Source organism: Enterobacter sp. 120016 (assembly GCF_018383635.1).
GTDB lineage: Bacteria > Pseudomonadota > Gammaproteobacteria > Enterobacterales > Enterobacteriaceae > Enterobacter > Enterobacter asburiae_D.
Window position 1 is genome coordinate 228,545 of record NZ_JAHAWC010000004.1, and the last position, 46,914, is coordinate 275,458.

49 protein-coding genes (1 of these 49 running past the window's edge) are annotated in these 46,914 nt (G+C 55.4%); 29 read left to right on the plus strand and 20 right to left on the minus strand.

Annotation, left to right across the window (positions count from 1 at the left end; genetic code table 11):
• From KIF87_RS09120 to KIF87_RS09130, 3 genes are all read left to right on the plus strand, one after another.
• Window positions 1–922 carry the 3' portion of an ABC transporter permease family protein gene (locus KIF87_RS09120; RefSeq protein ID WP_213328547.1) on the plus strand. The gene continues 608 nt to the left of window position 1, outside the view, so only the last 922 of its 1,530 coding nucleotides appear in the window; its start codon lies off the left edge, out of view; its stop codon occupies window positions 920–922.
• A complete protein-coding gene (locus tag KIF87_RS09125) occupies window positions 922–1,542 on the plus strand; it encodes an ATP-binding cassette domain-containing protein (protein ID WP_213328548.1) in 621 nt (206 codons plus the stop codon). Before KIF87_RS09120 ends, KIF87_RS09125 begins: the two co-directional genes overlap by 1 nt.
• Window positions 1,543–1,615: 73 nt before the next feature.
• Window positions 1,616–2,923 (plus strand): sulfurtransferase, encoded by a 1,308-nt coding sequence (locus KIF87_RS09130; protein ID WP_213328549.1) that lies wholly within the window; start codon window positions 1,616–1,618, stop codon window positions 2,921–2,923.
• On the opposite strand, the gene KIF87_RS09135 is transcribed toward KIF87_RS09130, so the two are convergent.
• The gene (locus tag KIF87_RS09135) at window positions 2,920–3,537 is read right to left on the minus strand and encodes a CDP-alcohol phosphatidyltransferase family protein (RefSeq protein WP_213328550.1); all 618 of its coding nucleotides are present in this window, start codon (window positions 3,535–3,537) and stop codon (window positions 2,920–2,922) included. The two genes, KIF87_RS09130 and KIF87_RS09135, sit on opposite strands and share 4 nt — an antisense overlap.
• On the minus strand, window positions 3,530–4,099 hold the full coding sequence (locus tag KIF87_RS09140; protein WP_213328551.1) for a carboxymuconolactone decarboxylase family protein: 570 nt from the start codon (window positions 4,097–4,099) through the stop codon (window positions 3,530–3,532). The genes KIF87_RS09135 and KIF87_RS09140 overlap by 8 nt, the downstream gene beginning before the upstream one ends.
• Window positions 4,100–4,174: 75 nt before the next feature.
• On the opposite strand from KIF87_RS09140, the gene KIF87_RS09145 reads away from it, so the two are divergent.
• Window positions 4,175–4,591 (plus strand): pyrimidine (deoxy)nucleoside triphosphate diphosphatase, encoded by a 417-nt coding sequence (locus KIF87_RS09145; RefSeq protein ID WP_121423414.1) that lies wholly within the window; start codon window positions 4,175–4,177, stop codon window positions 4,589–4,591.
• Here KIF87_RS09145 and KIF87_RS09150 read toward each other — a convergent pair.
• Window positions 4,551–4,829, minus strand: a complete 279-nt coding sequence (locus KIF87_RS09150) for a DUF1496 domain-containing protein (protein WP_023335340.1) — start codon at window positions 4,827–4,829, stop codon at window positions 4,551–4,553. The two genes, KIF87_RS09145 and KIF87_RS09150, sit on opposite strands and share 41 nt — an antisense overlap.
• A 228-nt stretch (window positions 4,830–5,057) precedes the next feature.
• Here KIF87_RS09150 and gdhA point away from each other — a divergent pair, with 228 nt between their 5' ends.
• Window positions 5,058–6,401: an NADP-specific glutamate dehydrogenase gene (gdhA, locus tag KIF87_RS09155; protein ID WP_023335339.1), complete on the plus strand. Its 1,344-nt coding sequence runs from the start codon at window positions 5,058–5,060 to the stop codon at window positions 6,399–6,401.
• A gap of 71 nt (window positions 6,402–6,472) precedes the next feature.
• Here the strand turns inward: gdhA and KIF87_RS09160 are convergent, their stop codons facing one another.
• The 3 genes from KIF87_RS09160 to KIF87_RS09170 form a co-directional block, all read right to left on the minus strand.
• Window positions 6,473–8,380 carry a DNA topoisomerase III gene (locus KIF87_RS09160; RefSeq protein WP_213328552.1) on the minus strand — a complete coding sequence of 636 codons (1,908 nt, stop codon included), beginning with the start codon at window positions 8,378–8,380 and terminating at the stop codon, window positions 6,473–6,475.
• 4 nt (window positions 8,381–8,384) lie between these two features.
• Window positions 8,385–9,428, minus strand: a complete 1,044-nt coding sequence (gene selD, locus KIF87_RS09165; RefSeq protein WP_008500702.1) for a selenide, water dikinase SelD — start codon at window positions 9,426–9,428, stop codon at window positions 8,385–8,387.
• A gap of 116 nt (window positions 9,429–9,544) precedes the next feature.
• Window positions 9,545–10,096: an NAD(P)H nitroreductase gene (locus KIF87_RS09170; protein WP_047648067.1), complete on the minus strand. Its 552-nt coding sequence runs from the start codon at window positions 10,094–10,096 to the stop codon at window positions 9,545–9,547.
• 167 nt (window positions 10,097–10,263) lie between these two features.
• Here KIF87_RS09170 and sppA point away from each other — a divergent pair, with 167 nt between their 5' ends.
• The 4 genes from sppA (at window position 10,264) to chiD (ending at window position 15,321) form a co-directional block, all read left to right on the plus strand.
• Window positions 10,264–12,120, plus strand: a complete 1,857-nt coding sequence (gene sppA / locus KIF87_RS09175) for a signal peptide peptidase SppA (protein ID WP_213328553.1) — start codon at window positions 10,264–10,266, stop codon at window positions 12,118–12,120.
• Window positions 12,121–12,183: 63 nt separating this feature from the next.
• Window positions 12,184–13,200 (plus strand): asparaginase, encoded by a 1,017-nt coding sequence (gene ansA, locus KIF87_RS09180; protein WP_008500705.1) that lies wholly within the window; start codon window positions 12,184–12,186, stop codon window positions 13,198–13,200.
• Window positions 13,201–13,209: 9 nt separating this feature from the next.
• Window positions 13,210–13,851 (plus strand): bifunctional nicotinamidase/pyrazinamidase, encoded by a 642-nt coding sequence (gene pncA / locus KIF87_RS09185; RefSeq protein WP_213328554.1) that lies wholly within the window; start codon window positions 13,210–13,212, stop codon window positions 13,849–13,851.
• Between the two features lie 213 nt (window positions 13,852–14,064).
• Entirely contained in the window at window positions 14,065–15,321 is a 1,257-nt protein-coding gene (gene chiD / locus KIF87_RS09190; protein ID WP_213328555.1) for a chitinase ChiD, read from the plus strand.
• Window positions 15,322–15,370: 49 nt separating this feature from the next.
• Here chiD and KIF87_RS09195 read toward each other — a convergent pair whose 3' ends face one another.
• Together KIF87_RS09195 and msrB are read right to left on the minus strand one after the other, a co-directional pair.
• Complete coding sequence (locus KIF87_RS09195; RefSeq protein WP_196239757.1) at window positions 15,371–15,634, minus strand: YeaC family protein; 264 nt, start codon at window positions 15,632–15,634, stop codon at window positions 15,371–15,373.
• Between the two features lie 56 nt (window positions 15,635–15,690).
• Window positions 15,691–16,104: a peptide-methionine (R)-S-oxide reductase MsrB gene (gene msrB / locus KIF87_RS09200; protein ID WP_024908573.1), complete on the minus strand. Its 414-nt coding sequence runs from the start codon at window positions 16,102–16,104 to the stop codon at window positions 15,691–15,693.
• A gap of 341 nt (window positions 16,105–16,445) precedes the next feature.
• On the opposite strand from msrB, the gene gapA reads away from it, so the two are divergent.
• The 3 genes from gapA to KIF87_RS09215 all read left to right on the plus strand — a co-directional run bounded on the left by gapA (window position 16,446) and on the right by KIF87_RS09215 (window position 19,744).
• Entirely contained in the window at window positions 16,446–17,441 is a 996-nt protein-coding gene (gene gapA, locus KIF87_RS09205; protein ID WP_213328556.1) for a glyceraldehyde-3-phosphate dehydrogenase, read from the plus strand.
• Window positions 17,442–17,670: 229 nt separating this feature from the next.
• Window positions 17,671–18,312, plus strand: coding sequence for an Ssp6 family T6SS pore-forming effector (locus KIF87_RS09210; RefSeq protein ID WP_236545796.1), 642 nt, complete (start codon window positions 17,671–17,673; stop codon window positions 18,310–18,312).
• Window positions 18,313–18,859: 547 nt separating this feature from the next.
• Complete coding sequence (locus KIF87_RS09215; RefSeq protein WP_213328557.1) at window positions 18,860–19,744, plus strand: D-hexose-6-phosphate mutarotase; 885 nt, start codon at window positions 18,860–18,862, stop codon at window positions 19,742–19,744.
• 96 nt (window positions 19,745–19,840) lie between these two features.
• Here KIF87_RS09215 and KIF87_RS09220 read toward each other — a convergent pair whose 3' ends face one another.
• On the minus strand, window positions 19,841–20,587 hold the full coding sequence (locus KIF87_RS09220) for a MipA/OmpV family protein (RefSeq protein ID WP_121423406.1): 747 nt from the start codon (window positions 20,585–20,587) through the stop codon (window positions 19,841–19,843).
• A 430-nt stretch (window positions 20,588–21,017) separates the two neighbouring features.
• Between KIF87_RS09220 and yeaG the strand changes: the two genes are divergently transcribed.
• From yeaG to KIF87_RS09235, 3 genes are all read left to right on the plus strand, one after another.
• Complete coding sequence (gene yeaG / locus KIF87_RS09225) at window positions 21,018–22,952, plus strand: protein kinase YeaG (RefSeq protein ID WP_008500713.1); 1,935 nt, start codon at window positions 21,018–21,020, stop codon at window positions 22,950–22,952.
• Between the two features lie 74 nt (window positions 22,953–23,026).
• Window positions 23,027–24,310, plus strand: coding sequence for a YeaH/YhbH family protein (locus KIF87_RS09230; RefSeq protein ID WP_024908577.1), 1,284 nt, complete (start codon window positions 23,027–23,029; stop codon window positions 24,308–24,310).
• A 98-nt stretch (window positions 24,311–24,408) separates the two neighbouring features.
• Window positions 24,409–24,909, plus strand: coding sequence for a YbaK/prolyl-tRNA synthetase associated domain-containing protein (locus KIF87_RS09235; RefSeq protein ID WP_213328558.1), 501 nt, complete (start codon window positions 24,409–24,411; stop codon window positions 24,907–24,909).
• Between the two features lie 21 nt (window positions 24,910–24,930).
• Here KIF87_RS09235 and yoaI read toward each other — a convergent pair whose 3' ends face one another.
• Window positions 24,931–25,035, minus strand: coding sequence for a small membrane protein YoaI (gene yoaI, locus KIF87_RS09240; protein WP_010430055.1), 105 nt, complete (start codon window positions 25,033–25,035; stop codon window positions 24,931–24,933).
• A gap of 144 nt (window positions 25,036–25,179) precedes the next feature.
• Between yoaI and KIF87_RS09245 the strand changes: the two genes are divergently transcribed.
• On the plus strand, window positions 25,180–25,626 hold the full coding sequence (locus tag KIF87_RS09245) for a DUF441 domain-containing protein (RefSeq protein ID WP_121423405.1): 447 nt from the start codon (window positions 25,180–25,182) through the stop codon (window positions 25,624–25,626).
• Here the strand turns inward: KIF87_RS09245 and KIF87_RS09250 are convergent.
• Window positions 25,610–26,401 (minus strand): AraC family transcriptional regulator, encoded by a 792-nt coding sequence (locus KIF87_RS09250; RefSeq protein WP_283771121.1) that lies wholly within the window; start codon window positions 26,399–26,401, stop codon window positions 25,610–25,612. The two genes, KIF87_RS09245 and KIF87_RS09250, sit on opposite strands and share 17 nt — an antisense overlap.
• A gap of 99 nt (window positions 26,402–26,500) precedes the next feature.
• Between KIF87_RS09250 and KIF87_RS09255 the strand changes: the two genes are divergently transcribed.
• Window positions 26,501–27,688 (plus strand): CynX/NimT family MFS transporter, encoded by a 1,188-nt coding sequence (locus KIF87_RS09255; protein ID WP_213328559.1) that lies wholly within the window; start codon window positions 26,501–26,503, stop codon window positions 27,686–27,688.
• Between the two features lie 96 nt (window positions 27,689–27,784).
• Here the strand turns inward: KIF87_RS09255 and KIF87_RS09260 are convergent, their stop codons facing one another.
• Complete coding sequence (locus KIF87_RS09260; protein ID WP_213328560.1) at window positions 27,785–28,495, minus strand: CTP synthase C-terminal region-related (seleno)protein; 711 nt, start codon at window positions 28,493–28,495, stop codon at window positions 27,785–27,787.
• Between the two features lie 101 nt (window positions 28,496–28,596).
• Between KIF87_RS09260 and KIF87_RS09265 the strand changes: the two genes are divergently transcribed.
• Window positions 28,597–28,941, plus strand: coding sequence for a DUF488 domain-containing protein (locus KIF87_RS09265; RefSeq protein WP_213328561.1), 345 nt, complete (start codon window positions 28,597–28,599; stop codon window positions 28,939–28,941).
• Here KIF87_RS09265 and KIF87_RS09270 read toward each other — a convergent pair whose 3' ends face one another.
• On the minus strand, window positions 28,942–29,247 hold the full coding sequence (locus tag KIF87_RS09270) for a nuclear transport factor 2 family protein (protein WP_063142864.1): 306 nt from the start codon (window positions 29,245–29,247) through the stop codon (window positions 28,942–28,944).
• An 80-nt stretch (window positions 29,248–29,327) separates the two neighbouring features.
• On the minus strand, window positions 29,328–29,582 hold the full coding sequence (locus KIF87_RS09275) for a putative hemolysin (RefSeq protein WP_029739839.1): 255 nt from the start codon (window positions 29,580–29,582) through the stop codon (window positions 29,328–29,330).
• 309 nt (window positions 29,583–29,891) lie between these two features.
• Between KIF87_RS09275 and KIF87_RS09280 the strand changes: the two genes are divergently transcribed.
• Complete coding sequence (locus KIF87_RS09280; protein WP_213328575.1) at window positions 29,892–30,920, plus strand: sensor domain-containing diguanylate cyclase; 1,029 nt, start codon at window positions 29,892–29,894, stop codon at window positions 30,918–30,920.
• Between the two features lie 45 nt (window positions 30,921–30,965).
• Window positions 30,966–31,064, plus strand: coding sequence for a YoaK family small membrane protein (locus KIF87_RS09285; RefSeq protein WP_213328562.1), 99 nt, complete (start codon window positions 30,966–30,968; stop codon window positions 31,062–31,064).
• 129 nt (window positions 31,065–31,193) lie between these two features.
• On the opposite strand, the gene KIF87_RS09290 is transcribed toward KIF87_RS09285, so the two are convergent.
• From KIF87_RS09290 to pdeG, 3 genes are all read right to left on the minus strand, one after another.
• Window positions 31,194–31,442, minus strand: a complete 249-nt coding sequence (locus KIF87_RS09290) for a GlsB/YeaQ/YmgE family stress response membrane protein (protein WP_008500746.1) — start codon at window positions 31,440–31,442, stop codon at window positions 31,194–31,196.
• A 284-nt stretch (window positions 31,443–31,726) separates the two neighbouring features.
• Window positions 31,727–33,211, minus strand: a complete 1,485-nt coding sequence (locus KIF87_RS09295; protein WP_502757627.1) for a sensor domain-containing diguanylate cyclase — start codon at window positions 33,209–33,211, stop codon at window positions 31,727–31,729.
• A 113-nt stretch (window positions 33,212–33,324) separates the two neighbouring features.
• The gene (gene pdeG, locus KIF87_RS09300; protein ID WP_213328563.1) at window positions 33,325–34,845 is read right to left on the minus strand and encodes a cyclic di-3',5'-guanosine monophosphate phosphodiesterase PdeG; all 1,521 of its coding nucleotides are present in this window, start codon (window positions 34,843–34,845) and stop codon (window positions 33,325–33,327) included.
• Window positions 34,846–35,080: 235 nt separating this feature from the next.
• On the opposite strand from pdeG, the gene KIF87_RS09305 reads away from it, so the two are divergent.
• Entirely contained in the window at window positions 35,081–36,580 is a 1,500-nt protein-coding gene (locus tag KIF87_RS09305) for an EAL domain-containing protein (RefSeq protein ID WP_213328564.1), read from the plus strand.
• A gap of 290 nt (window positions 36,581–36,870) precedes the next feature.
• Here the strand turns inward: KIF87_RS09305 and KIF87_RS09310 are convergent, their stop codons facing one another.
• The 3 genes from KIF87_RS09310 to icd form a co-directional block, all read right to left on the minus strand.
• Window positions 36,871–37,116 (minus strand): YmjA family protein, encoded by a 246-nt coding sequence (locus tag KIF87_RS09310; RefSeq protein ID WP_032657954.1) that lies wholly within the window; start codon window positions 37,114–37,116, stop codon window positions 36,871–36,873.
• Between the two features lie 74 nt (window positions 37,117–37,190).
• On the minus strand, window positions 37,191–37,538 hold the full coding sequence (locus KIF87_RS09315) for a DUF1304 domain-containing protein (RefSeq protein WP_213328565.1): 348 nt from the start codon (window positions 37,536–37,538) through the stop codon (window positions 37,191–37,193).
• Between the two features lie 77 nt (window positions 37,539–37,615).
• Window positions 37,616–38,866 carry an NADP-dependent isocitrate dehydrogenase gene (gene icd, locus KIF87_RS09320; RefSeq protein ID WP_063142859.1) on the minus strand — a complete coding sequence of 417 codons (1,251 nt, stop codon included), beginning with the start codon at window positions 38,864–38,866 and terminating at the stop codon, window positions 37,616–37,618.
• 117 nt (window positions 38,867–38,983) lie between these two features.
• Between icd and rluE the strand changes: the two genes are divergently transcribed.
• The 8 genes from rluE to KIF87_RS09360 all read left to right on the plus strand — a co-directional run bounded on the left by rluE (window position 38,984) and on the right by KIF87_RS09360 (window position 46,793).
• On the plus strand, window positions 38,984–39,637 hold the full coding sequence (gene rluE, locus KIF87_RS09325) for a 23S rRNA pseudouridine(2457) synthase RluE (RefSeq protein WP_213328566.1): 654 nt from the start codon (window positions 38,984–38,986) through the stop codon (window positions 39,635–39,637).
• A gap of 9 nt (window positions 39,638–39,646) precedes the next feature.
• Window positions 39,647–40,120 carry an NUDIX hydrolase gene (locus KIF87_RS09330; protein ID WP_033145233.1) on the plus strand — a complete coding sequence of 158 codons (474 nt, stop codon included), beginning with the start codon at window positions 39,647–39,649 and terminating at the stop codon, window positions 40,118–40,120.
• A 40-nt stretch (window positions 40,121–40,160) separates the two neighbouring features.
• Window positions 40,161–41,273 carry a tRNA 2-thiouridine(34) synthase MnmA gene (mnmA, locus tag KIF87_RS09335; protein WP_213328567.1) on the plus strand — a complete coding sequence of 371 codons (1,113 nt, stop codon included), beginning with the start codon at window positions 40,161–40,163 and terminating at the stop codon, window positions 41,271–41,273.
• A gap of 27 nt (window positions 41,274–41,300) precedes the next feature.
• Window positions 41,301–41,930, plus strand: a complete 630-nt coding sequence (hflD, locus tag KIF87_RS09340; protein WP_013097081.1) for a high frequency lysogenization protein HflD — start codon at window positions 41,301–41,303, stop codon at window positions 41,928–41,930.
• Between the two features lie 19 nt (window positions 41,931–41,949).
• Window positions 41,950–43,320, plus strand: a complete 1,371-nt coding sequence (gene purB / locus KIF87_RS09345; RefSeq protein WP_213328568.1) for an adenylosuccinate lyase — start codon at window positions 41,950–41,952, stop codon at window positions 43,318–43,320.
• A gap of 123 nt (window positions 43,321–43,443) precedes the next feature.
• Entirely contained in the window at window positions 43,444–44,115 is a 672-nt protein-coding gene (gene phoP / locus KIF87_RS09350; protein WP_028019015.1) for a two-component system response regulator PhoP, read from the plus strand.
• Window positions 44,116–45,579, plus strand: coding sequence for a two-component system sensor histidine kinase PhoQ (gene phoQ / locus KIF87_RS09355; protein ID WP_213328569.1), 1,464 nt, complete (start codon window positions 44,116–44,118; stop codon window positions 45,577–45,579).
• A 92-nt stretch (window positions 45,580–45,671) separates the two neighbouring features.
• Complete coding sequence (locus KIF87_RS09360; RefSeq protein ID WP_023311180.1) at window positions 45,672–46,793, plus strand: ribosomal protein uL16 3-hydroxylase; 1,122 nt, start codon at window positions 45,672–45,674, stop codon at window positions 46,791–46,793.
• Window positions 46,794–46,914 lie beyond the last annotated feature (121 nt).

A 46,914-nucleotide genomic window follows, 5' to 3' on the forward strand; every position in this document is an offset into this window, starting at 1 on the left:
GGTCGTGGATGTGGCGATCGTTCTCGGGCCCGGCAACCCGCCCACCCTGGCCGTGCTGGCCTTTCAGTGGCTAAGCCAGGGTGACGCCCAGCAGCAGGCAAAAGGGACGCTGCTGTGCCTGCTTCTCCTTATGATGCTGGCCGCGCTTGCCGCCCTGGGTTACGGCCTCTGGAAAGCATGGCGTCGCACGATCCCGAACCTCGCGGGGACGCGCCTCCGGTCTCCACTCGTCCTACCTGAGCGGGCATTCAGCGGGTTACTGCCCGCGTGCGGCATCCTGTGCGCCGCGGTACTGCTGATGCTGGCGCAAGGGGGCGACGTGGGCCCCGTGGGTACCAGCCTCTCCTTCGGTCTGCTGTCGAGCCTGATCGCCCTCATCGTCATTTTTCTCTGGCTGGAATGGGGACCGCAGCGCGGCGCAGCGTGGGTGTGGTCACCGCTCGCCCTTCCTGCGCTGCCGCTCGTCACCGGACAATACTTTATTGCTTTGCGTCTGGGACTCGACGGGCACTATGCCGCCGTGCTCTGGAGCCATCTGCTGTGGGTGTTGCCGTGGATGCTGCTGGTTCTGCAGCCCGCCTGGCGGCGAATCGATCCCCGGCTTATTCTTACCGCCAGAACGCTCGGCTGGCGACGGGCGAAAATATTCTTACTGCTGAAATGCCCCCTGCTGGTGCGCCCTGCGCTGCTGGCCTTTACCACCGGCTTTTCCGTCAGCATGGCGCAATACATGCCGACGCTCTGGCTTGGCGCGGGGCGTTTCGCCACGCTGACCACCGAAACCGTCGCGCTCAGCAGCGGGGGCAGCATCCCCGTTCTCGCTAGCAGGGCGCTGGGATTGCTGCTGGTCACGGGCACGGTGTTCGGTCTTGCCGCCCTGTTATCCCGGCTCGCGGGCCGCTACCGTCAAGGATTACGATAATGCTGAAGGTAAATCATCTCACCATCGAACCGCTTTTCCGCGAGATCAGTTTTTGCGTTCCTCGCGGGGAGATCGTTACCCTGATGGGGCCGTCCGGCAGCGGCAAATCGACCCTTTTTGCGTGGATGGTCGGCGCGCTGTCAGACGATTTTCAGGCACAAGGCGAACTGTGGCTCGACGCGCGTCGCTGCGATAGCCTCCCCGTTGAATCCCGCGGGCTGGGCATCCTCTTTCAGGACGCGCTGCTGTTTGAACAGTTCAGCGTCGGGCAAAATTTGCTGCTGGCGCTGCCTGAGCGGATCGTCGGGCGCGCGCGTCGGGAAGCGGTCGAGCAGGCGCTGGACTCCGCCGGGCTGAGCGGTCATTACGCCAGCGATCCGGCCACCCTCTCCGGCGGGGAGCGTGCCCGGGTCAGCCTGCTGCGCGCCCTGCTCGCAGAGCCGCAGGCGCTGCTGCTGGACGAACCGTTCAGCCGCCTCGATAAAACGTTGCGCACGACGTTTCGGACATGGGTATTTGACGCCGTCCGCGCGCGCAATATCCCGGCGGTGCTGGTCACGCACGATGAGGACGATATTCCGCCCGGCGGCGAGCTGATTGAGATCTCTCGCTGGCAATAATGTGCTAACGCAATGTTTTCCGTTTCTGGAGAGACGACAATGCCCCCCTCTTTTACTGACGTCAGGTTATTCGATGAAACGTGTTTCTCAACTGACCGCGCTGGCCCTGCTTTGCGGCCTCGCTTCCTTTTCCTCTCTGGCGGCTGATATGGCCAACGCGATGACGCTGTCTCAGCTTCAGGCGCAGCACGGCACGCCTGTCGACACCCGTCCCAGCGCGTTTTACAACGGCTGGCCGCAGACCCTCAGCGGCCCCTCCGGGCATGAACCCGCCGCACTCAACCTTGCTGCCGCCTGGCTGGGCGCAATGAGCGACGAGCAGATTGCGAGCTGGGCAAAACAGCATCAGCTTACGCCTGCAACGGCCATCGCCCTGTACGGCGACGAGAACGATAACCTGGCGGTGAAGTCCCGCCTGGAGAAAGCCGGATACCGCCACGTCTCGCTGCTCAGCGACGCGCTGCAGACGCCCGAGCGCCTTCAGCGCCTGCCTCACTTTGAACAGCTGGTTTACCCGCAGTGGATCCACCGCCTCCAGCAGGGTAAACCCGTGACCGCCGCGCCGTCGGGTGACTGGAAAGTGATTGAAGCCGCCTGGGGCGCACCGAAGTTTTACCTGCTGAACCACATTCCCGGCGCGGGCTACATCGACACCAACGAGGTGGAAAGCGAGCCGCTGTGGAATAAAGTCTCCGACGACAAGCTGAAAGCGATGCTGGCGAAGCACGGGATCCGTCACGATACCACCGTCATTTTGTATGGCCGTGACGTTTACGCCGCCGCGCGCGTGGCGCAGATTATGCTGTATGCGGGCGTGAAGGATGTACGCATTCTCGACGGCGGCTGGAAGGCGTGGTCAGATGCAGGCCTGCCGGTTGAACGCGGCACGCCCGGCAAAGTGGCGCCAGCCCTCGATTTCGGCGCGCCGATCCCCGGCCAGCCGCAGCTGATGGTCGATATGGAGCAGGCGCGCGGGATGCTGCACCGTCAGGATGCCTCCCTGGTCAGCATTCGTTCGTGGCCGGAGTTCATCGGCGAAACCAGCGGCTACAGCTACATCAAGCCAAAAGGTGAAATAGCCGGTGCCCGCTGGGGTCATGCGGGCAGCGACGCGACCCATATGGAAGACTTCCATAACCCGGATGGCACCATGCGCAGTGCGGACGATATCGCCGCACAGTGGAAGCGCTGGAATATTCTGCCGGAGCAGCACGTCGCGTTTTACTGCGGCACCGGGTGGCGGGCGTCAGAAACCTTCATGTACGCCCGGGCGATGGGCTGGAAGAATGTTGCCGTCTATGACGGCGGCTGGTACGAATGGAGCAGTCACCCGCAGAACCCGGTCACCACCGGCGCGCGCGGGCCGGAGAGTGCGCTCTAAGGGTTGAGTGACTTCAGCGTCACATAGCCGCTCCAGATGCGCGTTGTGGTGGTCAGCCAGCACAGCGCGCCGAATACCCACGCGAACAGCGCAAAGTGTGCCGGGAAGAGGCAGCACAGCACGAACAGCGCGATGGTCTCCGTCCCTTCCGTTAACCCACCAATGTAATAAAACGACTTGTGCGCATAGCCGGGGTTGTCGATGTCATGCTTCGCGGCCAGCGCCGCAAACGCCAGAAAGCTGCTGCCGGTACCGATAAACGCAAACAGCAGCCAGGCGGCCGCCAGCGCATTTTCTGCGGGAGCCGCGAGCGCAAAGCCAAACGGCACCAGGGCGTAGAACAGAAAATCGAGCGCGATATCGAGAAATCCCCCCGCATCGCTCAGCCCTCTCCGGCGCGCCAGCGCGCCGTCCAGACCATCTAGCAGGCGGTTAAGCACGATGGCGACCAGCGCCGCCGGATACCAGCCGAGGGCCAGAAACGGCAGCGCCAGCACGCCGACGGCAAACCCGGTCAGGGTGACTCCGTCGGGCGTGATGCCCGGCTTATCCAGCACGGAAACCAGACGATTCAGAGAGGGCTTAACCCGCGGGTGCAGGTGACGGTCAAGCATGGGGAGTCTCGTTAAACGTGGCGCACAGCCCCTGCGCCGGAATATCCAGCGCGGCATTAAAGCGGGCGGAGAGATTCTGAAACGCAATGAGCGCCGTCATCTCGGTGATGGCCTCGTCCGTGAAGTGGCGCTTCAGCGCCGTTCTGATAGCCTCATCCGCCCAGGGCGGCGTGGCGGTTACCGCCTCGGCGTAGGCCAGCGCCGCGCGCTCCTGCTCGGTGAACAAGGCGGAGTCATGCCAGTTGCCCACGGCCTGAACCTTATCCAGCGCGCCGCAGCGCTCGGCCAGCCGCAGGCTGTTGGCATCAATACAGAAAGCGCAGTGACAGAGCTGGGACACCCGCGTCATGAGCAGCGAACGAAGCACGGGCGTCAGGCGCGCATGACGGCGCTCCAGATAACCGACAAACAGCGCCACCAGCCAGAACAGACGCGGCATGCGCCCCCACCAGCGGGTGGGATTCAGCACCGCGCCAAAATGCTTTTTCTGCATGGCGGCAATCGGCTTAAGGCTGGCGGGAAGGGTTTCGAGGGGGGCAACCCAGGCGGTGGTCTCTTTCACCTGATTCTCCTGATTACTGGACTCTGAGAAAGGGCACGATAATATGTCTTTTTTCGCTATCAATTATTGACGACCATGCTGAAAACACTCGATGTCGTTGCCGCCATCATCGAAAAAGACGGCAATATTTTACTGGCGCAGCGCCCTGCCCATGCCGACCAGCCGGGAATGTGGGAATTTGCAGGCGGTAAAGTCGAGGCCGGAGAAACCCAGCCAGAAGCGCTTATTCGCGAGCTGCGTGAAGAGTTGGGCATTGACGCCCTGCCGGGGCAATACGTGGCAAGCCACCAGCGGGAAGTCTCGCAGCGGTTGATCAACCTGCATGCCTGGCACGTTCCTGCCTTTCGCGGCGAGCTCACGGCGCACTACCACAGCGCGCTCGCGTGGTGTACGCCGGAAGAGGCGTTCGGCTACGCCTTAGCCCCCGCGGATATTCCGCTGCTGGAAGCGTTTATTGTTTTACGCGACGCCAGACCAGCGGGTTTGTGCTGATGGCGCGCTCGTCGCGCTGGCACTGCAGCAGAATGCCGTCCGCTTTCACAACGGCCCCTTCCGAGTAGTTCTGATTCTGATAGATACAGCACTGATTGCAGGGTTGCACCGTTTGATTCTGGCCGCTGGAGCTAAACACCTCCGGCGGCACATTCACCTCCACGTCCGGGAGAATGGGGTTGGCCTGCACGCCTGCGGCAAAGATCGCACACAGCGCGGTGAGTAGATAACGTTTCATAGACACATCTTCCTGTAGTTCCTTGATAATGACTATAACGGTAAACCCGAGCGGAACCTTTAATTTATCTCTTCATCGCTTTTGGTTATGACGCCCGCGCTCTCATTAATTTCCCTTTCGGCATAAATTTCCGCTTGCCTCACAAAGCGGTACGGGTGGTATAGTCAAAAAAACAACACAAATCGCATAAGTAATACACATAAAATACGATAAGAGGTTCTTATATCTATGGATCAGACACGCTCTCTGGAAAGTTTCCTTGCCCATGTTCAGCAGCGCGACCCGCACCAAAGCGAGTTCGCTCAGGCCGTACGAGAAGTTATGACCACCCTGTGGCCCTTCCTTGAACAAAACCCGCGTTATCGCCAGATGTCGCTGCTTGAACGCCTCGTCGAGCCAGAGCGCGTGATCCAGTTCCGCGTGACGTGGGTTGACGATCGCAATCAGGTACAGGTTAACCGCGCGTGGCGCGTACAGTTTAACTCGGCCATTGGCCCGTTTAAGGGCGGCATGCGTTTTCATCCGTCCGTGAACCTGTCGATTCTGAAATTCCTCGGCTTCGAGCAGACCTTTAAAAACGCCCTCACCACGCTCCCTATGGGCGGCGGAAAAGGCGGCAGCGATTTCGATCCGAAAGGCAAAAGCGAAGGCGAAGTGATGCGCTTCTGCCAGGCGCTGATGACCGAACTCTATCGCCACCTTGGTCCTGACACCGACGTGCCTGCCGGTGATATCGGCGTGGGTGGACGTGAAGTAGGCTTTATGGCCGGGATGATGAAAAAGCTCTCCAACAACAGCGCCTGCGTCTTTACCGGCAAGGGGCTGTCGTTTGGCGGGAGCCTGATCCGCCCGGAAGCGACAGGATACGGCCTGGTTTACTTCACCGAGGCCATGCTCAAGCGTCACGGTTTAGGCTTTGAAGGCATGCGCGTCGCGGTGTCCGGCTCCGGTAACGTGGCGCAGTACGCGATTGAGAAAGCGATGCAGTTTGGCGCTCGCGTGGTAACCGCCTCTGACTCCAGCGGCACGGTGGTGGATGAAGCGGGCTTCACGGCAGAGAAACTGGCGCGCCTGTGTGAAATCAAAGCCAGCCGCGACGGTCGCGTGGCGGATTATGCCCGGGAGTTTGGCCTGACCTACCTCGAAGGTAAACAGCCGTGGGGCGTGCCGGTGGATATCGCCCTGCCGTGCGCCACGCAGAACGAGCTGGATGTTGAAGCCGCGCGTACATTGATTAGCAACGGCGTAAAAGCGGTGGCCGAAGGGGCGAATATGCCGACCACCATCGACGCGACGGACCTGTTCCTGGAGGCGGGCGTGCTGTTTGCTCCGGGCAAGGCCGCTAACGCGGGCGGCGTGGCGACCTCCGGCCTCGAGATGGCGCAAAACGCCGCGCGTCTCGGCTGGAAGGCGGAGAAAGTGGATGCGCGCCTGCACCATATCATGCTGGATATTCACCATGCCTGCGTGGAGTACGGCGGCGAGGCATCGCAAACCAACTACGTGCGCGGGGCGAATATCGCCGGGTTCGTGAAGGTGGCGGATGCGATGATTGGGCAGGGTGTGATTTAAGGTTTATATCGTGCGGCCGGGTGCCCTCACCCCGGCCCTCTCCCACGGGGAGAGGGAGAAAACCGGGCGTATCAGGCCGCGCTCTTTTTCTTCTTGAACGGTTTCTTCGCGCCGCTACCGGGGGCAACCATTCCTCTGAACGTTTTCACCGGCGTGCTGCGCGCCTGATCGATCAGCTGGTAAAGCGTCCCGACCAGCGGCTGCATAAAGTCCTGGTAGCGGCACTGCTTCTCGCTGATCTGCGTCAGCACCGATTCCCAGTGTGCGGTCATGTCCGGCCTGGCGGCCAGCTCCGGCAGAGAGTGGATCAGCGCCCGGCCCGGTTCCGTTGAGTGGATGTAGCGTCCCTTTTTCTCCAGGAAGCCGCGCTTAAAGAGCAGCTCGATGATCCCTGCGCGGGTTGCCTCCGTCCCCAGACCGTCGGTGGCGCGCAGGATCTTCTTCAGATCTTTATCCTGAACGAACCGGGCGATCCCGGTCATCGCCGACAGCAGCGTCGCATCGGTGAAATGGCGCGGCGGCTGGGTCTGACGTTCAACCACTTCGCCCTTCTCGCACAGCAGTTCGTCATCTTTGGCGACCACCGGCAGCGGCGTGCCGTCGTTCTCTTCGTCGCGCTCTTTATTCCCCAGCAGCGTGCGCCAGCCTGCCTCTGCGAGGAAACGCGCTTTGGCGATAAACTTGCCTTTGGCAATCTCAAGCTCAATCACGCACTTGCGGAATACCGCGTCCGGGCAGAACTGCATCAGGTACTGACGGGCGATCAGGTTATACACCTTCGCTTCGTTCTCGGTCAGATTGACGCTGCTGGCACGCGCCGTCGGGATAATCGCATGGTGGGCATCCACCTTTTTGTCATCCCAGCAGCGGTTATGGGTGTCCGGGTTTACCGCCGGCTGCGGGAGCAGATCCGGCGCGTGTACGCCGATAGCGTTCATCACCGAATGGCGTCCGGCAAAGTGCTCTTCCGGCAGATAGCGGCTGTCCGAACGCGGATAGGTGATGAGCTTATGGGTTTCGTAGAGCTTCTGGCAGATATCCAGCACGTTCTGCGCGCTCAGGCCAAACTTTTTGGCCGCCTCAATCTGCAGTGCAGAAAGCGAAAACGGCAGCGGCGCGGGTTCTGATTCCCGTTTATCGTTATAGCTGGTGACGATAGCGGGCTGCCCGGTAATGCGGTTAACCACATGATCGGCCAGCGGACGATGGAGCAGGCGCCCCTCTTCATCCTGGTACGATTCGCAGGCATCGCTCGGCTGCCAGACGGCGGTAAAGCGTTCGTCTTTAGGCGTGACGATATGCGCTTTCACTTCAAAAAAATCTTTGGCGACGAAGTTCTCAATCTCTTCGTCACGACGCACCACCAGCCCCAGCACCGGCGTCTGGACACGGCCTACGGAGAGCACGCCCTGGTAGCCCGCGTTGCGCCCAAGAATGGTGTAGGCGCGGGTCATGTTGATGCCGTACAGCCAGTCGGCGCGGGCGCGGGCTAAAGCCGAGACGCACAGCGGAATAAACTCGCTGTTGGCGCGCAGGCGCGAAATCGCCCGCTCGACGGCCTGCGGGTTGAGGTCGTTGATCAGGCAGCGCTGTACCTGCTGGCGCTTTTCCGGCGCCAGCTCCAGGTAGTCCAGCACTTCATCCACCAGCAGCTGCCCTTCCCTGTCCGGGTCACCCGCGTGCACGATTTCAGCGGCGTCATGCAGGAAGCGCTTGATCACGTTGAGCTGTTTGGTGACCGAAGGTCGGGGCTGCAGGCGCCATTTTTCCGGCACGATGGGCAGATCGTTCAAATTCCAGCGGGCGTAGCGGCTGTCGTAGACATCCGGCTGCGCCTGCTCAAGCAGGTGACCAATACACCAGGTGACCACCTGCCCGTTACCGCATTCGATAAAGCCGTCACCTTTGCGATGCGGTTTAGGCAGCACGTCGGCGATGGCGCGGGCCAGGCTCGGCTTTTCGGCAATAAACAACCGCATCGAATTAACGGATCTCAATCATCGGTCGGCCACCGCGCGCGGTCACCAGCTCGCCGATCGCCGTCAGGGTGATGCCGAACTCGGCGGCAGTCGCCTGTACCTCGGCTTCGGATTCCGGCGTGACCGCCAGCAGCAGGCCGCCGGAGGTTTGCGGATCGCACAGCAGGTTGCGCCACTCCTCAGGCATCTCGCCCATCAGGTGACCGTAGCTGGCGAAGTTGCGCTGGGTACCGCCCGGGACCGCGCCCTGAGCAATATACTCCTCCACGCCCGGCAGCTTCGGCACGTCCTGATACCAGACCTGCGCCTGCACGCCCGCGCCTTGACACACTTCAGAGAGGTGGCCCAGCAGACCAAAACCGGTGACGTCGGTCATCGCCTTCACGCCGTCGATATTGGCGAATGCCGCACCGGCGAGGTTCATCTGGCACATGACTTCCGTTGCCAGACCTTTGTGCTCCGGTTTCAGCAGGGATTTTTTCTCGGCGGTTGTCAGCACGCCAATGCCCAGCGGCTTGGTAAGGAACAGTTTGCAGCCCGCCTGCGCGGTGCTGTTGCGCTTCACGCGCTCGGTCGGCACCACGCCGGTAACGGCCAGGCCGAAGATCGGTTCGGGCGCATCGATAGAGTGACCACCGGCCAGCGCAATCCCCGCCTGCTGGCAGGCAAAACGACCGCCATCAATCACTTCACGGGCCACTTCCGGCGGGATGGTGTTGATCGGCCAGCCCAGAATGGCAATCGCCATGATCGGCTTACCGCCCATAGCGAAGATATCGCTGATGGCGTTGGTGGCCGCAATGCGACCGAAGTCGAACGGGTTGTCGACAATCGGCATAAAGAAGTCAGTGGTGCTGATAATACTGGTGCCGTTACCTAAGTCATAAACTGCAGCATCGTCACGCGTTTCGTTGCCGACAAGCAGGTTCGGGTCGACAAACTTCGCCTGTTCACTGTGCAGGATGGTCTCCAGCACTTTCGGGGAAATTTTACAACCGCAACCGGCTCCGTGGCTGTACTGCGTTAAACGAATGGTTTGCTCGCTCATGGACGTCTCCTGTCATCTCAATCGCGCTATGGTAGCGCTCATTCCATAAAGAGGTAAGTATGACTGTCTGAATTCTGCGGCAGATGCTCAGAATCCAGACAGTTTAGCGTGCGTTATCAGAAACGGCTGACGAAAGGCGTGGTGTCCGGCACGCTGATGGTGCTGGAGGCTTTAAGCTGCGGGGTGCCGAGATAAAGGAAGCCGACAATTTTGTCATGCTCGCCGCAGCCAAAACCGTCACGTACCGCCGGGCTTTCGGTCAGCGCACCGGTGCGCCAGATCCCGTTAAAACCCTGTGCGACGGCGGCCATTTGCATCGCCATCACCGCACAGCCTGCGGACATTTCCTGCTCCCAGACCGGCACCTTATGGTCAGCCTGGCATTTGGCCACGACGGCGATAATCATCGGGGCGCGGAACGGGGCATTGCGCGCCTTGTCGATACCTTTCTCATCCTGCCCGGCGGCAACCGCGCCCTGCTCCAGCAGCTGGCTGAAACGATCGCGGCCTTCGCCTTCAATCACAAAGAAGTGCCACGGCTGCAGCGTGCCGTGATCGGGGGCACGCATGCCGGCACGCAGAATGTTCTCCAGCTGCTCGCCTGCCGGGGCAGGTTCGGCCAGACGGGAAGCGCTACGGCGGTTAACAAGCAGTTCGAGTGCGTCCATTGGTTAACTCCTTTCTTGAAATTTACTCACAAAATTAACACGACGGCAGATTTTGTTACAGCCTGGCAGGCGATTCCTGCTGACAAGTGGCGGTTGGGTCATTACGATAACCCAACATTACCGTCCAGTGGCGACGGAAACAGTCATTTTCTGGTTAGGGAGAATACATGCGAACCCTTTGGCGAATCTTTGCCGGTTTCTTTAAATGGACGTGGAGACTGCTCAACTTCGTCCGCAACCTGGTGATGAACATCTTCTTCATCTTCCTGGTTCTGGTTTGCGCGGGCATCTGGATGCATATCAGCAATGCGAATCAGGCGCAGCATTCAACGCGCGGCGCGCTATTACTCGATATCACCGGCGTTATCGTTGATAAGCCGTCCACCAGCAGTCGCCTGAGCGTGATTGGTCGCCAGCTGTTTGGCGCAACCTCAGATCGTCTGCAGGAAAATTCCCTGTTTGATATCGTCGATACCATCCGCCAGGCCAAAGACGACCGTAACATCACCGGGATCGTACTGGATCTGAAAGATTTTGCCGGCGGCGATCAGCCTTCAATGCAGTACATTGGTAAAGCGCTGCGCGAATTTCGCGACAGCGGAAAGCCGGTGATTGCCGTGGGCGACAGCTACAGCCAGGGGCAATATTATCTGGCGAGCTTCGCCAATAAAATCTGGCTCTCCCCGCAGGGCACGGTGGATCTGCACGGTTTTGCCACCAACGGTCTGTACTACAAATCTCTGCTCGACAAGCTGAAGGTCACCACCCACGTCTTCCGCGTCGGCACGTATAAATCAGCCGTAGAGCCGTTTATCCGCGACGATATGTCCCCTGCCGCCCGTGAAGCGGACAGCCGCTGGATTGGCGAGCTGTGGCAGAACTATCTGGGCACCGTTGCCGCCAACCGCCAGATTACGCCTGAGCAGGCGTTCCCGGGCGCAAAGGGCGTGCTGGAAGGCCTGCGTAAGGTTGACGGTGATACCGCGAAATATGCGCTTGATAACAAACTGGTTGATGCCCTGGGCACCAGCGCCGAGATTGAAAAATCCCTGAGCAAGCAGTTTGGCTGGAGCAAAGAGGATAAAAATTACAGCGCCATCAGCATGTATGATTACTCGACGAAAAAGCCGGATGACAGCGGCAACAGCGTCGCGGTGGTGTTTGCCAACGGCGCCATCATGGACGGTCAGGAGACCCCGGGTAACGTGGGCGGCGATACTACCGCGTCACAAATCCGCGATGCTCGCCTGGATCCGAAAGTGAAAGCGATCGTCCTGCGGGTGAACAGCCCTGGCGGCAGCGTCAGCGCCTCCGAGGTGATCCGCGCTGAACTGGCCGCGGCGCGTGCCGCCGGCAAGCCGGTCGTCGTATCCATGGGCGGAATGGCCGCCTCCGGGGGTTATTGGATCTCAACGCCAGCCAACTACATTGTGGCTAACCCAAGCACGCTGACCGGTTCGATTGGCATCTTCGGGGTGATCAACACCGTGGAGAACAGCCTGGATTCCCTGGGCGTGCATACCGATGGGGTTGCCACCTCTCCGCTGGCGGATGTGTCTGTGACCAAATCCCTGCCGCCGGAAGTCTCTGAAATGATGCAGCTCAGCATTGAGAACGGCTATAAACGCTTTATCACCCTGGTAGCGGACTCGCGTAAAAAGACGCCTGAGCAGATCGACCAGATCGCACAGGGCCACGTCTGGACCGGCCAGGATGCGAAGAGCAATGGTCTGGTCGACAGCCTCGGCGACTTCGATGACGCGGTGAAGAAAGCCGCCGAGCTGGCGAAGCTCAAGCAGTGGCATATCGAGTATTACCAGGACGAGCCGTCGTTCTTCGATATGGTCATGGACAGCATGTCCGGCTCGGTACGCGCCATGCTGCCGGAGGCGATGCAGGCTTACCTGCCTGCGCCGGTCGCCACGGCAGCGAAAGCGATGAAGGCGGAAAGCGATAAGCTCGCGGCCTTTAACGATCCACAGAGTCGTTACGCGTTTTGCCTGACCTGCGCTAACGTCCGTTAAAAACCGTCCCCTCTTCCCGCGAAGAGGGGATTTTTTTCTTTTGAAGAACAAGAACTCACTACCATGCAGAAGAAATCGATTTATGTAGCCTACACCGGCGGTACCATCGGTATGCAGCGCTCTGAAAACGGCTATATCCCTGTCTCCGGCCACCTTCAGCGTCAGCTTGCGCTGATGCCAGAATTCCACCGTCCGGAAATGCCTGACTTCACCATCCACGAGTACGAGCCGCTGATGGACTCCTCCGACATGACGCCGGAAGACTGGCAGCACATCGCGGATGACATTAAAGCCCATTACGACCAGTACGACGGCTTCGTGATCCTGCACGGCACCGACACCATGGCGTTTACCGCCTCGGCGCTCTCCTTCATGCTGGAGAACCTGAGCAAGCCGGTTATCGTCACCGGGTCGCAAATCCCGCTGGCGGAGCTGCGCTCGGACGGGCAGATCAACCTGCTGAACTCCCTTTACGTTGCGGCGAATTACCCGATTAACGAAGTGTCGCTGTTCTTTAACAACCGTCTGTATCGCGGCAACCGCACCACCAAAGCCCATGCCGACGGTTTTGACGCCTTCGCCTCCCCTAACCTGCAGCCGCTGCTGGAGGCCGGGATTCATATTCGTCGTCTGGGCACGCCGCCTGCGCCGAACACCGCCGGCGAGCTGATTGTGCATCCGATTACTCCACAGCCGATTGGCGTGGTCACTATCTACCCGGGCATCTCTGCCGACGTGGTGCGTAACTTCCTGCGCCAGCCGGTGAAAGCGCTGATTCTGCGCTCCTATGGCGTCGGCAACGCGCCGCAGAACGGCGAATTCCTGAAAGAGCTTCAGGAAGCCAGCGAGCGCGGAATTGTGGTCGTGAACCTGACCCAGTGCATGTCCGGAAAGGTCAACATGGGCGGCTATGCCACCGGTAACGCGCTGGCGCATGCGGGGGTTATCAGCGGCTTCGATATGACCGTTGAGGCAACGCTGACTAAACTTCACTATTTACTGAGTCAGGATCTGGACATTCAGTCCATTCGCAGCGCGATGATGCAAAACCTGCGCGGCGAGCTGACCCCGGACGAATAAGGAGTGCTCATGAAGCAACGCGCCCTGCTACTGGTCGATTTGCAAAATGATTTCTGCGCGGGCAGTGCGCTGGCCGTCGCCGAAGGTGACAGCACCGTTGACGTGGCAAACACGCTGATGGACTGGTGCAAAGCCCGCGGCGAAGCGGTTGTCGCAAGCCAGGACTGGCACCCGGCGAACCACGGCAGCTTTGCCAGCCAGCACGACGTCGAGCCTTTCACTCAGGGAGAACTCGACGGGCTGGCGCAAACCTTCTGGCCGGATCACTGCGTACAGCAGACGGAAGGCGCGGAGCTGCATCCGCTCCTGAATCAGAAAGCCATCGACGCGGTGTTCCATAAAGGTGAAAACCCGGCTATCGACAGCTATAGCGCGTTTTTTGATAACGGGCATCGCCAGAAAACGGCGCTGGACGCGTGGTTACGTCATCACGAAATTACGGAGCTGATTGTGCTGGGCCTGGCGACGGACTACTGCGTGAAGTTTACCGTGCTGGATGCGCTCCAGTTAGGTTATACCGTCAGCGTCATCACCGACGGCTGCCGCGGGGTGAACATTCACCCGCAGGACAGCGCTCAGGCGTTTATGGATATGGCTGCGGAAGGCGCGACGCTGTATACGCTCGAAGACTGGCTGGAGACGCAGGCGTAAGCCTTTAAGCCGGGTGGCGCTGACGCTTACCCGGCCTACCTTTCCCCGTAGGCCAGGTAAGGCGCAGCCACCACCCGGCATTTCTTCCCCAATCCCCATAAAGTGAACTCCCTCGCATCCTCAACGAAGCGGCAATGCTATTCTCGTTAGGCTATTTTTTCGCCACGTCTTTTCTGTGGCGTGGTCGTTTTGTTTAGTCAAAGAGGAACTTGTATGAAACGTTTGCCCTTGCTGGCAGCATTACCCTTGCTTTGCGCGTCAGTTGCCTCCGCCAGTACCCTCATGTCCGTGGGCTATTTTAACGGGGGTGGCGATGTCACCGCCGGACCGGGTGGCGATATCAATAAATTAGACGTTCGTCAGATCACCCACCTGAACTACTCGTTTGGTCTGGTCTATAACGACGAAAAAGACGAAACCAACGCTGCGCTAAAAGATCCGGCGAAACTGCATCAGATCTGGCTATCGCCAAAAGTCGCCGCCGATCTGGCCCTCATCCCGACCCTGCGTAAGCAAAACCCGAACCTCAAAGTGCTGCTTTCTGTTGGCGGCTGGGGCGCACGTGGCTTCTCTGGCGCAGCGGCAACCAAAGAGACGCGCGCGGTGTTTATCCGCTCCGCGCAGGAGATTGTCGACAAATACGGCCTGGACGGGATCGATCTCGACTGGGAGTATCCGGTCAACGGCGCCTGGGGTCTGGTCGCAAGCCAGCCCGCCGACCGGGATAACTTCACCGCCCTGCTGAAAGAGATGCGTACGGCGTTCGGGCATAAAAAGCTGGTGACCATTGCGGTAGGCGCGAATGCGGAAAGTCCGAAAAGCTGGGTGGATATCAAAGCCATCGCGCCCCTGCTCGACTACATCAACCTGATGACCTACGACATGGCGTACGGTACGCAATACTTCAATGCCAACCTGTATGACTCCAGCGCCTGGCCGACGGTGGCAGCCGCAGACAAATACAGCGTGGATTTTGTGGTGAATAACTATCTGGCCGCCGGGCTGAAGCCGCAGCAGATGAACCTCGGGATTGGTTTCTATGGCCGCGTGCCGAAACGCGCCGTAGAGCCGGGGATCGACTGGACGAAACCGGATGCGCAAAAAAATCCGGTTACCCAGCCCTACTTTGGGCCTCAGGAGATCGGGTTGTTCAAGTCACTCGGCTATGACCTGACCAAAGATACCTACGTGAAGTACAACGATATCGTGAAGAAGCTGTTGAACGATCCGCAGAAGCGCTTTACCGAGCACTGGGACGACCAGGCGAAAGTGCCGTGGCTCTCGGTGAAGGGTGCCGATGGCAACGCGCTGTTTGCGATTTCCTATGAGAACCCGCGTTCCGTTGCGATCAAGGCGGACTACATCAAAGAGAAAGGTCTCGCCGGGGCGATGTTCTGGGAGTACGGGGCTGATGACAACAATCAGTTAGCGAAGCAGCTGGCGGAGTCGCTCGGCATCCCGCACAAGTAGTAAGACAATCAAGCCCTCTCCCCGTGGGAGAGGGCATCAACCCGCACCGTTATTGCATTTTCATCGTCGCAATCGGCTTCGGCGTAATGCCGAAGTCTTCTTTCAGTTCGCGCTTGCTCTTCATCACCATCTGGCCCTGGGTGTCGATAGTCATGTGCTGCGCGTCGGTGTTATTGCGCGCCTGCCACAGCATCACCAGCTGCAGGCTGTTCTCTTTTTGCTCCGGCGTCAGCGCGACGCCATCCGGCCATTTTCCCAGCTCTACGGCGGTCACCAGACGCTGATAAATCTCCGGCGTCATACCGCTAATCATGTCATCAATATTCACAATCGCGCCCTTTTAAAGGAATAATTTGCTGAATCGTTTTTTCAACCCTTCACCTGGTCGCCATTTTCGTCGTCAGTGAAGCTCATTGAGGCTGAGTTCACGCAAAAACGCTCGCCCGTGGGCTGAGGGCCATCCGGGAAGACGTGCCCAAGGTGCGCATCGCAGTTGCCGCAGCGAATTTCCGTGCGCACCATGCCATGCGACGAGTCGGTCAGGTAGCGGATTGCCTCATCGCTCACCGGCTCGTAGAAACTCGGCCAGCCGCAGCCAGAATCAAATTTCGTTTGTGAGTTAAACAGCGGCGCATCACAGACCAGGCAGTGGTAGACGCCGTCTCGCTTGTTATGCAGCAAACGCCCGGTGAACGGCGGTTCCGTCCCGTGATTCTGCGTCACGTAAAACTGCATTTCTGTGAGGTTTTTTTTCAAATCTTCAGGGTTACGTTGGTTCGACATATGCTTACATCTCGCTGTAGAAACAGACATCTTTTAACCCGGATTCTAACAAAACATTAACACCCTTGCGTGCACTTTTGATCTAAACTTATGTGTCGCGAAAAGGCGGTCAGGCAATTGTGATCATGCTCACATTTTTATCCTGCGGGGACTTTAAAATCCCGGGCGCAGCCCCCATTTGGTTGCAAGCTCAAAGGGAAAGTGAGGCGAGTCAGTCGCACAAACGTTAGTCACAGGATTGATTTGTCGCAATGATTGACACGATTCCGCTTGACGCTGCGTAAGGTTTTTGTAATTTTACAGGCAACCTTTTATTCACTAACAAATAGCTGGTGGAATATATGACTATCAAAGTAGGTATCAACGGTTTTGGCCGTATCGGCCGTATTGTTTTCCGTGCTGCTCAGAAACGTTCTGACATCGAAATCGTTGGTATCAACGATCTCCTGGACGCTGAATACATGGCGTACATGCTGAAGTACGACTCAACTCACGGTCGTTTCGACGGCACCGTTGAAGTGAAAGACGGCCACCTGGTTGTTAATGGCAAAACCATCCGCGTTACTGCTGAAAAAGACCCAGCTAACCTGAAATGGAACGAAATCGGTGTTGACGTTGTTGCTGAAGCAACCGGTATCTTCCTGACCGACGAAACTGCACGTAAACACATTACTGCGGGTGCGAAGAAAGTTGTTCTGACTGGTCCTTCCAAAGACAACACCCCAATGTTCGTTCGTGGTGCAAACTTCGAAACTTACGCTGGCCAGGATATCGTGTCTAACGCATCCTGCACCACCAACTGCCTGGCACCGCTGGCTAAAGTTATCAACGACAACTTCGGTATCGTTGAAGGTCTGATGACTACCGTTCACGCAACCACCGCTACTCAGAAAACCGTTGATGGCCCGTCTCACAAAGACTGGCGCGGCGGCCGTGGCGCGGCTCAGAACATCATCCCATCCTCTACCGGTGCTGCTAAAGCTGTAGGTAAAGTACTGCCAGAACTGAATGGCAAACTGACTGGTATGGCGTTCCGCGTTCCAACTCCTAACGTATCCGTTGTTGACCTGACCGTTCGTCTGGAAAAAGCTGCTTCTTATGAAGAAATTAAGAAAGCAATCAAAGCTGCTTCCGAAGGCGCAATGAAAGGCGTTCTGGGCTACACCGAAGACGACGTTGTATCTACCGATTTCAACGGCGAAATCTGCACTTCAGTATTCGATGCTAAAGCAGGTATCGCACTGAACGACAACTTCGTTAAACTGGTATCCTGGTACGACAACGAAACCGGCTACTCTAACAAAGTACTGGACCTGATCGCTCACATCTCCAAATAAGTTGAGATGAGTGCTTGATCCAAAAAGGCGACTTCGGTCGCCTTTTTTTATTGGTTTAAATTGTTGTTTAATATCATTTTTATCATCTCCATAAACCGCATACTGCCCACTATCATAGTGAATATCACTCACTCCCCTCATAAAAATGGGTATAAAAACCTTTCCCCCATTTCTGCCTTATGATTTTATGTCTCTGGGAGAAAGATTGTCATTTGAGGGAGTATATAAAATGGACAGCGCGAAAATATTAGCAAAAAGAATGCTGAAAAGCCTTAATGCGGACGACTCCGGATTTTTGGTTTCAATTGCTCATGGCATGCTCTCCTTCCCCGTCAGCATGTATTATCTAGGCTATGATTTCCTGGATACAACCCATCGTCATTCTAACTTTGATGATCGGGTTCGAATGGCGAACATGCTCAAACGAGGTATGTCACTCAATCAGGAGGCTCAAAAGATAGTAAATGTCGTTGTCAGAGAGTTCATGTCAAAAGTTAATATGGATGATGTTCAGGGGATTGCGCAAAATTTTACTGGCGTAATGGCTGGTAAATTTATATTTGCAGAGTTAACCGGAATAAAACTAGGTGCAGCGATATCCTCACAGATAATGGTTTCCTTTGCTTCTGGAGTGGTACTCGGAAGTGTTCTCACCATTGGTGCCGAGACCTCCAGGGCCATCTACACAGCCCGCAAACTTGAAAACCAGAACCCCGCTCTTTACTACCGACTTAAAGGGATGGGTGATTTGGATCTTCTTTACTTCCTTGTTGAAGATAAATTGAAACCTTTCATTGACGCTTGCAGTATGGCAGATGTTAACAAGCAAGAATTTAATGAGATGTGCAAATATTTTTTCGGTGGATTATGAACGTACAAGACTCTATCAGATTTATAGCATCCCGAATCTTGCGTGGATTAGGGATGGGGATTGCTTCTGCTGGCCTATTGTTCTGTATTTATTTCTTTTCATTTTCAAAAGATGAATCCCGATTCATCTGGGGCGGAGCGTCTGTTGCTCTCATTATCGTTGGTTACTTTATATACCGAATAGCTATCCTTAAGATATTTGACGAACGATGATGGTCTCACTACCCTCCCCCTGTCATTAAGCCCTCCATCGGTGGGTGTGATGCTAAAGAACCAGACATGTCTGCTCCCATTGAATTTCACCCACTCCCAGGATCGGCGGAGCAGACATTTTTTCTTCGCCGTCTCGGATCCGCTTCCGTCTACCTTCTGTCGCTGCATATGTGAGGCGTGGTTTAACAATTGCCCCAATCACTGATGTTAGGCGTGGTTTTATGCTGTAGAATGTTGTGACCACATTACTGCAAAAACAGTAGCTTACTGAATTCACCAAATCACGATGGGCCACTTCGGTCGCCTTTTTTATTTTTAAGACAGAGGATTGCTTAATGATTAATAAAATTTTTGCACTTCCGGTAGTCGAACAACTTACCCCTGTGCTCTCCCGCCGTCAGATTGACGGTGCCGACGTTATCGTCGTTGACCATCCGCGCGTCAAAACGTCCGTGGCGCTGAACGGCGCCCACCTGCTCTCCTGGAAACCGGAAGGCGAAGCCGAAGGTTTGTGGCTGAGCGATGCGACCTCCTTCAAAAAAGGGGCGGCTATTCGCGGTGGCGTGCCGATCTGCTGGCCGTGGTTCGGCCCGTCCGCGCAGCCGGGTTTGCCGTCTCACGGTTTTGCCCGTAACCAGCAGTGGACGCTGAAAGCACATAATGAAGATGACAACGGCGCCGTGCTGACCTTTGAGCTGCAGGCTAATGATGAAACCCGCGCCCTCTGGCCGCACGATTTCACCCTGTACGCCCGCTTTAAGCTGGGTAAAACCTGTGAAATCGAACTGGAAGCCCACGGTGAGTTTGAAACCACCGCAGCCCTGCATACCTACTTCAACGTGGGTGATATCAGCGCAGTGAAGGTGAGTGGTCTTGGCGATACCTTTATCGACAAAGTGGATAACGCCAAAGAAGGTAAACTGAGCGACGGCGTACAGACGTTCCCTGACCGTACCGACCGCGTCTACCTGCACCCGGAAGCGTGCAGCGTGATCCACGACGGCGCGCTGAACCGCGCAATTGAAGTGGTTCATCATCATCACAGCGACGTGGTGGGCTGGAACCCGGGTCCGGCGCTGTCCGTCAGCATGGCCGACATGACGGATGAAGGGTATAAAACGTTTGTCTGCGTGGAAACCGCGTGCGTGAGCACGCCGCAAAAAGCGAGCGACGAAAAACCGTCTCGTTTAGGGCAAACAATTAAGATTGTGAAACGCTAAGGCATTTCACCTCCCCCGCTTCACTGCACCACATTAAAGCAAACGGGGCGCGAGCGCCCCGTTTTAATGCATCAATTGCACAATATTAGTGCGCAATCAGAACTTGTAGCTCACGCCGACAGAGAAAATACCTGCCCAGGATTTGTCGACCATCGGGCTATCCTTCACTTCGTCGCTAAGACGCTCATAGCGGCCGGTACCGTACACGCTCCAGTCGCCAAGGAAGTTGTAGCTCGCGGTCAGCTCCAGGTAAGGATCCCAGCCGTCATCTGCACTATAACTTTTCAGGCCACTGCGGCGGGACTCGTTTTTAGAGACGCCATAGTAGTAGTCGTTGTAGTTCTCGCTGTTGTATTGCACACCGATACCCGGCGTCAGAGTCAGCCCACCGTTGGTATAGCGATATAACCACGCCAGATCCCAGATAAAGCCGTTGCTGTTATCCAGCGTATCACCCGCCAGGGCCGTACGCAGGAAGCCATACTGGGTGTTATGCACGTATGAGAGCCCGGCCATCATCGAGCTTTTGCGCTTGTCGAGCTGGCGAAGCGCGTGGCTGTCGCTGTCACCCGGCTTGAAGTGCGTTGGATCGTAGTAGGCCATGATGGAGAGCTTGTCGGCCTTATCGTTCCAGAGATAGTAGCCGCCGCCGAGCCCGCGGAACCAGACGTTATCGCCTTCATAGGTGATAACGGGAACAGGATACACATCACGGTCATACTGTTTGTACGGGCTGTTAATGACGCCAACACCCGCGCCAACCGTCCACTGACTTTCCGCCTGTGCGGTGTTCACTGCGGTCGCGGCAAGGATGCCCAATGCCAGAAGTTTGAGTTTGGTCACAATCCATTCTTTCCTGTAGTCAAATAATCAGCGGATGAAGTGTAACCGCCATTCCCGTACATCCCAAAATTTTTTGCCTGCTAATCAGTCTGATTAACCCGTTATTTTTAACTTTTCAGATGACAGCCCGCTTTCATTTATATGACCGCTGAATGAAAAACGTGCATTTGTCTTATAACGACAGTGGAAATTTTTGGATGAGTTATTGATATGTCATTGAAAGTAGATTTTCTGGGCATGCAAGTTTTGCAAATGCCATCTACGCTTTAATTTAAGAAGAGTTTTCCTGAACACCTGCGGTTCTTAGCGTCTGACCTGGCACACAGGTTGCTGCTCTGGCAGTGAGGTGCGAGAGATTCTCTTCCGGGAGCCTCCACTACTCATACGAACGGCTCTTATCCTGTGCTAAAAAACGAAAGGACGGCATGCCATGAATATATTCGATCACTATCGCCAGCGCTATGAAGCTGCCAAGGACGAAGAGTTCACACTGCAGGAGTTTCTTACCATCTGTCGGCAAGATCGCAGTGCCTATGCCAACGCGGCAGAACGGCTATTAATGGCTATTGGTGAGCCAAACATGGTTGACACTGCCCTGGAGCCTCGGCTTTCCCGTCTCTTTTCGAATCGGGTGGTCGCCCGATACCCGGCGTTTGAAGAGTTCTATGGTATGGAAGATGCCATCGAACAGATTGTCTCCTATCTGAAGCATGCCGCTCAGGGTCTGGAAGAGAAGAAACAGATCCTCTATTTACTCGGCCCGGTGGGTGGCGGTAAATCCTCGCTGGCTGAACGCCTTAAGTCGCTGATGCAGCGCGTGCCTATCTATGTACTGAGCGCCAACGGTGAACGCAGCCCGGTGAACGACCATCCGCTGTGCCTGTTCAATCCGCAGGAAGATGCGCAGATTCTGGATAAAGAGTATGGCATCCCGCGTCGCTACCTCGGCACCATTATGTCGCCGTGGGCGGCAAAACGCCTGCACGAGTTTGGTGGCGATATCACCAAGTTCCGCGTGGTGAAAGTCTGGCCATCTATCCTTGAACAGATCGCCATCGCCAAAACAGAACCCGGTGATGAGAACAACCAGGACATCTCGGCGCTGGTGGGTAAAGTCGACATCCGCAAGCTGGAAAACTTCGCGCAAAACGATCCGGATGCCTACGGTTACTCAGGCGCGCTGTGCCGCGCGAACCAGGGGATTATGGAATTCGTCGAGATGTTTAAAGCACCGATTAAAGTGCTGCATCCTCTGCTGACGGCGACCCAGGAAGGTAACTACAACGGGACGGAAGGTATCTCCGCCCTACCGTTTAACGGGATTATTCTCGCCCACTCGAACGAATCTGAATGGGTGACCTTCCGTAATAACAAAAACAATGAGGCCTTCCTTGACCGCGTGTACATCGTCAAGGTGCCTTATTGCCTGCGGATCTCCGAAGAGATCAAAATTTACGAGAAACTGCTTAACCACAGTGAGCTGGTGCATGCCCCCTGCGCGCCCGGCACGCTGGAAACGCTGTCACGCTTCTCCATCCTTTCGCGTCTGAAAGAGCCGGAAAACTCCAGCATCTATTCGAAAATGCGCGTCTATGACGGTGAAAGCCTGAAAGATACCGACCCTAAAGCGAAGTCGTATCAGGAATACCGCGACTATGCCGGAGTTGATGAGGGGATGAACGGTCTGTCCACGCGTTTCGCGTTCAAGATCCTCTCCCGCGTCTTTAACTTTGACCACGCGGAAGTGGCGGCCAACCCGGTTCATCTGTTCTACGTGCTGGAACAACAAATCGAGCGCGAGCAGTTCCCGCAGGAGCAGGCTGAACGCTACCTTGAGTTCCTCAAAGGTTACCTGATCCCGAAATACGCCGAGTTCATTGGCAAAGAGATCCAGACGGCCTACCTGGAATCCTATTCAGAATACGGGCAGAACATTTTCGACCGTTATGTCACCTATGCTGACTTCTGGATCCAGGATCAGGAGTACCGCGACCCGGATACCGGCCAGCTGTTTGACCGTGAATCCCTGAACGCGGAGCTGGAAAAAATCGAGAAGCCTGCCGGGATCAGCAACCCGAAAGACTTCCGTAACGAGATTGTGAACTTCGTCCTGCGCGCCAGAGCGCATAACAACGGGCGCAATCCGAACTGGACCAGCTACGAGAAGCTGCGCACGGTCATTGAGAAGAAAATGTTCTCTAATACCGAAGAGCTGCTGCCGGTGATCTCGTTTAACGCCAAAACCTCAACCGATGAGCAGAAAAAGCACGACGATTTTGTCGACCGTATGATGGAAAAAGGCTACACCCGCAAGCAGGTCCGCCTGCTCTGCGAATGGTATCTGCGCGTGCGTAAATCGTCTTAAAACAAGTGCCCGGTAGCGGTTAGCGCTTGCCGGGCCTACAAAATGCAAGTTGGCAAATGCAGTACGGGGGGTATATGACCTGGTTTATTGACCGGCGTCTTAACGGCAAAAACAAGAGCACGGTGAACCGCCAGCGCTTCTTGCGTCGTTATAAAGCGCAAATTAAACAGTCTATCTCCGAGGCCATCAACAAACGCTCGGTGACCGACGTCGACAGCGGCGAATCTGTCTCCATCCCCACCGATGACATCAGCGAACCGATGTTTCATCAGGGGCGAGGCGGCCTGCGCCATCGCGTACACCCAGGTAATGACCACTTCGTTCAGAACGACAGAATTGAGCGTCCTCAGGGCGGCGGCGGTGGTTCAGGAAGCGGTCAGGGACAGGCCAGCCAGGACGGTGAAGGTCAGGACGAATTTGTCTTCCAGATTTCGAAAGATGAGTATCTCGACCTGCTGTTTGAAGACCTGGCGCTGCCGAATCTGAAAAAGAATCAGCATCGTCAGCTTAATGAATATAAAACCCATCGCGCGGGCTATACCGCCAACGGCGTGCCCGCCAATATCAGCGTCGTGCGTTCGTTGCAGAATTCACTGGCGCGACGCACGGCGATGACGGCGGGCAAACGTCGCGAACTGCGCGAGCTGGAGAGCAGCCTGAAGGTCGTGGAAAACACGGAACCGGCGCAACTGCTGGAAGAGGAGCGCCTGCGTAAAGAGATTGCCGAGCTGAGGGCGAAGATCGAACGGGTACCGTTTATCGACACCTTTGACCTGCGCTACAAGAACTACGAAAAACGGCCTGAACCCTCCAGCCAGGCGGTGATGTTCTGTCTGATGGACGTGTCTGGCTCGATGGACCAGGCCACCAAGGATATGGCGAAGCGTTTTTATATTCTGCTCTACCTGTTCCTGAGCAGAACCTATAAGAACGTGGAGGTGGTCTATATCCGCCACCACACTCAGGCGAAAGAGGTGGATGAACATGAGTTCTTCTACTCGCAGGAGACCGGCGGGACCATCGTATCAAGCGCCCTGAAGTTGATGGATGAAGTGGTGAAAGAGCGTTACGACCCGTCGCAGTGGAATATTTATGCCGCGCAGGCGTCGGACGGTGATAACTGGGCCGACGACTCACCGCTGTGTCACGAGATTCTGGCGAAGAAAATTCTGCCGGTAGTGCGTTACTACAGCTATATCGAAATCACCCGTCGCGCGCACCAGACCCTGTGGCGGGAGTATGAACATCTGCAATCGATGTTCGATAATTTTGCCATGCAGCATATCCGTGACCAGGATGATATTTATCCGGTGTTCAGGGAGCTGTTCCACAAGCAATCTTCTACCAGCAACGCATAATCCAACAGCCAGCGAACCCGCTGGCTGTTTTCTTTCGACCCCGCTCATCCCGTGCTAATGTAGAACGCTGCATACTGGATTATCACCGGGAAATCGTTATGACTGACGACGTTATTGGGGCAGGACCCCACCAGCAACTGATTACCTTACTCACCGAGCAGGGCGCGCGGTTTCGCGTCATGGAGCACGAGGCGGTCGGGAAATGTGAAGCGGTAAGTGAAATTCGCGGGACCGATCTGCGGCAAGGCGCAAAAGCCCTGGTCTGCAAGGTGCAGGGAAACGGTGTAAAAAAACACGTTCTGGCGATCCTCGCCGCCGATCTGCAGGCTGACCTGAGCCAGCTTGCCAGCCATTTTGGCGGGCTGAAGGCCTCCCTCGCCAGCCCGGCCGAGGTCGATACCCTGACCGCCTGCGTTTTCGGCGCTATCCCGCCCTTTAGCTTCCATCCTGATTTGGCACTGGTTGCCGACCCGCTGCTGTTCGAGCGTTTTGACGAAATCGCGTTTAACGCCGGCCTGCTGGAGAAATCCGTGATTATGGATACCCAGGATTACCTGCGCATCGCCCGTCCTGAGCTTGTAAACTTCCATAAAGCGTAACCGCAATGGCTGGCGACCCTGTCAGCCTTTTCTTTCCAGGAACAGCACGGAGGCGACGAGAATAACGGCAATAGCGAAAAACGATGAGGAGATAATCAGCGTTTCAACAAACATGTGATCGTTCATGATGGCGACCCCTTTTGCGATATCTCCCTCCGTTTTAATCCGCGTAAATGACAAGGTTATGACAACAATAAAATCTTTTTAAAACTGTCCTGCGTCGCGTTTGCGCGTACAGTAAGCAGGTTAATTATTTGGCAAGGATTCCCTATGTTTGACCCTACTCTGCTCATTCTTCTGGCACTCGCCGCGCTCGGCTTTGTCAGCCATAACACCACCGTCGCCATCTCGATTCTGGTGCTGATTATTGTTCGCGTGACCCCGTTAAATAGCTTTTTCCCGTGGATAGAAAAACAAGGCCTCACCATCGGGATCATCATTTTAACCATCGGGGTAATGGCGCCCATCGCCAGCGGTACGCTTCCCGCCTCAACCCTGCTGCACTCGTTTGTAAACTGGAAATCGCTGGTAGCGATCGCGGTGGGGATTTTTGTTTCGTGGCTGGGCGGACGCGGCGTTACGCTGATGAGCAGCCAGCCCTCGATAGTGGCGGGTCTGCTGGTGGGGACCGTTCTGGGCGTGGCGATCTTCCGCGGCGTTCCGGTGGGGCCGCTGATTGCGGCAGGCCTTGTCTCTCTGTTTATCGGGAAGTCGTAGTCAGGCTGGCCATATAACGCGCCGGCGTCTGGCCCAATCCCTTTCTGAACATGGTGATAAACGCGGTGGTAGAGTCATATCCCAGTGACTGTGCCACCTGCTGTACCGATTTCCCACTAATCAAATGCTGTAACGCCACGATCAGCTGCAGCTGGTGACGCCAGCGGCGAAAGCTTAAGCCGGTCTCTTTCACCACCAGCCGCGCCAGGCTGCGTTCGCTCATGGCAAAATGGCTCGCCCACTGCGCCAGCGTTTGCCAGGCGGCAGGCTCTTCCGCCATTTTCTCGCTCATCAGCCGAATTTTAGGATGGGGCGAGACGGGCAGCTGCAGATGCTCCTGACGCTGGAGCGGCAGCTCGTCAAACAGGACGTCCACCAGACGCGATGTGGCCGCAAGAGGAAGTTGTTCACGCGATTTTTCCGCCAGGGATAAAATCAGCTCCCGCACCAGAGGAGAGATTTTCAGGGTGCAGCAGCGGTCCGGCAAGCTTGCCGCCCCCGGCTCAATGAACAGAAAGCAGAGCTGCGCGCCCGGCGTGGCCCTGTTGCTGTGCGGCATTTGGCCGGGGATCCAGACGGCGTACTGGGGCGGAACCATCAGCATGGCATTTTCCACTTCGCAGGTGATCGCGCCGCCGAGGGCCAGGATCAGCTGCCCCTTACGGTGATGATGTCGGGGAATATGTTGTTCTTCCGCCACCACGCGGATGCGAAACGCGACGGCCGCATCGTGCTGGCTATCGGGATCATAGCCGTCCAGTCCCAAACCAATCATCAGTTTGTCCGATTTTAGCGATAAACTGTCATTTTAGCCTGATTTCAACCGCTGAGAAAATCGGTATTGTGTGCCCTCGCTTGAACGTATGAGAACATAATGACTACTGCTATTCGCACCTCAGGAAAACACGGCGCGCTGTTGATTGCAGGCATCCTGATGATTGCCACTACGCTTCGCGTCACCTTTACCGGCGCAGCCCCGCTGCTCGACACTATTCGTCTTGATTATGGCTTAAGCACGGCGCAAACCGGTCTGCTGACCACCCTGCCCCTGCTGGCTTTCGCCCTCGTCTCGCCGCTCGCCGCAGGCGTTGCCCGACGCATCGGCATGGAGCGCAGCCTGTTTATCGCCCTGCTGCTGATTTGCGCCGGAATTGCGGTTCGCTCGCTGCCTTCCGCCGCGCTGCTTTTCACCGGAACCGCGGTTATCGGCTGCGGGATTGCGCTCGGGAACGTGCTGTTACCCGGATTAATCAAACGTGACTTCCCGGGCCAGGTGGCACGACTCACCGGGGCCTATTCCCTGACAATGGGCGTCTCGGCGGCGTTTGGCTCAGCGATGATTGTTCCCCTGGCGCAGGGTAGCGCGGGCTGGCATGGCGCACTGCTGATGCTGATGGCGTTTCCGCTGGTCGCGCTGCTGCTCTGGCTGCCCCAGTGGCGTCAGAAACACGTTGCAACGGTAACGGGCGCTGGCGCACTGCATAATCGCGCCATCTGGCGCTCGGCCCTCGCCTGGCAGGTGACGCTTTTTTTAGGGATTAACTCGCTGATTTACTACGTCATCATCGGCTGGCTGCCGGCGATATTGCTTAGCCACGGCTACAGCGAAGCGCAGGCCGGCTCGGTGCACGGGCTGCTGCAGCTGGCCACGGCCGTGCCGGGGCTTGCCGTGCCGCTGGTCCTCCACCGTCTGAAAGATCAGCGGGCCATTGCAGGCGCAGTGGCGCTGCTGTGCGCGGTAAGCGCGGCGGGGCTATGGTTTATGCCTGGCATGGCGGTGATGTGGACGCTGGTGTTTGGCTTTGGCACAGGGGCAACGATGATCCTCGGTCTGACGTTCATCGGTCTGCGCGCCAGCTCCGCGCACCAGGCCGCGGCGCTCTCCGGCATGGCGCAGTCGATTGGCTATCTGCTCGCCGCCTGCGGCCCTCCGCTGATGGGGAAAATTCACGATAGCGCGGGAGACTGGCGGATACCGCTCCTGGGCTGCGCCCTGGCCGCCGTGATAATGGCTGTTTGCGGCGTGCTTGCCGGGCGAGACCGGGAGATCGCACCGCGTTAAATCCAGAGGCAGACCACCGGGTCTGCCTTTTCTTACCCGCGCGCAGAATTGTAGGCCGGGTAAGCGCAGCGCCACCCGGCAAGAGAAGCGACGACGTTATGAATCGCGCGCCGCGCGCAGCATCGCCTGCACCAGCACGACCGGGCGTCCCTCCAGCGCACTACGCTCATGCTGGAATAAGGTGATCACGAAGAACGGGTGCGTAACCAGTTCTGCGGCGCGAATTTCCCCCTGTTCGTCCCAGCCCGTAACGTGCATATCACCGCTTTCCAGCGCCTGGGCAAACGCTGGCGACACGCCATAGTTACAGTGATACCCCTCTTCAATTTCAGGCTTGCCGTACGCTTTTGCGATCAGCGTATTTTTGCGCAGCTCAATGGCATCGGTTTTTTCCACCAGCGAGCAGGCCAGCGGCGCAATCACCATGGTGCCTTCGCTATCCGTCTCAGCATGTGCCGCATCGGCCCAGCCCAACACATTGCGGGCATACTCAATCAGCGCATGCTGGAATCCACCGCAGGTGCCAAGGAACGGAATGCTGTTTTCACGGGCGTAGCGCGCGGCGATAAAAGCGGCCTCGGTATTTTTATAGGGGCTGGCGGGAACCAGCCAGATGGCATCGTAGCCCACCAGATCTTCAGGGCTTGTCAGCTCCGTGGTGGCAAGCCAGTCGTAATCGGCGGTGAGGTCAAGGACTGCGGCGGCGTCGTCAATGGCCAGCGGGATCGCCTGATGCGCAATAACACTGGGATTGTAATCGCCAACCAGCGCAATGCGCAGCGTCGTTTTAACCGGGAGGTGTTCCATGAAAGGTTCCTTATGCCAGAGTATTATCAGATAACATAAGGAACCTCAGACTACCGATCTTCTGCAATTATCACAATACCTTAAATTGGGAGGGTGGAATCATGATTCAATGCAAACGCGTGTACGAACAGGCAGCTCCGGACGACGGCTATCGGGTGCTGGTGGACAAGCTGTGGCCGCGCGGGGTCAAGAAAACGGACCTCGCGTATGATGAATGGTGTAAAGCGCTCACGCCCTCGAATGAATTACGCAAGGCCTTTCATAGCGAAACCATTGATTTCGCCGCCTTCAGTAAGGCCTATCGGGAAGAGCTGGCGCAGCACGCTGACGAGGGAAGGCGTCTGGCGACGCTGGCGAACAGGCAGACCGTCACCCTGCTCTTTGCTGCCAAAGACACGAAGCAAAATCACGCCCTGGTATTAGCCGACTGGCTGCGCCACCTGTGATCAGCCGATCGCCATCTCATCGAGGATTTGCGGCGCTTCATCAGGGGTGAGCGGCATCAGATGTTCGGCGCGAACAAACGCAAAGCCGTGCTGATTGTCAAAGGCGTAAACATCACCCGTCACCAGCCAAAGCGCGCGATCCGCAGTTGCGGGGAGTTGCGTCATCACACCGTTGACCGGGTTAACGAAACGCAGGCCAGGCTGGCACAGGCCAAACAGCTCAACAGATTTACCAATATTGCGACGGCCTGACGCCGTGCGGGCACCCACGATCATCGCCATGCTGCCCGGTTTAAGCTGGAACATACTTCTCTCACGATAACGGTAGCCAGGGACTGGCTAAGAATAATCCTAAAGAGAAGTGTATCGCAGGCAATATACGTCTGTCACCTGGTGGGTTGAGGATGGTCGCGACGGTAGAGCGTCCATTCATCAATCACTTCGCCCCCCGGGAGTTTGCACTCCGTGCGTACGCCCTGCGGGCTTTGAACCGGGATCTGTTCCCCGCCTTTCTCAAGACAGTATACGGAGGCCGGGTTCGCCATACCGATAGCGTGCGGCGGTTTCGGGGCATCGGGTGGGGTCGTTTTAGCGGTGCAGGCAGCCAGGGGAAGCGCCAGCGCCAGAAGCAGAAATCTCATCTCATTGATCCTTGTGACATCATTACAGTCTAAGGGTAACGGCTCATCGCCGCTTTCTCCATGATTTCTCCATTTTAACTGCACTTTTCAACACTATAGTGAGGCGTGTTCTCGATATGACCAGAGAACATCATTCCGTAATCAAGATGTCTTTGCCCCGGTCTCAACAACGGGGCCTTTTTTCTATCCTGCTGCCCTCTCCCTGCATATATTAAATTTTCTATATTCATGTTTTACTATGCCTGAAGTCTAAAAACTCAGCATAACATGCAGATGCAGACGTCTTCTGCCTGGGAGTCATTCTACGTCATGTCGGATATTATCCTTGCCCGTGTTTCAGAAACCCTCGCCACTGAGCAATCCCTTGAAAGTCTCGTTCGTCAGCTGCTGGAGATGCTGGAGATCGTGACTGACATGGAGTCGACTTACCTCACCAAGGTAGATATCGAAGCCCGACTGCAGCATATCCTCTACGCCCGCAACAGCAAGCAGATGACAATCCCGGAGGGACTGAGCGTTCCGTGGGATGAAACCCTGTGCAAGCGCGCGCTGGATAGCGACACCGTATTCAGCAACGACGTTCCCGAACGCTGGCCGGAGTGCGAGGCGGCGAAAGCGCTCGGCATTACGACCTACATGAGTATTCCTGTCCATCTTTCGGATGGTTCGCTCTACGGAACGCTCTGTGCCACCAGCACGGCCAGAAAGCCGCTTAGCGAGCGCGGTGAACAGGTGCTGAAGCTATTCGCCGGGCTGATTGCCCAGTCCATTCAGAAAGAGTCGCTGGTGACCCAGCTTCGCGAAGCCAATGCGGCACTCATCGCGCACTCTTACACGGATGCCCTTACCGGTTTACCCAACCGTCGCGCCATTTTTGAAGACCTGACCACCCTGTTTTCGCTGGCGCGCCACCTTAAGCGTAACACCGTCATCGCGTTCATCGATCTGGATGATTTCAAGCTGATTAACGATCGCTACGGCCACGAGGCTGGCGACCAGTTCCTGATTGAAGTGGGCAAGCGTTTGACGGAAGAAAAACAGCAGGACGATATCATTGGTCGGCTGGGCGGCGATGAGTTTCTGGTGGCGTCGTTGAGCACATCCCACAGCGAAGGAGATAACGCGCAGGTCACCCTACTCAAAACGCGTCTCAGCGCCTGTATTGCCGGTGAATACTGGCTGGGTAGCATCAATCTTATTTACCCCGGAGCCAGCCTCGGCGTTATCGAAGTGGACCCTCGGGTAACCGATCCGGACAGCGCATTACGCGATGCGGATATCGCGATGTATCAGGATAAGAAAGGAAAAAGCAAAACACGCTTTCTCACTATGGATTAACCCCGTACACTCTACGGCGTTATAGAAACCGAAACAGGTGATGGTATGAGAATAGGGATCCTCTTCCCGGTCGTTATTTTTATAACGGCGGTGTTTTTTTTAGCGTGGTTTTTTGTCGGTGGTTACGCGGCTCCGGGGGCATAAATGAGAAAAACGACCCTCATTATGCTGATCGTTGCCCTCGCGGCGTTTGCCGGCACGCAGCTTGGCTGGTGGTAAACCCGCCGCGTAAAAAAGGCCGCCATCCGGCAGCCTTTTTTAACGCGTTAAGGATCAGCTTTTGATTTTTCTGTAGATAAACAGCACAACCAGCGCACCGATCACCGCGACGGCGAAGCTGCCGAAGTTAAAGCCATCGACTTTGCCAAAACCGAACAGCGTACTGATCCAGCCGCCAACTACCGCGCCGACAATACCCAGTATTACGGTGACGATAAATCCACCGCCATCTTTGCCCGGCATGATCCACTTCGCCAGAATACCCGCAATAAGCCCAAAGATAATCCAGGATAAAATTCCCATAACTTTCCTCTCTGTATGGTTTTTGTCATTAAATCAACGACACAAAAAAGAATAGCACAGGATTTCAGAAAGGAAATTTGTGATAGGCATCACAATGAGAGAGTGCGCAATTATTCATCAACAAAAAGAGCGCGCCACATAAACTGTAGGGTTGCATCTTTTGTTGAGAAAGATTATCTTTCTCAACACTGAATAGTTGAGCGAAACACTCAGGTATTCAGTACGACATTGCTCACATTGCTTCCAGTATTTCTTGCCCACTTTAAGTGGGCTTTTTTTTCTGTTCATACCCCAACAAACGCGTACCGGTTACGTCCTGCGCGTTTTGCCTGGTAGAGCGCCTGGTCAGCGGCAATAATGATATTCTGCTGGCTGCCCGCGATGTCGACCGCTCGCGCGGTAGAAATTCCGACGCTTACCGTCACCCGCCCGAAGGGGCTGAAAGCATGCGCGATTTGCAGAGAAAACACGTTGCGTATAATCGTCTGCGCCAGTCGAAGCGCCTCCTGAATATCCGTATCAGGCAATATCAGCGCAAACTCCTCTCCGCCATATCGCGCCACAATCTGATTATCGCGGGTAAGGCTCTTCCTGAGACTGTTTCCCAGCAGCGTCAGACACCGATCCCCTTCCGGATGGCCGTAGTTATCGTTGTATTTTTTGAAGAAGTCCACGTCCACAATCAGTATCGAAATCGGTGCATCATGCGCGGCACAAAGCGCGATTTCCGAGAGGATTTTTTCATCAAAAATGCGGCGGTTGTAAAGCCCGGTCAGCGCATCCTCAGAAGCGATAATCTTCAGCGCCTTGTTATCTCTGGCTTTTCTGGATAAGTCGGAATACAGGAAGTATGACGCGACGATGAGTACCGCAGTGAAAACGAAAATGAGTACCGCCAGCTGAATGGCCTGCTTGCGCCACGGAGCGAGGGCCTCATCAATGCTGACGGCCACGGTGGTGACCAGCCCGTAGCGTCGGTTTTTTTCATAGGCATAAATGCGTTCGATTTTATCAAACCGCGAAATGGAACTGGCTATCCCGGTATTTTGTACCTTGAGGTATTTCCTGAAGAGCGGTGAATCAGAAACGATCGTGCCGATATAGGTATTTTTAAAAGGATAACGGACCAGCAGCACGCCTGACTCGGTTGTTAAGCCAATGACCCCCGCGTGACCAATATTAATCTGCCCGTAGAGCGCGAGAAAATTCTCGATACCCAGCGTCACCACCACAACACCATTAAATGCCCCGGTGTGGGTTTCAAGGCGCCGACTAATGGTGATGACCCATTTACCATTGGTTCTGCTGACTACGGGCTCGCCAATAAAAATCTGCTGATTTTTATTTTCCTTGTGATACATAAAAAATGACCTGTCCGATCCTTTGCGTGGGCCCGTAAACGTTTCATGCAATGCGGTAAAGATATCTCCCCTGGCATCGTAAACAACCACATTATTAATCTGGGAAAGAAGATTATCCTGATTATTTATCATCCACTGAATATGGATCGCCTGTTGCGGGGTCATGCCATAAATTTCGATTATGTCGGAAACGGTAGTAATTAACATTTCACTCTGGCGCATGATCCCCTCGGTATAGACATCAAGGGTATGGCTCAGGTTAGCGACGCTGGTATTAATTTGCTGGATTGACTGCTGCCTGGACGTGGCAATTTGGACGGCAAGCGACAGCGAGATGATCAATGAGACAATGATGACGGTAATGGTTGTTGTGTAAAAAGTATTTTTCACATGCACGAGCTTTTCCACCTTATCACGCCTGACATCCCTGGCTGACAACTCTTGTCACTGTAACAAAGCTCAGGATAAGAGGAAAATGAATTGCACTTAAGCATACAACAGAAGCTCGTCTTAATTTCGTTTTACAAACTTACCGTCTCCCGAGGCTTAGATAAAATGACTTTAATAAATTCGATATAGGAGACAGGCTTACCAAAATAATAACCCTGCAACAGGGTAATCTCATTACGGTTGAGATACTCCAGCTGCGCTTTCGTTTCTACGCCTTCAGCCACAATGCGCAATGAGAGTTTTTTCGCCAGGTCAATGACGCAGTCCAGCAGGATCGTTGAGTCCTTTTCATCTGAAACCCGGTTCACAAAGCTTTTATCAATTTTAATATAATCAATGGCAAGCGCATTAAGGCATGACAGCCCTGAATAGCCTGTACCAAAATCATCCAGTGCAATGACAAAACCGGCGTTATGCAGCATGTTAAGGTTTTCCACCAGGTGCGGATTATCGGTCAGCGGTTCGCGCTCGGTCACCTCGAGAACCAGTTTGACTTCTTTACCCTGAAACCCCTTTCCGAAGACGCGACAGTCACCAATGAAGGAAGGTGCATTGATGTGTCTGGCGCTGATGTTCACCCCGATATGAAACCCGTCCGGTAGCTTAGGCAAAAGCGGCTTAAGCTGTGTCACCACTTTCGCCATCAGCCCCTTGGTTAGCGGAATAATCAAACCGCTACGTTCGGCAATCGGAATAAAAACATCCGGTGGGATAAAGCCTGACTTTGGATGCTTCCATCTTGCCAGGACTTCAACGCCATACAGCCCGCCGGTATCGCCGTTCACGATAGGCTGGTAATACGGCACGATCTCCCCCTGCAAAATGGCCTTACGTAAATCGTCTTCAAATGAGGTGCTTTTCCCCTTGTAACGGCGGATCAAAATGCCCACCGCCACCGATAGCGCAAGAATAAGCAGTATCAGGCTCCATCCCTGTTGCAGTAGCCGCGTCAGGCTAAAAAAGGCAGGAGGTTGCCAGGCCAGGCTAAAGGGGAATCGCGTTGACGCCGTAATCGCTCCCGCCCAGGAGGCGGCTTTCCAGCCGGTAACATCACCGTTGCGCCCAAGCATGCTTTCGCCGACAACCAGCCCCAGATCTACGCTGTTTGATGCGCTCGCGATAACGTCCCGCAAGTGTGCATCACTCACGCTGACGATAACGCGCCCTCCCGCGACCGGCATCTGGAAAATAAGCACCGGAATGCCGTTCACCAGCCGATTGCCGGGTAACAGCATCAGTTTTTCGACAGGTAGCGTCTCCGGATGAATAATCAGCACGCCATTCCCGGGAAGGGATGTACAGATAATTTTACCCTGCTGCTGAATCATGATGGCGCGCAGATGCGGTTTTAGCGCGGCCTCGGTCCCCAGCAACAGCTGTCCGCTACTGGTACACCCTTCGGCCGCAACGCGCTTCGCCGTGTTGGCCGCACTGACGGCTTCAGCCAGAATGTTTTCTATTTTTTGGGTGCTTGCCGTGGCGGTATGACTATTATTAAGCTTCGCCATCTGCCATAGCTGCCAGTTAATAATCAGAATGCCGCTCAGAAAAAGAAACAAGGCACTGAGAATAGGGATCATCACGTTGCGCACGATGTTTTCCTTAATAGAAAAAGCAAGCATGGATGTTCAGGGAGAAGAGCCTGTGCTAACCCGGTAATGCTTATAACAATGAAAATAGCTTAGCTGAGAATTGTCTTAAAAAACTGATGCTTTCGTATGAGTTCACCTGCCCGAATTTACTCACATGACGTGACTATCAGGCTTGTGCCTTGCCCTGGCTGTGTTAAGATTTGTGAAATCAGGGAGCGGACAGGATAATCGGGAAATGAAAAAGCTCATTGCCGTTGCGATCGTTTCAACGCTTCTGGTCATTCTGTCTCTTTATGCGGTCAATGCTGTTATCGTGGGGCAGCAGAAGAGCAAACAGCGTGAGATATCCCATACCCTATTACGTTATTCAGAAGACCTGTCCCAAAGCGTGGCGATGGCCCTTAAAAGCATCACTACGCAAGGATGTGATAAAACCAGCCTTGATAGCTACAGGCAAATAACGCTGAATAACTATTATTTCGACGATATCGGTTTTATCGAGAAGGGAAAAATAGTCTGTACAGCCTTTTGGGGTAAACTTGCAGCGCCCGTTGCGCTTCCTGCAGAACTGCATAAAACGCCGAGAGGCTTTCTTCTGGCGCAGTTTTCCAGAAAAGATTTTTTCACGGGCAATGCGGCAATTTATAATAATATTATTATCTTCACCACCCGCTATGCTTACGATAAATTCACCCCGGTTACGGCAAGCTATTCTCTGAGTACCACGACCAAAGACTTCGGCAGAGTCTTTTTTTCAACCGTCCCTGAGTTAACGCAGCAGAGCTGGCTGCATTCGAAGCTGTTTACCCTGACCCTGACGCAGTGCAGCGCCCTCTGGGACCTGTGCGTCATCGTGAAGCATCACGACGCTGGGCTGGCCTCGTTACCCCCGTTTATCTTTTCGTTTCTCGCCGTCATTCTCTATTTTATCTGGGTCGCGATAACGTTATTTATCTTCCGCATCTATGAAGACCGTTTCTCTCTGGAACGCACGCTGATCAAAGCCGTCATCACCAATACCATCAGCGTTAACTACCAGCCTATTATCCGCATTCACGATCAAAAAATCGTGGGCGTCGAAGTTCTGTCGAGATGGCGCGATCAAAAGCATGGGGACGTCTCTCCGGAGCTGTTTATCCCATTAATTAAGAAGATTGGTCTGTATAAAAAATATTACAGTAATATTATCGAGAAATCCCTTTCAGATATTGCCCCACTGGCGATTAAACATCAGCTGATAGTTTCCATTAACGTTGGGCGGAAGGAAATTGAAGATGGGCAGTTCATTAACATTTTGCGCCGTGAATGTTTAGCCAATCACCTTCCCCTTTCCCTGATGAAGGTCGAACTTTCCGAGAAAGCCGTTTCCACGGTAGATATCCTCGAGGGGTTTTGTCAGGAGCTCAAATCGCTCGGTGTTAAAATATCAATAGATGATTTTGGCGTGCAAAATTCAAACCTCGCCCGCCTGTCGCTGCTTGAATATGATGAAATCAAAATCGATAAGTCGCTGGTGGACGGCATTAGCGAGCATTATAAGCAAAACATCTTTGCTATCTTCAGCGATGCCCTCGCGAGATTGAATAAGACCCTTGTTTTCGAGGGCGTGGAAAATGAAATTCAATATCGCTTTATTGCGAGCCGATATCCCGATGCGCTGATTCAGGGATGGTATTTTTCAAAAGCACTCACCCGCAGCGAGCTGGCGAAGCGACTCACCGGGGTCGCACCGTAACCAGAAGCCTTGCGTATCCATTTTTTTCCAGTCGGGCATTTCCATTTTTTACGCAAAAACATATAGTCGTCACAATCAGACGGTAGATTACCCTGACGCACACTCATATTTTGGTTAAAAACGTGAAATTATCCTTACTATTACCAGTGGTACTCTTTTGTCTGACCGTTATTTTCGCGCTGTTTATCGACGCCCCCGCTTCACATATTCTGCGGAAAAAATGTATGTGGTCCGACAGCGTGATGCTGAGCTGTATTGCTAAGCATCAGCATAACGGTTTTTAAAGCAGACTATTCATTTCCCCACTGATTGAGGAAATTCGCAATATCATCAATGCGACCCGCACGGATCCCGGCCTCAGCGGCCATCTCCTGCTGAGCCTCCTCGCTGATCTCCTCATTATTCGATAAACGGGTGAGCAGCAGCTGGAAATAATGCGCCAGCGCGTCGCGCTCTGACTCAGCGACCGGGTCTGCGGCTTCCGTCGCATACTCATCGGCAATGTCATAATATTTCAGTGGGATATCGTTGTTCATAACTGTCTCGTCGCTAACCTGTAAAGGTAAAGCCATCAGTATATCGGACGCCTTACCTCAACCAAAGCATTGCTTCAGATGAGTAACGCAAGCAGCGCTGCGAGCGCGGGCGCGGCCTGTACATACAAAATTTTTCGGCTGACGGTGGCTGCGCCAAAGAGCCCGGCGACCAATACGCAGGCCAGGAAGAAGATGGCCACCTGAATCCCCTTTTCGCCGAGCCAGAGGCTCCAGAGCAGACCGGCCGCCAGAAAACCGTTATACAGCCCCTGGTTTGCGGCCAGCACGCGGGTGTCGCGCGCAAAGTCGGGACGCAGATTAAAAGCCTTGTGCCCTGTTTTGGTGTTCCACAGGAACATTTCCAGCACAAGAATGTAGAGATGGATGAGTGCAACGACAGCGATAAGGACAGTGGCTAACATCGTGTTGTCTCCCGCAGGCAGAGGCAAAAAAAACGGGAACCCTCAGGCCCCCGCTCTTGTTTAACCCAGAATCTGGATTACATGTTCGCGATAATCGCGTCGCCAAACTCTGAGCATTTCAGCAGCTTAGCGCCTTCCATCAGACGTTCGAAATCGTAAGTTACGGTTTTCGCGTTGATCGCGCCTTCCATACCTTTAACGATCAGGTCTGCGGCTTCGAACCATTCCATATGACGCAGCATCATCTCTGCGGACAGGATGATAGAGCCTGGGTTCACTTTGTCCTGACCTGCGTATTTTGGTGCAGTACCGTGGGTCGCTTCGAACAGGGCGCACTCGTCACCGATGTTCGCGCCAGGGGCGATACCGATACCGCCAACCTGTGCTGCCAGGGCGTCAGAGATGTAGTCACCGTTAAGGTTCATACAGGCAATCACGTCGTATTCAGCAGGACGCAGCAGGATCTGCTGCAGGAACGCATCGGCGATCACATCTTTAATGATGATCTCTTTGCCGGTGTTCGGGTTCTTGATCTTCTGCCATGGGCCGCCGTCGATCAGCTCACCGCCGAACTCTTCGGTCGCCAACTGGTAGCCCCAGTCTTTGAACGCGCCTTCGGTGAACTTCATGATGTTGCCTTTGTGAACCAGGGTCACAGAGTCACGGTCGTTGGTGATTGCATATTCGATGGCTGCACGCACCAGACGTTTAGTACCGTCTTCAGAGCATGGCTTGATGCCGATACCGCAATGTTCAGGGAAGCGAATTTTCTTCACACCCATCTCTTCGCGCAGGAATTTAATCACTTTTTCTGCGTCAGCAGAGTCCGCTTTCCATTCGATACCCGCGTAGATGTCTTCTGAGTTTTCGCGGAAGATAACCATATCGGTCAGTTCAGGGTGCTTAACCGGGCTAGGGGTGCCCTGATAGTAACGAACCGGACGCAGACACACGTACAGGTCCAGCTCCTGACGCAGTGCCACGTTCAGGGAACGGATACCGCCGCCAACTGGCGTCGTCAGTGGGCCTTTAATAGCAACACGGTAGTCGCGGATCAGGTCCAGCGTTTCTGCTGGCAGCCAGACGTCCTGGCCATAAACTTGAGTAGATTTCTCACCGGTGTAAATTTCCATCCAGGAAATTTTACGCTCGCCTTTGTAGGCTTTCTCAACAGCGGCATCAACCACTTTCAGCATTGCCGGGGTAACGTCTACACCGATACCGTCACCTTCGATGAACGGGATAATCGGATTGTGAGGAACGTTAATCTTGCCGTTTTGCAGGGTGATCTTTTTACCTTCCGCCGGAACAACTACTTTGCTTTCCATTAACCTCTCCTTCGAGCGCTTCTGGTTGTTACTGATCTTATGTTAATAAATTGTAATGAGCCCTTCGATAGTACCTGATTGTCCTGCGCCATGAAAGGTCTTCGTTATTAGGCTATAATGCGGCAATTGATAACGCCTGAAAATACCATGAAGAAAACTTCTTTTACAAAACACCGGGTTGAGCGATTCAGCTCGCGACAACCCGCCAGAAGACCGCAGGAAACCCAGCCGAAGCGGGTTATTTTGTTCAATAAACCCTACGATGTTTTGCCGCAGTTTACCGATGAAGCCGGGCGCAGCACGCTGAAGGACTATATTCCCGTTCAGGGCGTCTACGCAGCCGGGCGTCTGGACCGCGACAGCGAAGGCCTTCTGGTCTTAACCAACGACGGCGCTTTACAGGCGAAGCTCACGCAGCCCGGGAAACGCACCGGTAAAATATACTTCGTACAGGTCGAAGGCGAGCCGGATGAAGCGACGCTGGCAGCGCTACGCAGCGGCGTGACGTTGAACGACGGCCCAACCCTGCCGGCAGGTATTGAACGCGTGAATGAACCGGAGTGGCTGTGGCCGCGCAACCCGCCGATTCGCGAACGCAAATCCATTCCGACAAGCTGGCTCAAAGTTACCCTTTATGAAGGCCGCAACCGCCAGGTTCGCCGCATGACCGCGCACGTCGGCTTCCCTACCCTGCGTCTGATTCGCTACGCCATGGGCAGCTACACCCTGGAAACGCTGGCAAACGGCGAATGGCGCGACGTTACCCCTTAAGGAGTCCCTATGTTTAAACCTCATGTCACGGTTGCCTGCGTGGTCCACGCCCGGGGTAAATTCCTTGTAGTCGAAGAGAGCATTAACGGCAAAGCGCTGTGGAACCAGCCTGCCGGACACCTTGAAGCCAATGAGACCCTGCTGCAGGCAGCGAAACGCGAGCTGTGGGAAGAGACCGGCATCCACGCTGAACCCCAGCACTTCATCCGTATGCACCAGTGGATCGCGCCGGATCACACCCCGTTTCTGCGCTTTTTATTTGCCGTTGAGCTTAGCGAAACGTGCGCCACAGAGCCGCAGGATGACGATATCGACCGCTGTCTGTGGGTTACCGCCGACGAGATCCTGAACGCGCCAAACCTGCGCTCGCCGCTGGTTGCGGAAAGCATTCGCTGCTGGCAGTCTGCTGGCCGCTTACCGCTGGATGTTATCGGCGCATTTAACTGGCCGTTTACAGAGGGTGTCAATGGTGGGGGGGCGTGATAGAATACGCCGCCTTGAAGTTCAATGTCGTGAGTATTCCATGTCAGATAACAGCCAGAAAAAAGTGATCGTCGGCATGTCCGGCGGTGTCGATTCCTCCGTTTCCGCCTACCTGTTGCAGCAACAGGGCTATAAGGTGGAGGGCCTGTTCATGAAGAACTGGGAGGAAGATGATGGCGAGGAATACTGCACCGCCGCTGCGGATCTCGCCGACGCGCAGGCCGTATGCGATAAGCTCGGCATTGAGCTGCACACCGTCAACTTTGCCGCAGAATACTGGGACAACGTTTTTGAACTGTTCCTGGAAGAGTACAAAGCGGGCCGCACGCCGAACCCGGATATTCTGTGCAACAAAGAGATCAAATTTAAAGCCTTCCTGGAATTCGCCGCGGAAGATCTGGGCGCAGACTACATTGCGACCGGTCACTACGTGCGCCGTGCAGACGTGAATGGCAAAAGCCAGCTGCTGCGCGGCCTGGACGGCAACAAAGATCAGAGCTACTTCCTCTATACGCTGAGCCACGAGCAAATCGCCCAGAGCCTGTTCCCGGTCGGGGAGCTGGAAAAGCCGCAGGTGCGTAAAATCGCCGAAGAGCTGGAGCTGATCACCGCGAAGAAAAAAGACTCTACCGGCATCTGCTTCATCGGCGAGCGCAAATTCCGCGATTTCCTGGGACGTTACCTGCCTGCACAGCCGGGTAAAATTGTCACCGTCGACGGTGAAGAGATTGGCCAGCATCAGGGGCTGATGTACCACACGCTCGGCCAGCGTAAAGGGCTGGGTATCGGCGGGACCAAAGAAGGCAGTGAAGATCCGTGGTATGTTGTCGACAAAGACGTCGAAAACAATATTCTGGTTGTTGCCCAGGGTCACGATCATCCGCGTCTGATGTCCGTTGGCCTTATCGCGCAGCAGCTGCACTGGGTCGATCGTGAGCCGCTGAAAGGCACGCTGCGCTGCACGGTGAAAACCCGCTACCGTCAGACCGATATTCCTTGCACCATTACCGCGCTTGATGACGATCGCATTGACGTGCGTTTCGACGAGCCGGTCGCCGCCGTCACCCCGGGTCAGTCCGCTGTCTTCTACAGCGGTGAGATCTGCCTGGGCGGCGGAATCATTGAACAGCGCCTGCCGCTGCCTGCTGTTTAATACGATTGCACACATAAAGGAGACCGTGTGGCGAAGAACTACTATGACATCACCCTGGCGCTGGCGGGAATTTGCCAGTCAGCCCGTCTGGTGCAACAGCTGGCGCATCAGGGTCATTGCGACGCTGACGCCCTGCACGTTTCACTGAACAGCGTTATCGATCTCAACCCCGGCTCGACCCTGGGCGTGTTCGGCGGCAGTGAAACCAATCTTCGTCTCGGTCTTGAAACCCTGCTTGGCGTGCTTAACGCCAGCAGCCGTCAGGGATTAAACGCGGAGCTGACCCGCTACACGTTGAGCCTGATGGTGCTGGAGCGTAAGCTGAGTGCAGCAAAAGGCGCGCTCAATACCCTGGGCGATCGTATTGCCGGGTTACAGCGTCAGCTCGACCATTTTGACCTGCAGTCCGAAACGCTGCTCAGCGCCATGGCCGGCATTTATGTTGACGTCATCAGCCCGCTTGGCCCGCGTATTCAGGTCACCGGATCCCCTGCCGTGCTGCAAAGTCCGCAGGTACAGGCAAAAGTGCGCGCTTCCCTGCTGGCAGGGATCCGCGCCGCCGTGCTGTGGCACCAGGTTGGCGGTGGCCGCCTGCAGTTAATGTTTTCTCGTAATCGCCTGACCACTCAGGCAAAACAAATTCTTGCTCATTGTTAACCTCCCGGAGTTGCGAATTATGGAATTATCCTCACTGACCGCCGTATCCCCTGTCGATGGACGCTATGGCGATAAAGTCAGCGCGCTGCGCGGGATCTTCAGCGAATATGGTTTGCTGAAGTTCCGTGTTCAGGTTGAAGTACGCTGGCTGCAAAAGCTGGCCGCCCAGGCAGCAATCAAGGAAGTTCCTGCTTTTGACGAAAAGGCAAACGATTACCTTGATAAAATCGTTGCCGAGTTTAGCGAACAAGACGCTGCACGCATTAAAACCATTGAACGCACCACCAACCACGACGTGAAAGCGGTTGAGTACTTCCTGAAAGAGAAAGTGGAAAGCGTCCCTGCGCTGCATGCCGTGTCTGAGTTCATTCACTTCGCCTGTACCTCTGAAGACATCAACAACCTCTCTCATGCGCTGATGCTCTCCACCGCGCGCAAAGAGGTGGTGCTGCCTTACTGGCGTAAAATCATCGACGCGGTAAAAGCGCTGTCCGTGGAATACCGTGACCTTCCGCTGCTTTCCCGTACCCACGGCCAGCCAGCCACCCCATCCACGATGGGTAAAGAGATGGCGAACGTCGCGTACCGTATGGAGCGCCAGTACCGTCAGCTTGAGCAGGTTGAGATCCTCGGTAAAATCAACGGCGCGGTCGGTAACTATAACGCCCACATCGCCGCCTACCCGGAAGTGGACTGGCACCAGTTCAGCGAAGAGTTCGTGACCTCTCTGGGCATTCAGTGGAACCCATACACCACGCAGATCGAGCCGCACGACTATATCGCCGAACTGTTTGACTGCATCGCGCGCTTCAACACCATCCTGATCGACTTCGATCGTGACGTGTGGGGCTACATCGCCCTGAACCACTTCAAGCAGAAAACCATCGCCGGTGAAATCGGCTCTTCCACCATGCCGCACAAAGTAAACCCAATCGACTTCGAAAACTCCGAAGGCAACCTGGGCCTGGCGAACGCCGTGCTGCAGCATATGGCGAGCAAACTGCCGGTATCCCGCTGGCAGCGCGACCTGACCGACTCCACCGTACTGCGTAACCTGGGCGTGGGCATTGGTTACGCGCTGATCGCGTATCAGTCCACCCTGAAAGGCGTGAGCAAACTGGAAGTGAACCGTGACCGTCTGCTGGACGAGCTGGATCACAACTGGGAAGTGCTGGCGGAGCCAATCCAGACCGTGATGCGCCGTTACGGCATCGAAAAACCGTACGAGAAGCTCAAAGAGCTGACCCGCGGCAAACGCGTTGATGCCGAAGGCATGAAGCAGTTTATCGACGGTCTGGCGCTGCCGGAAGAAGAGAAAACGCGCCTGAAGGCGATGACCCCGGCGAACTACATTGGCCGCGCCATCATCATGGTCGACGAGCTGAAGTAACGCCCCTCTCCCCCTTTTCGCCCGAAAAGGGGGATGCTTTTCCCCGGTTTACTCAATGTTTATCCCCACAACAACATAATCAGCGTTAAACTATTCATACCAATTATTTAGGGAGAAGAGATGATGCGCGTACTGGTTGTTGAGGATAACGCATTGCTACGCCATCACCTGAAGGTTCAGCTTCAGGAGATGGGACATCAGGTGGACGATGCTGAAGATGCAAAAGAAGCCGATTATTATCTCAATGAACACCTGCCGGATATTGCCATTGTCGATTTAGGGTTGCCTGACGAAGACGGTCTGTCGTTAATTCGCCGCTGGCGCAGCCACGATGTCTCCCTGCCGGTTCTGGTTCTGACCGCCCGTGAAGGCTGGCAGGATAAGGTTGAAGTGCTCAGCGCGGGTGCGGATGATTACGTCACCAAGCCGTTCCATATTGAAGAGGTGGCGGCGCGCATGCAGGCGCTGTTACGCCGCAACAGCGGGCTGGCTTCACAGGTTATTTCCATCCCGCCTTTCCAGGTCGATCTCTCCCGCCGGGAATTAGCGATCAATGACGAAGTGATCAAGCTCACCGCCTTCGAATACACCATTATGGAAACGCTGATCCGTAACAATGGCAAAGTGGTGAGCAAAGATTCCTTAATGCTCCAGCTCTATCCTGATGCTGAACTGCGCGAGAGCCATACCATTGACGTGCTGATGGGACGTTTGCGTAAGAAAATTCAGGCGCAGTATCCGCAGGATGTGATTACCACCGTCCGCGGCCAGGGCTACCTGTTCGAATTACGCTAAATGAAACGGATTTTACGCCACATTCTGCCCCTCTCGCTGCGGGTTCGTTTCTTACTGGCAACAGCCGCCGTCGTGCTGGTGCTGTCGCTCTCCTACGGCATGGTGGCCCTGGTGGGCTACAGCGTCAGCTTTGATAAAACCACCTTTCGGCTGTTGCGTGGCGAAAGCAATCTGTTTTATACCCTGGCGAAGTGGGAAAACAACCGAATCACCGTCGAAATGCCGGAAAACCTCAACCAGCAGAGCCCAACGCTGGCCCTGATTTATAACGAAAAAGGGAAATTGCTGTGGGCGCAGCGTGACATCCCCTGGCTGGTCAAAAGCATTCGTCCGGACTGGCTCAAAACCAACGGGTTTCATGAGATTGAAGCCGATCTCAACACCACCAGCTCGCTGATCCGTGAAGATCGCTCCCTGCAGCAAAAGCTGAACGAGATCCGCGCCGACAATGCCGAAACGGAGATGACGCACTCCGTCGCGATTAACCTCTACCCGGCGACGCTGAACATGCCGCAGCTGACCATCGTGGTGATCGACACCATCCCGGTCGAGCTGAAGCGTTCGTATATGGTCTGGAGCTGGTTCATCTACGTTCTGGCTGCGAATCTCCTGCTGGTGATCCCGCTGCTGTGGGTAGCAGCGTGGTGGAGCTTGCGCCCCATTGAATCACTGGCGAAAGAGGTTCGTGAACTGGAAGAACATCATCGCGAAAAGCTGAACCCGGAAACGACCCGTGAGCTCACCAGCCTGGTGCGTAACCTCAACCGCCTGCTGAAAAGTGAACGCGAACGCTACGATAAATACCGTACCACCCTTACCGACCTGACCCACAGTCTGAAAACCCCGCTGGCCGTGATGCAAAGTACCCTGCGTTCAATGCGCAGTTCGAAGCTGAGCGTCGATGACGCCGAGCCGGTGATGCTGGAACAGATCAGCCGTATTTCACAGCAAATTGGCTATTACCTGCATCGCGCCAGCATGCGTTCCGGCAGCGCCCTGCTGAGCCGCGAGCTGCACCCGGTCGCCCCGCTTCTGGATAACCTCACGTCCGCCCTCAACAAGGTGTATCAGCGTAAAGGTGTGAACATCAGCCTCGATATCTCGCCAGAGATAAGCTTCGTGGGTGAAAAAAATGACTTCATGGAAGTGATGGGTAACCTGCTGGATAACGCCTGCAAATACTGCCTGGAGTTCGTGGAAGTGTCTGCACGACAGACGGAAACCGAGCTGCATATTATCGTTGAGGATGATGGCCCGGGGATCCCGCGCAATAAGCGTGACGTGGTGTTCGATCGCGGTCAGCGCGCCGATACGCTACGTCCAGGCCAGGGCGTAGGATTAGCCGTCGCGCGCGAGATTGTCGATCAGTACGACGGAAAAATCGAAACCAGCGAAAGCCTGCTGGGCGGCGCCAGAATGGAGGTCATTTTTGGTCGCCAGCAGCCCACATCGAACGATAGTTAACCCGTTATGTGAAAAATGCGAGGATCTCGCAGCCGGGGGGCTGAGCTTCCGTTATAATCCGAGTCAGTAAGAGCCTGCGGAATAAAAAAATTATGGATTATCACTTAACACTTAACTGGCCCGAGTTTATTGAACGTTACTGGCAGAAACGCCCGGTGGTTCTGAAGCGCGGGTTCAGCAATTTTGTCGACCCCATCTCGCCTGACGAACTGGCCGGTCTGGCCATGGAAAACGAAGTCGACAGCCGTCTGGTCAGCCACCAGGACGGGAAATGGCAGGTTAGCCACGGTCCTTTCGAAAGCTACGATCACCTCGGTGAAAACAACTGGTCGCTGCTGGTGCAGGCGGTCAACCACTGGCACGAGCCAACTGCCGCCTTAATGCGTCCGTTCCGCGCCCTGCCCGACTGGCGCATGGACGATCTGATGATCTCCTTCTCCGTACCTGGCGGCGGCGTGGGTCCGCACCTGGACCAGTACGACGTGTTTATCATTCAGGGTACGGGCCGCCGCCGCTGGCGCGTGGGCGAAAAAGTGCCAATGAAGCAGCACTGCCCGCATCCGGATCTGCTCCAGGTTGACCCGTTTGAAGGGATTATCGACGAAGAGCTGGAGCCGGGTGACATTCTCTACATTCCACCTGGATTCCCTCACGAGGGCTACTCCCTGGAAAACTCACTCAACTACTCCGTAGGGTTCCGCGCGCCAAGCGGCCGCGAGATGATCAGCGGATTTGCCGACTACGTTCTGCAACGCGAGCTGGGCAGCTATCGTTACAGCGACCCTGATGTGCCTGCACGCGAGCATCCTGCGGATATTCTGCCAGAAGAACTCGATAAGCTGCGCGGCATGATGCTGGATCTGATTAACGAGCCAGAGCACTTCAAACAGTGGTTTGGTGAGTTTATCAGCCAGTCTCGTCACGAGCTGGACGTTGCGCCGCCGGAGCCGCCTTATCAGGCTGACGAGATTTACGATGCGCTCCAGCAGGGCGATAAGCTGACGCGTCTGGGCGGATTGCGCGTGCTGCGCATTGGTGAGGAGGTGTTCGTCAACGGCGAGAAGCTGGACTCTCCGCACCGTCCGGCGCTGGAAGCCATTGCCAGCCATCTGGTGCTGACTGCCGACACCTTTGGCGATGCGCTGGAAGACCCGTCCTTCCTCGCGATGCTGGCCGCGCTGGTCAACAGCGGGTACTGGTTCTTTGAGGACTGAGTCGCTGTAATGCCCGGTGGCGCTTCTGTATGACCGGATACATAGGTGACAGATCAGACCGGGAACATAGGTAACACTTTTTAGTCTATCCGGAGCACACTCTGGGTTTTTCGGTCATAGT

Bases quoted from the DNA above. Each gene is read 5' to 3' on its own strand.
- KIF87_RS09145 (WP_121423414.1), top strand. From the start codon at position 4,175: ATGCTGAAAACACTCGATGTCGTTGCCGCCATCATCGAAAAAGACGGC.
- KIF87_RS09235 (WP_213328558.1), top strand. From the start codon at position 24,409: ATGACTGACGACGTTATTGGGGCAGGACCCCACCAGCAACTGATTACC.
- KIF87_RS09285 (WP_213328562.1), top strand. From the start codon at position 30,966: ATGAGAATAGGGATCCTCTTCCCGGTCGTTATTTTTATAACGGCGGTG.
- phoQ (WP_213328569.1), top strand. From the start codon at position 44,116: ATGAAACGGATTTTACGCCACATTCTGCCCCTCTCGCTGCGGGTTCGT.
- KIF87_RS09125 (WP_213328548.1), top strand. From the start codon at position 922: ATGCTGAAGGTAAATCATCTCACCATCGAACCGCTTTTCCGCGAGATC.
- KIF87_RS09305 (WP_213328564.1), top strand. From the start codon at position 35,081: ATGAAAAAGCTCATTGCCGTTGCGATCGTTTCAACGCTTCTGGTCATT.
- KIF87_RS09310 (WP_032657954.1), bottom strand. From the start codon at position 37,116: ATGAACAACGATATCCCACTGAAATATTATGACATTGCCGATGAGTAT.
- KIF87_RS09265 (WP_213328561.1), top strand. From the start codon at position 28,597: ATGATTCAATGCAAACGCGTGTACGAACAGGCAGCTCCGGACGACGGC.
- icd (WP_063142859.1), bottom strand. From the start codon at position 38,866: ATGGAAAGCAAAGTAGTTGTTCCGGCGGAAGGTAAAAAGATCACCCTG.
- KIF87_RS09160 (WP_213328552.1), bottom strand. From the start codon at position 8,380: ATGCGGTTGTTTATTGCCGAAAAGCCGAGCCTGGCCCGCGCCATCGCC.
- KIF87_RS09245 (WP_121423405.1), top strand. From the start codon at position 25,180: ATGTTTGACCCTACTCTGCTCATTCTTCTGGCACTCGCCGCGCTCGGC.
- KIF87_RS09210 (WP_236545796.1), top strand. From the start codon at position 17,671: ATGGACAGCGCGAAAATATTAGCAAAAAGAATGCTGAAAAGCCTTAAT.
- gapA (WP_213328556.1), top strand. From the start codon at position 16,446: ATGACTATCAAAGTAGGTATCAACGGTTTTGGCCGTATCGGCCGTATT.
- KIF87_RS09315 (WP_213328565.1), bottom strand. From the start codon at position 37,538: ATGTTAGCCACTGTCCTTATCGCTGTCGTTGCACTCATCCATCTCTAC.
- rluE (WP_213328566.1), top strand. From the start codon at position 38,984: ATGCGGCAATTGATAACGCCTGAAAATACCATGAAGAAAACTTCTTTT.
- KIF87_RS09230 (WP_024908577.1), top strand. From the start codon at position 23,027: ATGACCTGGTTTATTGACCGGCGTCTTAACGGCAAAAACAAGAGCACG.
- KIF87_RS09255 (WP_213328559.1), top strand. From the start codon at position 26,501: ATGACTACTGCTATTCGCACCTCAGGAAAACACGGCGCGCTGTTGATT.
- KIF87_RS09290 (WP_008500746.1), bottom strand. From the start codon at position 31,442: ATGGGAATTTTATCCTGGATTATCTTTGGGCTTATTGCGGGTATTCTG.
- KIF87_RS09275 (WP_029739839.1), bottom strand. From the start codon at position 29,582: ATGAGATTTCTGCTTCTGGCGCTGGCGCTTCCCCTGGCTGCCTGCACC.
- purB (WP_213328568.1), top strand. From the start codon at position 41,950: ATGGAATTATCCTCACTGACCGCCGTATCCCCTGTCGATGGACGCTAT.
- KIF87_RS09170 (WP_047648067.1), bottom strand. From the start codon at position 10,096: ATGGACGCACTCGAACTGCTTGTTAACCGCCGTAGCGCTTCCCGTCTG.
- pncA (WP_213328554.1), top strand. From the start codon at position 13,210: ATGAAGCAACGCGCCCTGCTACTGGTCGATTTGCAAAATGATTTCTGC.
- mnmA (WP_213328567.1), top strand. From the start codon at position 40,161: ATGTCAGATAACAGCCAGAAAAAAGTGATCGTCGGCATGTCCGGCGGT.
- selD (WP_008500702.1), bottom strand. From the start codon at position 9,428: ATGAGCGAGCAAACCATTCGTTTAACGCAGTACAGCCACGGAGCCGGT.
- yoaI (WP_010430055.1), bottom strand. From the start codon at position 25,035: ATGAACGATCACATGTTTGTTGAAACGCTGATTATCTCCTCATCGTTT.
- KIF87_RS09150 (WP_023335340.1), bottom strand. From the start codon at position 4,829: ATGAAACGTTATCTACTCACCGCGCTGTGTGCGATCTTTGCCGCAGGC.
- KIF87_RS09260 (WP_213328560.1), bottom strand. From the start codon at position 28,495: ATGGAACACCTCCCGGTTAAAACGACGCTGCGCATTGCGCTGGTTGGC.
- ansA (WP_008500705.1), top strand. From the start codon at position 12,184: ATGCAGAAGAAATCGATTTATGTAGCCTACACCGGCGGTACCATCGGT.
- KIF87_RS09330 (WP_033145233.1), top strand. From the start codon at position 39,647: ATGTTTAAACCTCATGTCACGGTTGCCTGCGTGGTCCACGCCCGGGGT.
- gdhA (WP_023335339.1), top strand. From the start codon at position 5,058: ATGGATCAGACACGCTCTCTGGAAAGTTTCCTTGCCCATGTTCAGCAG.
- KIF87_RS09195 (WP_196239757.1), bottom strand. From the start codon at position 15,634: ATGATTAGCGGTATGACGCCGGAGATTTATCAGCGTCTGGTGACCGCC.
- KIF87_RS09360 (WP_023311180.1), top strand. From the start codon at position 45,672: ATGGATTATCACTTAACACTTAACTGGCCCGAGTTTATTGAACGTTAC.
- KIF87_RS09250 (WP_283771121.1), bottom strand. From the start codon at position 26,401: ATGATTGGTTTGGGACTGGACGGCTATGATCCCGATAGCCAGCACGAT.
- sppA (WP_213328553.1), top strand. From the start codon at position 10,264: ATGCGAACCCTTTGGCGAATCTTTGCCGGTTTCTTTAAATGGACGTGG.
- KIF87_RS09130 (WP_213328549.1), top strand. From the start codon at position 1,616: ATGAAACGTGTTTCTCAACTGACCGCGCTGGCCCTGCTTTGCGGCCTC.
- KIF87_RS09135 (WP_213328550.1), bottom strand. From the start codon at position 3,537: ATGCTTGACCGTCACCTGCACCCGCGGGTTAAGCCCTCTCTGAATCGT.
- yeaG (WP_008500713.1), top strand. From the start codon at position 21,018: ATGAATATATTCGATCACTATCGCCAGCGCTATGAAGCTGCCAAGGAC.
- chiD (WP_213328555.1), top strand. From the start codon at position 14,065: ATGAAACGTTTGCCCTTGCTGGCAGCATTACCCTTGCTTTGCGCGTCA.
- KIF87_RS09215 (WP_213328557.1), top strand. From the start codon at position 18,860: ATGATTAATAAAATTTTTGCACTTCCGGTAGTCGAACAACTTACCCCT.
- KIF87_RS09280 (WP_213328575.1), top strand. From the start codon at position 29,892: ATGTCGGATATTATCCTTGCCCGTGTTTCAGAAACCCTCGCCACTGAG.
- phoP (WP_028019015.1), top strand. From the start codon at position 43,444: ATGCGCGTACTGGTTGTTGAGGATAACGCATTGCTACGCCATCACCTG.
- msrB (WP_024908573.1), bottom strand. From the start codon at position 16,104: ATGTCGAACCAACGTAACCCTGAAGATTTGAAAAAAAACCTCACAGAA.
- KIF87_RS09270 (WP_063142864.1), bottom strand. From the start codon at position 29,247: ATGTTCCAGCTTAAACCGGGCAGCATGGCGATGATCGTGGGTGCCCGC.